Source organism: Myroides sp. N17-2 (assembly GCF_002286775.1).
Taxonomy (GTDB): domain Bacteria; phylum Bacteroidota; class Bacteroidia; order Flavobacteriales; family Flavobacteriaceae; genus Flavobacterium.
Map to the genome: position 1 here is coordinate 1 of NZ_NSGJ01000029.1, position 57,671 is coordinate 57,671.

Below are 57,671 nucleotides of genomic sequence, written 5' to 3' on the forward strand. Positions count from 1 at the left end.
TTCAAAAATATTAGTTACGTTTTAGTAACAACCGATTTAAGGTGGTTATTGCAGCGGGGCTCACCTCTATCCATTTCGAACAGAGAAGTTAAGCCCGCTAGCGCAGATGGTACTGCTAATCAGTGGGAGAGTATGTCGCCGCCTTTCTTTAGAATCCCCAATCTCGTATGAGGTTGGGGATTTTTTGTTTTGTACTTTTCTTATTTATATGTTTGTTATCTTAAATTATCAATAGATAAAACTTAATTTTTGTTTAAGTAAAGAATAGTTGTTGTCATTTTATGGCTTTGATTTAATGTTTGGTACTTTATATGGTGAAAGTGCGATAATTTCTAGGGAAGGCTAAAAATAGTGACAATTTATGCATTATATTTGCAGTTGGAAAAGTGTAGTAATTATTATCAAGTGAGAAAGTATGAAAAATGCATTGAAAAGACAGTTAAAACGTGATACTCCTAGGGGAATCATTTTCGTGATAGACTTGTTAATTGTCTTGTTTACTTACTTTGTTTCTAGTATATTATTGACTAACTTCTTTGGTAACTTTTCTGTAGAATTGATGCTTAAGCGTATTCCTGTTTTATTCATTTGTTACATAATAAGTTTCCTTATTTTTAAACCTTTCAAAGGTGTTATTAGACAAACTAGTATTAAGGATATAGAGACAATCTTTGTTTCTTGTTTGTTCTCTGGAGCGATTGTTATGATCATAAGTTCTCTTCAGAGAAATGAGTTCTTAGGGAGTAATCTTGAAGATTATTTAAGATACTCTTATTCTTTTGTTTTATTGCATCTTTTCTTTACTTCTGCATTATTAATTCTTGCACGTTTATTTTATAGTCAGTTTTATCGTAGCTATGTTTTAGATGTGAGAAACCACAAGAGAGTTATCATTTATGGTGCAGGTGATTCTGGTATAATTACTGTAGGTGCTTTACAAGGAGATACAAAGGTTCGTACACATATCGTATGTTTTGTAGATGATAATCCTAGTAAAGGTGGTAATAGATTAGCTGGATATAGAATATACAATCCTTCTGTCTTAGATGAAGCTTTTGTAACTAGTAATCGTATAGATGAAATTATTATTTCTATTCAGAATATTACTCGTGAGAGATTAAATGATATATCAGAGGTTCTTGAGAATCTTCCTGTAAAAATTAAGATCATACCTCCAGCGACGGATTGGTTAGATGGATCTTATACTAATAAACAGATTAAAGAGCTAAAGATTGATGATTTACTAGGACGTAAGGCTATTCAATTAGACAATCCTTTTATAGCAAAAGAAATAGACAATAAGGTAGTGTTGATCACTGGTGCAGCTGGATCTATTGGTAGTGAGATAGCAAGACAGGTGGCTCGTTTTAATTTTAGAAAGTTAATTCTAATTGACCATGCTGAATCTCCTCTTTACGATGTACAACAAACGATGGTTTCAAATCATCCAGAGGATATTGTTTATGTTGTTGGAAATATTCGTGACGAGAAGAAGATGGATACTATCTTTGATTTGTATAAGCCAAGTTTAGTATATCACGCTGCGGCATATAAGCATGTACCGTTAATGGAATCTTTTCCTTATGAAGCGATTCATACTAATGTAAAGGGAACCAAGGTTATCGCAGACTTGTCTGTGAAACATAGTGTGAATAAATTCGTGATGGTTTCTACTGATAAAGCAGTTAATCCTACTAATGTGATGGGGGCGACTAAGCGAGCAGCAGAATTATACGTAACGAGTTTAAAAGATAATGGTGTAACAAGTTTTATCGTTACTCGTTTTGGTAATGTATTAGGTTCAAATGGATCTGTTATTCCTCTTTTTAAACGTCAGATAGAGGCCGGTGGACCACTGACTGTAACACACCAAGATATTACACGTTTCTTTATGACTATCCCTGAGGCTTGTCAGTTAGTATTAGAAGCTTCGATTATGGGACATGGAGGAGAGATATTCGTGTTTGATATGGGGAAATCAATGAAGATATTTGATTTAGCCAAACGTATGATTCGATTAAGCGGATATAGTTATCCTGAAGATATAGATATTAAAATTACTGGATTAAGACCAGGTGAAAAGATATTCGAAGAGCTTTTAGCAAATGATGAGAATACTGTAAAAACCCATCATGAGAAAATAATGATCGCCAAGGTACGTAATCAAGATATTAATACGATTAGAACTAATTTAGAAATAATGTGTAATTATGTCTGTCAGAATGAAGGGCAGGAGGATGTAGAAGACTTGGTAAGACAGTTAAAAAATATAGTACCGGAATTTAGATCTCAAAACTCTCGTTTTGAATGTTTAGATAAAGTAGAAGAATGTTCAGCTCATTAGCTGAACATTTTTTTTGTAGTATAGGCTAGGTCCGTTATTTCTTTAGGGAAATCATGTAATTCTAATATTTTGATAGCATTGGTTGTTTTAGGATGTCCAAATTTAAGTTTGTAGTCAAAATTTAATTCATTATTGATAATGCTTTCTTGGAAGTAGTGGCATTGATACCCTTCTTCTTTTAGTAAGTTTATTAATTCAAGGTCATGTGTGGATACTATTACAATGTCTCTTTCTTTGTTTAAGTATTTTAAAATGGCGTATGCGGCAGATATTCTTTCTATGGTATTTGTTCCTTTTAGAATTTCATCTAGTACATATAGATGTGGTATATTGATTTGTGATTGTTTTATAAAATGTTTAAGCTGTTTTACTTCTTGTAGGTAGTAGCTTGTTTGACTGTAAAGATCATCTGTGATTCTTATAGATGTATTTATATGAAAAAAATCTGCTGTATACTTCGTAGCAAAAACAAAACCTATTGTTTGAGCTAGTATTGTGTTAAGCGCTAGCGTTCTTATAAAGGTAGTCTTACCAGACATATTAGAGCCTGTTAATAGAAAGCTTTTATTTTTTAGCTGTAAAGTATTGGTTGTACATTTTTCTATCAAAGGATGAGCTAAGTCTTCTACATCTAACTCCTTAGTGTCTTTGAAAGTAGGTTTACATAGTTTGTTGTTGGCATGTAAAGAAGCTAGTGAAATAGCTATGTCTATTTTTGCAATGGTTTCAAATGATATAGTAAGCTCTTTTTTAGTTTGTTTAGCATTGATTAAAAATGTCTCGAAAGCGATAGTTTCGATGTTTAGCATTATTTTTAGTATTTCTACAGGGAACATTACTAACGATGTTATTTCATCTTTGTATACATTTTCTATATTAAAGAAATGTGTTAGTTTATATAGTAATTGTAGCTTTTTACTAGCTATTTTAGCCTCTTTAAAATTGTATACTTTAGATAGTTTAGTTATGTTCTGTAATTTTATGTTTGTTCGATAAACATATTTAAAGTATTGTGTCGCGTTGAGATGATCATATTGAGTGTATTTGTTTTTGTAGTGTAGAACTAGATTTATACTTAAAATTGGGAGTAGTAGCATAGACCAAACTAAGCTATATATGCTTAATAATAATGTACATACTGTAATAATATTTAGGGTGTAAGCTAATTTAAGTTTAAAAGAATTTGTTGAAATATTTGTAGTAAATAAGCTATGGTAATGGTATGCGTTCTTATTAGATATGGGAGAAAGTAGTATTTGTATTTTTAGTCTTTCTTCATTGTCTAGGATGAAAAAGTCTATTAGATCATCTAAGGTTCTTACACTTTCTTTAGATTCTATAGTATGAAGCTTATGATAGAGATATTGTTGACCTATTACGGAAGTTGTTCTATCAAGATAAATGTAAATATCATCTAGATCTAAATCATTATTTATAGTTGAAGTTATATTTTGAAAACTTGGCTGATTATCTTTTACAGCATTGTGATATTGGCTTATTTTGTCAAAATTATAATCTTTGCTTAGTCTTGGTATTCCCCAATTAGTTTTGAGTTTATCTATGAGAATTTTTTTTCTCTTTCTTTGTTGCTTATTGTTGTAGATGATAATTAGCATTAAAATTATCAAAAGGCCTAATATCCATTCCATACTTTATAGTTGTGTAAAGTAAATATATAAAAAAAAAGGAACTGCTATAAACAGTTCCTCTTCTATATAATTGAATGGGTATATATTAAATATTGAAAGAAGCTTTGATATCTTCTATTCTATCTAATTTTTCCCAAGTAAATAACTCTACTTCGATTTCTTTAGTTTCTCCACCTGGTCTAGTGAATACCTTAGTTACCGTCTGTGGTTTACGTCCCATGTGTCCGTAAGCAGCTGTCTCACTATAGATAGGGTTTCTAAGCTTAAGACTAGTTTCTATGAAATAAGGTCTTAGATCAAATAACTCACTTACTTTCTTAGCAATCTCTCCATCTGTTAGGTTAACATTACTAGTTCCATACGTATTGATGTATAAACCTGTTGGTTTAGCTACTCCGATAGCATAAGATACTTGTACTAATACTTCGTCAGCTACACCAGCAGCCACTAAGTTCTTAGCGATATGTCTAGTTGCATAAGCTGCACTACGGTCTACTTTACTTGGATCTTTTCCAGAGAATGCACCACCACCGTGAGCACCTTTTCCACCATAAGTATCTACGATAATCTTACGACCTGTAAGACCAGTATCTCCATGAGGACCTCCGATAACGAATACACCTGTTGGATTAATTAAGTACTCTATTTCTTCGTTGTTTTCAAATAAGTATTTGTATTGAGGGTATTTATTTAATACACGTGCAATCAATACTTCTTTGATGTCTTTTTCTATTTGTGCTTGCATTGTTTTCTCTGCAGCAATTTTAGCTTCAACTGAGTTGTCAACTGGTTTGATGAAATCATCATGTTGAGTAGAAAGAACGATAGTAACGATTCTGATAGGAGTGTTATTATCATCATATTCTAAAGTAACTTGACTCTTCGCATCAGGTCTAAGATAAGTAACTTCAGTACTCTCTCTTCTGATAGCTGCTAATTCTTGTAGTAGTTTATGAGAAAGGTCTAAAGCTAAAGGCATATAATCCTCAGTTTCTTTAGTAGCGTAACCAAACATCATTCCTTGGTCACCAGCTCCTTGTTCTTCAGGACTTTTTCTGTCTACACCTTGATTAATATCTGCAGACTGTTCGTGAATAGCAGATAAGATACCACATGAGTTAGCCTCAAACATATATTCACTTTTCGTGTAACCAATGCGTTTGATTACATCTCTAGCGATCTGTTGTACGTCTAAGTATGTATTTGATTTAACTTCACCAGCTAAGATAACCTGTCCAGTAGTAACTAATGTTTCACAAGCTACCTTTGAGTCTTGGTCAAATGCTAAAAAGTTGTCGATTAAAGCATCAGATATTTGGTCAGCAATTTTATCTGGATGTCCTTCACTTACTGATTCAGATGTAAAGTAATAAGCCATAATAATTATTTTTTATAAATTAAAAATAGAGGAAATGGCTAAAGGGGAAGTATGAATTTCTGCTTTAGCATTTTTTACCGAGGTTGCAATCAGTACAAATTCTTCCTCCTGTTATTTTGTGTTGCAAATGTATTAACTATTTTAATATAGAAGCAAATATTTTTGTATTTTATATTTATGTTAACTTTTAATAACGATATTAAGTGATTGATATAGCTAGTTTTAGTCGTTTATATTATTTTAAAATTCTTTCTATTTAAAAATAGTAGTATGAACTGTCAACATATTCTAATAACTAAGGGAGTTCTATTCCTTTTGCTTCGTTTAGAAAGTAATGTTAGAGTATGGAAGGATGGTTTTGTGTTAAATAGTGTTTATGAATTGCCTTATTGATAAAAATCTGTTCAAAAAATATTAATTTGACATATTATATTGATTGTTTTGTATTTTTGTCAACAGTTTAGAATTATAAACAACAATTAGAATGAGACTACACAACATAGAAGACCAAAAATCACTTACGCCACAGTTAGCACTTTCTTTTTTAACTGAAGGGAATAAACGCTTTGTGGAAAACTTAAAAGCTCATAGTAATTTATTAGAACAAGTTAACTCTACTAAAGAAGGGCAGTACCCTTTCGCTATTATACTTAGCTGTATAGATAGCCGTACTTCAGCAGAGTTAATCTTCGATCAAGGATTAGGAGACATATTCAGCGCACGTATAGCGGGTAATGTTTTGAATGAGGATATTATCGGATCGATGGAGTTCGCATGTAAGTTAGCAAATAGCAAGCTTATTATGGTATTAGGTCATTCACATTGTGGGGCTATTACAGGAGCGTGTAAAGGGGCTAAACTTGGACATTTAACTAATTTATTAGCTAAAGTAGAGCCATCTATAGATTATGTAAAAGCAAATAATAGCGACTTAGATATCCACTCTAAAGAAGCGGTGGACTTAGTAGCTTATCACAACGTAGAGTATACTATCGACCATATTCTTAGTACTAGTACAGTATTAAGCGAGATGTATGAATCAGGAGAGATAGGTATCGTAGGTGCGTTTTATAAAGTAGAAACAGGAGAGGTAAACATCGTAAAAGAGATGTTTATTGATAAAAAATAAGACTATGGCACATAGTGAGTTTTACAAAAAGATATTAGAACGCAATAGAGAATGGGTAGAGGATAGACTATCAGTTAATCCTGACTATTTTAAGCGACTATCAGAGAAGCAGACTCCTCCAGTGTTATGGATAGGATGTTCGGACAGTAGAGTGCCTGCTAACGAGATCATCGGAGCAGAGCCAGGTGATGTATTCGTACATCGTAACATCGCTAACATGGTCATTCACTCAGATATGAATATGCTAAGTGTACTAGACTACGCAGTTAATATCTTAAAGATTAAGGATATTATCGTGTGTGGGCATTATGGCTGTGGTGGTGTATTAGCTGCTATGAAGAATGAGTCGTATGGGCTAATTGATAACTGGATTCGACATATCAAGACCGTTTATAGACTACATAATCAAGAACTAGATCAGATAGATGATGAAGTGGCTCGTTTTAATCGTTTTGTAGAACTGAATGTACATGAACAAGTCTATGATTTAGCGAAAACCTCTATTGTACAAGAGGCTTGGGCTCGTAATCAGGATTTGAGTATACACGGTTGGGTTTACGGACTTAACTCTGGATATGTTACTGACTTAGGTGTAAACCTGATGAATAATAACGATCTAGATGAAGTATATCAACTTCGCTTTAAGAAGATATAACTTTTAGTCATCCGTATTTTCATTAAATGATGAAGGCAATAGGGAAGGGATAAACCTTAGTAAAATAGGTAATAGAATAGTCCCTCCTGGCAAAATAAAGATAGCAAGAGAAGGGATGGTTTTAATAACTTCAATAGTTTGTTTTTTAACCATCTTTTTTTCTTCCTTATTTAAATCTCTACGTGTAGAGTCCACTAATAACTTCATAAGTTGCGTATTCTTTTGCAATTCTTTTATTAGTCTTCCTTTATTCCTAGTAAGTAAAAGTTCTATATAACTACTAGAATTCTTAATCACATTATCAAATAGGTTACTAGATTTATAGTAATAATATTCTTTATTGTTTTTTTCTAATACTTTCTCAAAGTAGAATATACTCTCTTTTAGTTTATCTTCACTGTATAAGATAGTAGAATAGGGTGCCTGACTGAAATCCGGTAACTCAATTTCTTGTGCCTCGTTATCCCATGAGTTGCAAACTATGTAATCAATAATAAAATTACTTTCAAAGTTGATACTAGGCCTCAATTTGATAGGGTCAGTGTCTAATGATTTATTAGATTCTAAAAAGGTGATTAGTTGTAAATCCTTTTTATTGGGTTGATTTTGATTCTTTTTAAACGAAAGGGTAATCTCTTTTAGTTGTTCTACTATATGTTGTGTGAATACATTAGGATCAATTTTTTCATTGATATAAGCTTCAAACGCAAGTATATCAATGAATAATAGAATCATATTTAGCACAAAATCGTTGCTCTTAGACTCAGAGAAGAAGTGTTCTTTACAGCGTAGAGAGAATATATTCTCTAGTTTACTATAGGGATTCTTATCGTTAAAAAAGCCAGTTATGATATTAGTCTTATGAGGAATAAGTATATCGTAGAAGTCTATTAGCGTCGTTATGAATTGATCTGTATCATCTGACTTCAGGTGAATATTAAATACTTTCTCTAAGAGTTGTAAGTAGCATATCTTAGACAGTTCTTCTTGCGTATATTTAAAGTTTTTATAGATATCAGGAAGTTCAGCTATATCGATGATACCATAGCTAAACCCTATTTTTCTGACCATAGTAGAGATATCCTCACTATTATCAGAAGCGAATATTTGATATTGGTTTTTCTCAGTAAAATACTTTTTTATCCAGCCGTTAGTAGATGGGTTCATGCGAGTCTAATTAAAAAAAAAGTGATGGTTATTAGCCATCACTTACAGTTTACCATTTAACTTGTTTTTCTATAGCTTTGATCATTTCTGATGCGATATCTAAATTTGTAGCTCCTTCGATTCCTTCTAATCCAGGCGAAGAGTTTACTTCTAGCAATAAAGGACCTTTAGCTGAACGGATTATATCAACCCCCGCTACTTTTAGGTTCATTGCTTTAGCAGCTCTAATTGCTATTTTCTTTTCTTCAGGAGTTACTTTGATTATAGAAGCAGTACCTCCTAAGTGGATATTTGCTCTGAATTCTCCAGGAACAGCCTCACGTTGGATAGCAGCAACCACTTTTCCGTCTATTACGAAACAACGGATATCTTTGCCGTTAGCCTCTTTAATAAACTCTTGAACTAAGATGTTAGCGTTAAGACTTTTGAAAGCATTAATAACACTCTCAGCAGCTTTCTTCGTTTCGGCTAACACTACACCTTTTCCTTGAGTACCTTCTAATAACTTTACGATTAGTGGACTTCCACCGACCATCTTGATTAAGTCATTCGTATCTAAAGGCGAATTAGCAAAACCAGTAGTAGGGATATCTATTCCGTTATTTAATAATAACTGTAGTGAGAATAATTTATCTCTAGACTGTGTGATAGCAGCAGCATTGTTAAGACTGTAGACTTTTAGAGACTCGAAGTGACGTGTTAATGCACATCCGTAGTACGTCATACTAGGGCGGATACGTGGGATCACGGCGTCAAAGTCATTTAATATTCTACCACCTCTATAGTGAATCTCTGGTTGGTTAGCATCTAGTTTCATATAGCAATACTTCAGATTAAGGAAGTGCATCTCGTGCCCTCTTAATTCACCAGCTTCTATAATTCTCTTATTACTATATAATTCAGGATTACTTGCTAATAGCCCAATGCGAAGACCTTTCTTATCTGTTTTAGGTTTAGTATAGTATTCTTCTAATTTTTCTACTGTAGGCTGACCTAATAAGAAGTGTTTCTCAGGATCTACTAATACGCGACCACCCATAGCTTCTCTACCTAATAGCATTCTATATCCCATAGAATCTCTATTCGTTAAAGTCAATTCTATAACCCACGTAGTGTTATCGATAGATATCTCAGTTTGGATAACATATCTAGACTCTCTAGTTCCGCTAGAACTTTTGACAATTCTTTTATCTACTACTTTGGATTCACAGTGGATAATTGTTTTCCCATTGTTTTGAAGAGGATTGACATCAAATTTAACCCACTTCTCACCCTCTTTCTCAAAAGGAACAATGTTTATAGCGTGTAGTGCAGATGTCTTAGCACCTGAATCAACTCTAGCTTTAATAGCGGGGATATTTAAAGTAGAAAAAGAACACCATTCTTCACTACCAACAATAACTTTGTCTAACATATAATAATAAAAATCTAATGCGAATGTACTGTATTAAATATAATGCTTTTATATGACAATGAAAAAAAATATAAAATTTAATGATTTCGCAACATATTATAGATGTGATAAGAAGAAGTATAGTGGAGTGGGGATTTCGTTTGTGCCCTTATTTTGTTTTAGCAATTATTGAAGAGGAAGCAGTCTCCCTAGAATCGCTTATCTGACGTATAGTTAGAAGGTGTAGTTATAGTCTCAACGAGTTTACAATTTAATGAGGTAATTTAGGAATTAACGATTAGCGATAAAGTATAGCTTAAAATCTCTTATTCTAGCTTTTTTTGGGATAGAGCTGCAATCTTAGTATATAATCAGAGGTTCTTTTATACATATAGTTTTTAGCCATATCAAGTAGTTCTGTTTAGATATGCCACTCAAAATTGTTTATATTTTTTCTTTATTCACCACCTCTCTATATGATAAAAGTCAAATCCTAACCTTTCTGAATCCCCATTTTTTATATCACCCCCTGTATAAAGCCTCTAGAATATCTATAGTGTACTTTTTTGCATGTTTTTTTCAATTACTAATTAAGGTAATGTGTTGATATTTAGTTGTTTTGTGTAGAAATGAAAATTATACTATATCTCTAATACCTTCGTTAATCCCTGTAAAATAGGGAGTGACTGCTCTACGATAGGACAGTAATAGGAGAATAGTAGGACAATAGTTGGGCTGACAATATTCTGCCCAATTATACTACTCTTATTCTGCACTTATTCTTCTCTAATGGGCTATTCGTTTTAAGCCTTTTTTTTAATAGAATAAGATGAAATCTGACTAAAAAAGAAAATAATTCAACCTTTTATTGCGCCTAATTAATTTGTATTCACTTACCAAGTTAGAGTATCACTAGGCTGAACAGCATATAAAAGTTTTTTGATACTTATGTGCTTGGTATGCTGATTTTTATATATTACAAAACAGAAAAAGGTACGGGCGAATTGCAATTCGCCCCAACAAAAAACAGAAAACCAAAAACACAAAAAAACATAAGTTATGGCAGAAATCAAACAGGGTATACTAGGTGCAGTAAGAGGAAAAGTAGGAACAGTGGTAGGAGCGATGTGGAGAGGAAAAAACTACATACGTGCTAAACCGCGTAAATCAAGGAAAAAACCTACAATGAAGCAATTGATTCAATGGGATAAAATGAGTCAAGTGTCAACATTTGCTAGTAAGTTTAAGGATTTTGTCAACGCATATTGTGCACCTGTGTATAATGGTGAAAAGTGGATTACGGGTAAAGAGCAAATGATCTCAAGACTTATGAAACAGGGGATAGGGCTAGTTAATGGAGAACAACATATCATAGTAGAAGAAGTCTTACTTTCTATCGGAAATCTAGCTCCTGCCGTTATCAAGAAGATTAACCGCCTTAAGACTGCAAAGTTTAAAGTACAATGGGATAATAACCTGATTAATGCGCTAACGTTAGATACTGATGTTCTTACAATGATGCTATATAACGAGCAATTAGACCAATTTGTAGTCATCCCTAATATTGGCAATCGCGTAGATAAATATGCTCATTTTAGTGTACCAACGGATTGGGACAAAGGTAGAGTTTACTTCTGGAGTATGTGGAAAGCAGCTGATGGCAGTGTCCATAGCACGAGTTGTTTTCACGGTGTTCTAGAGCTTGAAAACGTGGAAGTAGAAAAAGAGAAAGAGAAAGAGAAACAGGGAGCAGAGAACGTGAAACAGGGAACAGAGCATGTAGATCAGAAAACAGGAAATGAAAAACAGGAAGCAGATAGTGAAAATCAAGAAGTAGCAGCAGTTACCCCTATCGGGCAAGCTCGTGAAATCGCTCTAAAACAGTATCTAGAAAAAGCAGATACAAGTGCAGAAGATAAGGCTACTCCGCCTTTCAAGGAAGAAACTACCCCACCTTTCAGGCACCCCTTCAAAGAAGTGGAAATAGTAGGACAAGGACATACTGTAGCAGAGAAGCCAACACATCCTTTAGAAGTATCTTCTGATACCCAGTCTTTAGCTAATTCTCCTGAAGCAGTAGAACCTAAACTGAAAAAATGGACTCCACCTGGCTATATCCGTCTAGTAACTAAATCAATCAGCAAAGAGTCTAAAGAAGTAGAAACTCCCCTTAAAAGTAAACAATCTGATGAGGGAGTAATCGATGGAGCACGCTCTATCTTAGAGGTTGACAACATTACAGAAGAACAGAAGGAGTGATAAGGTTAGTAGACTAAATAAATGGGATAGTTTACGGATTTCCGTATGTTAGATTGAACGAGGTGAAGTATATTAGTATTCTTAAATTTGCTAAACGATGAGCTTTAAATTACTTGCTATACGACCGCTGAAAGGATGTTCTGATAATGTTCGTAAGAACTTACAAGAAGATGAGTTTTACTTCTTTGATAACTCATATAAACAATCTAAAGATGGTAATTATATTGTCAAAAAGGAAGATGTTACAGACTTACCCAATGGTTTCTTTCTACAGAAAAATACAGAGTCTTCATTAAAATATATCAATGTTCAGGCTATAGTAGGAAAGAACGGAAGTGGAAAGAGTGCTATAGTGGAATTGTTAATACGAGTTCTTAATAATACGAGTAAATTTATATTTCATTCTAAAAAAGGACTGTTAGATTTACTTTATGTTAATGGACTTAAAGCAGAGGTGTACTTTCTAAAAGGAGGTGAAGTCTTTAAATTAAAGTTAGATTTCGAGTTCGTATCTTCTGAAGAAAGAGAAGATCCTGATACTGGACTTATTGAAGTCTACGATTTTGATGATGATGAACTATATGAGATGCTTAAAGGAAAGTCCTGTTTAAAAGTGTTTAAGAATGGTGGGGAAAAAGAGATTGAGGTTGAAGATTTTGCAATGGATTTTTTTACGATGTATGTTAATTACTCTCTGTATGGTTTAGATGAAGATGATTATATGGATGAGGGAAATGAAGATTATTTACCGAAAGGCAAGCCTAAGAATATTCGATACACACAATCTTGGCTGAGTAAAGTATTTCATAAGAATGATGGATATCAAACACCTTTAGTAATTCATCCATATCGCGAAGATGCAATGATTAATGTTAGAAATGAGAAACATTTGATGAAAAATAGGTTAGCAGTGTTATTATTTACGAATCCTGAATATCGAACTATTATACCGGATTACAAGTTTGAAACTGTTGGCTTCTATTTGAAAGAATTTAGTTTTAATAAAATAGTTAATGATATATTAGACCAGAATTTTTTAAAGAAGACAGGAGAAGAATTTACTAACCTATCTGATATAAGTAAGTTTGATAAATTTTCAATTAATGACATCGATACCTTAGTTAATTATTTGGCTAAATGGATTGAGCAGAATGAAACTCTATTAAGTCAAGTAGAAAGCATTAATAAATTTAGAAATAACAGGAAAGTTAGTAAAGATATCCGTTCTTTTGGGAAATTTCTATATGCTATACGAGGGATTTTTTTAGATCCTATAAAGACTTTAAATAATATTGTACCATCTCATTCGGAATATGAAACAAAAGAAACTTCTATAGCAAGAATCTTTAATCATGTTATGACGCCTATGGTGACGATGCAATCACTTAGGGATAATATAAGTAAACAAGGCGGGATAACTGATGGTAGGATAGATAAAATTGAAGAAAAGCTTGGTCATTTTAATATAGATGTAATTAGTAGTTTATTACACTTGAGTTTTTCGAGGGATGTGTTATTAGACCATTATGGAATGAGAGATGGAGATATTTCTTATGAAGAAAATATTAAAAGAACCGAAATTAAAGACTATTTATTCTGGTATTGTGTCGTTAAAGTATTTAAGGTCTGTAAGTATAGTCACTATTCACAATATGCGGATTTTTTTAGTTTAAATAACTTTTTTAAAACTGATGAAAATATAATAAGGAATAAATACAGGGAGTATTTCGAGAAGTTGAGTAATGATAAAAGTCATATTACAGATAAGTTTAGGAGGACTAATTTTTTATTATCAACTTATAGTGAGTCCAATAGCAATAAACAAATAATTGATTTACTAAATTTGTATTCTAATATATACAAGGAAAACAAGGCTTCTTTAGGGAAAGAAGTTGTCGAAAGTATTGATGATATTGGAGAAATAGTTCTTGATGTGCATGTAAATAATAGTGATGAGTTTGCTGAGTTATCTGACCTTTTACCACCCCCTATTTTTGATTATGAGTTTTATTCAAAGAAAGACAATGTTCCTTTCTCTGCAGTTAGTTCAGGACAATTTCAGAAAATAGGATTACTGAGTTCATTAGTCTATCATTTGAAGAATTTAGATTCAATACAAGAGAGTACTGATATATATTCGTATGAGAATGTTAATTTAATATTAGACGAGATAGAGCTGTATTTTCACCCTGAACAACAAAGAACATTTGTTAGTGACTTATTAGGTTTATTAAAGAAGAATAAGTTTAAGCAAATAAAGAGGATTAATATAATGTTCATTACTCACTCTCCATTTATCCTCTCTGATGTACCGTCACAGAATGTATTAAAGTTAAGGGAAGGTAAGCCTGAGGCAGGAGATAATATTAATTCTTTTGGTGCAAATATACATGATTTGTTAGCAGATGAGTTTTTCTTAGATAATGGTTTTATGGGGGAGTTTGCTAAGGAGAAGATTAATAGTATTGTTAAGTTTTTGTACCTTAAGAAGAGCGTTAATGAGTTAGATAGTAATATGTCTAATACTTTCTTTTCTGAGACTATGCAAGAGACTTTTAAAGAGGCTAAAGAGAAATTATCGAAAGAGTTAGATGTGTTAGATGTGAAGTACTCAAAAGAAGAAGTGGAACAGTATATTAAGCTTATTGGAGAGCCCTTATTGGCTGTAAAAATGAAAGAGATGTCGGATATTGCTTTTAAAGAGAATTAGTATGTTGTTTATAGAGAATTTTGAAGAAGCAAAAGCATATCATAGAAGCGTACTTAGTTGTTGGTTAAAGATTAAGCTTAGAGGGCGAAAAACTAAGCGTAACAAAGAAGGTTATGCTTGTGGGGATAATCAATGTAGGTGTTGTGATAGTGGTATACATAAGTTTAATTTAGAAAATAAGAGATTAGAAGTTTTACTGTATAATAACGTTGATATGCTTTTAGAAGGTAGTATAGAAGAGCTTATTGATTTTTATAATGATAATTCTGTTCTTTTAGAGAGTGAAACATTAAAGAGATTATTTGTAAATTCAGGCTATGAAGATTATTTTCAAAAAAACCACGGGTTAACTTTCTTAAATAAACTTAATATTAGTACTTGTGTGTATTGTAATAGAAACTATACTTTACAATTGGTTAATAATCATAGTAGAGCCCAACTAGATCATTGGTTGCCTAAGACTCACTTTCCTTTTGCTGCATTAAATTTTTATAACTTGATCCCTTCTTGTCCGTCTTGTAATCATATAAAAGGACAAGGAGATGGTAAACGATGGTGGTTAGATAATTGGAATAATCTTGTTCATCCATATTTTATGGAAGAGACCTTTAAGTTTAGTTATTCTTATCTAAAAGATATTGACAAGTTAAGTGTGGAGATAGATAGTCTGAATACTAAAGTTAGTCAAACAGTTGAAGTAAACAAAATAAAAGAAATTTATTCTGCTCATAATGAATTAGAGTTGAGAGATTTGTTTGATTTGAGGAAAAAGTATAATGATAATTATTTAAATATATTGTTAGATATTTTTTCAGGATTGCAAATATCAGAAGAAGAAAAGTATCGCTTAATTTTTGGGATTGAAAAAAATGAAGTTGATTATCATAAACGACCTATGAGTAAGTTTAAGAATGACATTATTGAAGAGTTAATGAAGAAAGAGTAGTTGTAAAGAGAGTACTCATCAGTACTCGCTTTATATAAACCAAAAGTCAAAAGATTATAATCATCCATAGTCTCTAGTGATAAGGTTTTTATAAATCAGATTAACAAAAAAACAAGGGGCTGTCTCATTTGAGACAGCCCCTTTACTTATATTACTGTGCATTAACTAATACTTCTAATGCGTCTTTTGCTTCGTTTAGTTTCATTTCGATACTATCACCTAGCGTTATTTTAGAGTTTACGATCTCTTCTGCTAGTGGGTCTTCGATGTACTTCTGGATAGCTCGTTTTAGCGGTCTAGCTCCATATTGTTTATCAAATCCTTTCTCAGCGATGAAGTCTTTCGCATCTTCACTTAATGTTAGGTTATAACCTAGATCAGTGATACGAGTAAATAACTTTTTAAGTTCGATATCGATGATTAGGTCGATATGGTTGCGTTCTAAAGCATTGAAGACAATGATGTCATCTATTCTGTTTAAGAACTCAGGAGCAAAAGCTTTCTTCAGTGCGTTTTCTATTACAGACTTAGAGTTTTGACCAGTTTGTTCTTGTCTTGCATTTGTTCCAAAACCAACTCCTTGACCAAAGTCTTTTAGTTGACGAGCTCCGATGTTAGAAGTCATAATGATGATTGTATTTCTAAAATCAACTTTTCGACCTAAACTATCTGTAAGGTGTCCATCATCTAGCACTTGTAATAACATATTAAATACGTCTGGGTGTGCCTTCTCGATTTCATCAAATAGAATTACACTATATGGTTTTCTTCTGATTTTCTCTGTTAGTTGACCACCTTCTTCGTATCCTACGTATCCTGGAGGCGCTCCTACTAATCTAGAGATCGCGAATTTCTCCATATACTCACTCATATCGATACGGATAAGTGCTTCTTCAGAGTCAAACATCTCTTTAGCGATAACTTTCGCTAACTGCGTTTTACCTACACCAGTCTGTCCTAAAAAGATAAATGAACCGATAGGTCTATTAGGATCTTTTAGTCCAGCTCTGTTTCTCTGAATAGCCTTAGCGATCTTAGAGACAGCTTCGTCCTGACCGATTACTTTGCCTTTAATTAACTGAGGAAGATTAGCTAGTTTAGTAATCTCTTTCTCCGCTATTCTATTTACAGGTATACCCGTCATCATAGATACTACATCAGCAACGTCCTCTTCAGTAACCACTATTCTGTTCTCCTTAACATCCTGTTCCCAATTCTCTTGAGCGATAGCTAAGTCTTTCTCTAGTTGTTTCTCATCATCTCTTAAGCGAGCAGCTTCTTCATACTTTTGCTTTTGTACCATTTCGTTCTTTTGCTCTTTCGCTAGCTCTAGTCTTTGCTCAAGATCTACGATATTATCTGGTACATTGATATTCGTGATGTGTACACGTGATCCTACTTCATCCATAGCGTCGATAGCCTTGTCTGGTAAGAAACGGTCGCTCATATATCTATTCGTAAGTTTCACACACGCCTCGATAGCTTCATCAGTGTACGTTACATTATGATGACTTTCGTATTTATCTTTAATGTTGTTTAAGATAGTAATCGTCTCGTCTACAGTAGTCGGTTCTACGATTACTTTTTGGAAACGACGCTCTAAAGCACCATCTTTCTCTATGTGCTGTCTAAACTCATCTAGGGTAGTGGCACCGATACATTGGATCTCACCTCTAGCTAGAGCAGGTTTAAACATATTAGATGCGTCTAGTGAACCAGTAGCTCCACCTGCACCTACGATAGTATGAATCTCGTCTATGAATAGAATGATATCATCATTCTTCTCTAGTTCGTTCATCACAGCTTTCATTCTCTCCTCAAACTGACCTCTGTACTTGGTACCCGCTACAAGGCTGGCTAAGTCTAGTGTCACGACTCTTTTGTTATATAGAATACGAGAAACTTTCTTCTGGATAATACGCAGTGCTAGTCCTTCTGCGATAGCAGATTTACCCACACCAGGTTCTCCAATAAGAAGAGGGTTATTCTTCTTGCGTCTACTTAAGATTTGAGATACTCTCTCGATCTCTTTTTCACGACCTACTACAGGATCTAGCTTACCATTTTCGGCCATTTCTGTTAAATCACGACCAAAATTATCTAAAACAGGAGTTTTACTTCTTTTTGAAGTTTTAGTTCCAATGTTGTCAGAGTTGTCAGTGTTTTTACTGTCATCTTGGCTTGATTCATCATAAGTCTGTGCTTTAGGACTTTCAAATAAATCCTCTGAAGCACCGCTTTCAGAATCTTTGGTATTTACATATTCTTGCTTAACAGAATCATAATCTACTTTCATTTTATTTAAAATCTGAGTCGTAGGGTCATCACTGTTTTTTAATATACAAAGTAGCAAATGAACAGAGTTAATCTCGTCATTTTTAAACAGTTTAACTTCAAGATAAGTCAGCCTTAATGCGCGCTCAGCTTGTTTGGTTAAGTGTAGTTGTACTTTGTTATTAAGCAGTTCTTTATTATGAGAAGCAGGGTTTAATGTTTCTATTTTATGACGTAGAAAATCGATATCTATGTCTAAGTTATTTAAAATATTAGACGCTTCACCTTGTTCCACTTTTAATAGTCCTAGTAATAGATGCTCTGTACCAATAGAGTCGTGGCTTAATCTGATAGCCTCGTCTTTACTATATGATATAACATCTTTTACTTCTTGTGAGAAATTATCATCCATTTTTCAATTCAAATTAGGTGAATATTCATTTATAATATCTAAAGATACAAAAAGTGTACCTATGCTATAAAGCTGACATTAGCTAAGTGACAAAAAAAAAGTAGAATATAAAAGTAAGTAAGGCTTTTTTTTATAAAAAAGTGCTAATAAAGAGAATGGTTGACAGAGTGAGAATTATTTAAAATTGTTTTCTGCGATTTTATGATATTAAAAAACAAAAAGTTAAATAATCAAATTAAATACTTGTATAATTAGATGGGAAAAACCTATAAAAACCGTATATTAGCGCGTTTAATAATTTGACAATTTTTAATTTTATATACATATGTCTGAAGGAGAAAAGTTGATTCCTATTAACATTGAGGAGCAAATGAAATCAGCATACATTGATTATTCAATGTCTGTAATTGTATCGAGAGCGCTTCCTGATGTTAGAGATGGATTAAAACCTGTTCATCGAAGAGTATTATTCGGAATGTATGAGCTTGGCGTGATGTCTAATAGAGCACATAAAAAGTCAGCGAGAATTGTAGGGGAAGTTCTTGGTAAGTATCACCCACACGGAGATAGTTCTGTGTATGACGCGATGGTACGTATGGCTCAGGATTGGAGTATGCGTTACTTACTAGTGGATGGACAAGGTAACTTCGGATCTGTAGATGGTGATAGCCCTGCAGCGATGCGTTACACTGAGGCAAGAATGAAAAAGTTATCTGAAGATATTCTTGCTGATATAGATAAAGAAACAGTTGACTTCCAGTTGAACTTTGATGATACGTTGGAAGAGCCTAAAGTAATGCCTACTAGAATACCTACTTTATTAGTGAATGGAGCTTCTGGTATTGCTGTTGGTATGGCTACTAATATGGCACCACATAACTTAACTGAGGTTATAGATGGAACATTAGCTTATATTGATAATAATGATATTACGATAGATGAGTTAATGAACTATATCAAGGCTCCAGATTTCCCTACGGGAGGAATTATTTATGGATACGAAGGGGTGCGTGAAGCATTTAAAACTGGTAGAGGACGTGTAGTAATGCGTGCTAAAGCTAACTTCGAGGAAGTAGATGGTAGAGAGTCAATCATCGTTACAGAAATTCCTTTCCAAGTTAATAAAGCAGAGATGATTAAGAAGACTGCTGAAGCTATTAACGAGAAGAAAATCGAAGGTATCGCTACTATCCGTGATGAATCTGATAGAAATGGTATGCGTATCGTATACGTGTTAAAACGTGATGCTGTACCGAACATTGTATTAAATACACTTTATAAATATACTCAACTACAGTCTTCATTCAGCGTTAATAACATTGCGTTAGTTAACGGAAGACCTCAGATGCTAGATTTAAAAGAATTAATCTATCACTTCGTAGAGCACAGACATGATGTAGTAACTCGTAGAACTCAATACGAATTAAGAAAAGCAGAAGAGAGAGCGCATATATTAGAGGGGTTAATCATTGCTTCTGATAATATCGATGAAGTTATTCGTTTAATCCGTGCATCTAATAATGCAGATGAGGCTAGAAATAAATTAATCGAAGCATTTAAATTATCTGAGATTCAAGCTCGTGCAATTGTTGAGATGCGTTTACGTCAGTTAACAGGACTAGAGCAAGATAAACTACGTGCTGAGTATGATGAAATTATGAAATTAATTACTCATTTAAGAGAGTTATTAGCTAGTAAAGAGCTAAGAATGGACTTAATTAAAGAGGAATTAGTAGAAATAAGAACAAAATATGGTGATGAGCGTCGTTCTATAATAGAATATGCTGGTGGTGATGTAAGTATCACTGACTTAATAGCAGATGAGCAAGTAGTGATTACTATTTCTCACGCTGGATATATTAAGCGTACACCATTATCAGAATACAAAACTCAGAATAGAGGTGGAGTAGGACAGAAGTCTGCTGGAACAAGAGATCAAGATTTCTTAGAGCATATGTACGTGGCTACTAATCACCAATATATGTTATTCTTTACTCAAAAAGGTAAGTGTTTCTGGATGAGAGTTTACGAAATACCAGAAGGTACTAAAACAAGTAAAGGACGCGCTATTCAGAACTTGATTAATATCGAGAATGACGATAAAGTGAAAGCATTTATTTGTACTCAAGATCTTAAAGATGAAGAGTATATCAATAATCACTTCGTGATTATGGCTACTAAACAAGGACAGGTTAAGAAAACTCCTTTAGAGCAGTATTCTCGTCCTCGTCAGAATGGTATTAATGCAATTACGATTAAGGAAGATGATGAACTATTAGAAGCAAAATTAACTGATGGTAAGAGTAAGGTGTTAATCGCATTACGCTCTGGTAAGTTAGTTCGTTTTGATGAAGAGAAAACTCGTCCAATGGGTAGAACTGCATCAGGAGTAAGAGGTATAACTCTTGCAAGTGATAAGGATGAAGTAATCGGAATGGTATCTGTAAGTGATCTTGAAAGTGAAATCTTAGTGGTATCTGAGAACGGATACGGTAAGCGTTCTTCTTTAGATGAATATCGTGAGACTAACCGTGGAGGTAAAGGTGTTAAGACAATGAATATTACTGATAAAACAGGATTATTAGTGTCTATTAATGCTGTAACTGATGCAGATGACTTAATGATTATTAATAAATCAGGATTGACTATTCGTATGATGATTTCTGATTTACGTGTTATGGGACGTGCAACTCAAGGAGTTCGTCTAATTAACATTAAAGGAACTGACTCTATCGCTGCAGTATGTAAAGTAATGCGTGAGGATGAAGAAGAAATGATAGATGGTGAAATGATTGAAGGAGATGTTGATAATATCATTGATATAGAAGACCAAACAAACGATGATTTAGAATAGTAACAAACAACATACTATACCATTATGAATAAAGGATATGTTTATTTATTGTCAGCTTTGATGTTTTCAGGGTTGACTATGGCTCAAAAAAAGGAGCTTAAAGATGCTGAGAAAGCTGTAAAAAAAGGTAATGTAACAGAAGCAACTGCTGCGTTAAAAGCAGTAGAAGCTGTATTAGACAATGCTAGTAATGCTGAGAAAGCTCAGTTTTACGCATTGAAAAATACATTAGCTTTTGGACAAGTTGAAAAAGATATTGATGTAGATAATAACGTTGATGTTATTATTTCTTCATTCAAAAAAGTAAATGAGTTCGAGCCTAATAAAGCTAGTAAAGTTGTTAAGCAAGCTCAAGAAGAAGTAAATACTGTTGCTGGAAAAGTAGTAGCTAAAGCTATTGAAGACAACGGTTCTGCTAACTATAAAGGAGCTACTAGACGCTTTAGTCAAGCATATGAGTTAAACCCTAAGGATACAGTGTATTTATACTATGCTGCATCTACAGCGATTAACTCTAAAGATTATGCTGATGCAGTAGAGAAATATAAAAAATTAGTAGAGATAGGATACAACGGAAGTGAGTCTTATTATACAGCAGTAGAAAAAGCTTCTGGTCAAGTACAAAGTTTTGGTAAAGATTCTAAAATGCGTGACCTAATGGTAAAACAAGGTACACACACAGATCCTAAGTTTGTAAAAGAGGATTCTAAGCGTCCTGAGATACTTAAGAACTTAGTTTTAATCTATAATCAAGAAGGAAAAACTGCTGAAGCAGAGAAAACTATTGTTGAAGCTAGAAAAGCTAACCCGGATGATATCAACTTGTTATTAACTCAAATGGACATTTATTTAAAGTCTAACAATATGGGTAAATACGAGGAGTTAGCAAAAGAAGCTTTATTAAAGAATCCTAATGATGATGTATTATTATACAACTTAGGGGTGACTAGTTTTGACGCTGGACGTTTTGATGATGCTCGTAAATACTACGAACAAGCTATCCGTATCAACCCTAAATCAGAGAATGCTTATTTAAATATGGCTTTCTTAAAATTACAACCAGACCAAGAGTTGACTAATAAAATGAATAGTTTAGGTCTTTCTCCTGCGGATAATAAGAAGTATGAAGCTTATAAAAAAGAAAAGCACGCTATCTATAATGATGCGATGAATGACTTAGAAAAAGTTATCGCTATCAATCCTAATAACGAAGCTGCTGTTAGTACTTTGAGAAACATTTATCGTGCATTAGAGATGAACGACAAATTAAAAGCATTAGACGCTAAAGCTGGAAAGTAATAGCTTATGATAATTAAAAAAGCGGGGTAATCATTACGATTACCCCGCTTTTTATTTATACTATTTAGATGTACTAGTTGTCTAAGTTTCTTATTTGAGTCAATTTATCTTCCCAAATCTTCAAGTCATCTTTTTGTTTTTCTATACTTTTTCTAACCTCTTTAACGAAAGGATTGTCATCTGATGGGTTGTGAATATAAGCTAGATTGTTCTCTAATTGGATTACAGCAGAGTTTATTTCTTCTATTTTGCGATGAATAAATACAGCTTCATTCTGTAGTTTTCGCTTATCATTAGTCTCAAGTATAGATTCAAGTCTGTTGTTAAATTTAACAGCTTCTGTTTCTCTTTTACTTAAGCTAAGTTTATCAAATAAAACATCTAATATCTTATTAAACTTACCTTCTATAAATCTTTTATTTACAGGTACAGCTCCTATAGACTTCCAGTTATTTATATGGTTTTTAATTTCACCTAGGTCAGTTTTGTGATCTCCTGATAGTTGAAAACCTTTTAATAAATCAAGATATTCTTTCTTTCTATTATAAGCATCTACTTCTACTTCATTCTCTTTGTTTTTGATAGCATGGAAGCGATCAAAATAAGAATTACAAGCTTCTTTAAAGTCTGCCCAAAGCTGATCAGAGTATTTACGTGGTACGTGACCTATTATTTTCCAGTCATCCTGTATTTTTTTCATAATAGGAGTAACCTTAGCATAATCATCACTATCCTTAAGTTCCTGTGCTCTCTTAATTAGAGCAAGTTTCTTAGCGTAGTTGTCTTGTTGCTCTTTCTTTAACTCTTTGTAGTAAGCGTTTTTATTGCTGTTGAAGTTTCTAGTAGCTAGCTTAAAAAGGTTCCAAACCTCTTCATTGTTTTCCGCAGGTACTTTACCAATAGAGAAGAAGCGCTGTCTTAATTCTTCTACTTTAGCAATTTCTTTTTGCCATTGGTTATGATTAGCTACTTTTTGTTTAGACAACAGGTCTATTTCGCTTATTATAGAGACTTTTAAAGCTAGATTTTCTCTTTCAACACTTCTTAGTTGATCAAATAATAATTCTCGCTTATCGTGAAGCTGTTTAGTTATTTCACTAAACTGATCCCATATCTTTTCTCTAATCTCTCTATCTACAGGTCCTATCTCTTCTTTCCATATTCTGTGGAATGTCTGTAGTTCTCTGAAAGATTTAATTACATCAGGGTTATCAAGTAACTCTTCTGCTCTTGCGATAAGTTTCAGTTTTTGATCTAGGTTATATTTAAAGTCTAGATCTCTTGATTCTCTATCTAAGTGTAGTTGATCATAGAATCTTTCTACATGAAAATGATAGTTGTTCCAAACGTGATTGTATTTATCTTTTGGTATTGGCCCAGCTGCTTTCCACTCATCTCTAAGCTCGCCAAGTTGTTTTAAAGCGTCTCCATTGTTTTCGCTATTATCTATGAGTTGTTTTAATTTCTCAATGATAGATAAGCGTTTTTCAAGGTTAACGTTTAGATTATTTTGAAGTTGCTTAAAATATGCATTTTTGGCAACTCTAAATTCTTCATAGTTATGATCAAACTCAGTCTTAATCGGCAGATTATACTGGAAGTCTGAATCATTTGCATCAGGGTTTTCTTCAAAGAAAGCATCTTTCTTTTCGTCTATTAAATCACTGTATTTACGATAGAATTCTTTTTTGATTTCTTCTACGTGATCTTTGATAGCAGTTACCTTGTGATGTTTAATTAGCTTGTGAAGTTCTTTAGTTAGTTTTTCCAGATCTAACTTTTCATAATTGACTGTTGGGATGTTAGTATCTTGTAAAGATTCTAAATCCTCACCTTCTGCAGCATTTGATGCGGTAATAGAATCAAGAGCTTTTTCTTTATCAGTTGGGACAACCGCGTCTGAATTTGATTCCGGTTTTTGTCCATCTGCTAGCTCATGCAGGTTATCATTCTTTTGTTCTAACATGTTTGAAAAGTATTTATTTAAACAATATGTAGTAAAGCTTGATTATATATCATGCTCTCTCAAATTTAATAAAAAATAATGAATAATTCGTACTTTAATTTAGCTAGTGTCTAAGAAATCAATTATTTACTATTAATCACCTACAAATGGCTTATTCCAAATTTTATATGCCTTTTCAGCTTGAAGCACTAACATTTCATAACCATTCTTAACTTTCGCTCCTTTTAATTTAGCAGCTTTCATAAGCGCTGTCTCCTCTGGATTGTAAATAAGGTCATATACAATATGTCTTTCAGATAGATATTCAACAGCAACTTCTGGCATTAGATCTACGTTGGGGAAGGTTCCCACAGGAGTAGTATTAATTATCAGCGTGTATTTAGCCATGATTTCTTCAGTCAGTTCCGAGTAGAGTAAGGTATTGGCATCTTTGGTTCTACTGACAAATGTATATTTTAATCCTAGCTTCTTTAGAGCATACTCAATAGCCTTACTTGCTCCTCCAGTACCAAGTATTAATGCTCTTTTATGGTGAAACTTTAGTAGTGGTTTTAAAGAATAGTAGAAACCATACCAATCCGTATTGTAACCTTTTAGTTTACCCGATTTAGTTATTTGGATAGTATTTACAGCTCCTATAGCCTTTGCTTTTTTAGAAAGAGAGTCTAGGTAAGGAATAATTGATTGCTTATATGGAATAGTCACATTAAGGCCTCTAAGGTTTTTCTGTGATTCCAACAGATCACCAAATTCACTGATAGATTGTAAATCAAAGTTTACATACTCGCTATTCTTGTTTTTTAGTTTCTCGAATTTCTCTGCAAAATAGGCACGTGAGAAAGAGTAATCTATATTTTTACCTATTAATCCGTAGCGTTTATCCATATTTTTAGTTATAAAAAAAAGCTATTCAATTGAATAGCTTTTTTATTTATTTATGATTCTTAATAATACTCTGTACTATCGGGTTCTCCCATTGATTAGGGAAGTAAGTTTCTATCAGTGTTCTCTTTTCAAAGTCTTTATTTAACCCACTAATTAAATACTCTGTCCCTTTATCTATATCGTGAAGAGTAAAGTATATAACGGCTAATCTATAATCTATATCGGCTTCATTGGCATGGAAGTTAGCTATCTGTAATAACTTCTCTATTGCTTTCTCAAAGTCACCTAATAAATACAATACATCAGCCCATCCTGTCCAATGCTCTACAATGTCGCTACCAAGCTCAGCAGCAACTTTATATCCACGTTCAGCTTCTTCAAAATTAAACAATGTTTTGTTTAATATAGCATGTCTAATCCAGTATTTTTCATTGAATTCGTCTATTTGCAATGCTTTTTGTAAATAGAATAGTGCTTTATCATAATTAGACTCTAAGATACATAGATCTGTAAGTGCTATCCACCCCTTATCTAGCATAGGATCTTCGTGTACTGCTTTTTTATAATATTGGTACGCTTGAGGGAAGTTGTTTAAGCTTTCATAACAGCTACCTATGCGCATCAATACATATGAAGTAGGATCATCTAGTTCAAGAGTAATCATATAGTTCTCTATCGCTTCCTTAAACTTGTTTAATTTCTCTTGTGTCTTGCCTTTTTCAACATAGGCACCTATAAATTCTTCATCTATTAAAGTAGCATAGTCAAATGCCCACTCAGCTTTTTCATAATTTTTAATAGCGAAGTACTGTCTTCCTAATTGATGCCAAGCAATCTCGCTATAAGGAGCTTTATCTATAAAGTTATTTAAGAAATCTATAGCCTCGTCATGTTCACTTAAAAAATCAAAACAGTATACCACATTATATAGTGCAGACTGATCTTCGTCGTCATGCTCTAAACATAGTATAAAGTTATCTCTAGCTAATTCTATATTGTCTAATAATAGATATTCCATTCCTAATAAGGAATAGACATCTGATAGATCTTCTGTTAATGTTAAAGCTTTTTGTAGTGATACAATAGCATCTTCGTGTCTTCCTTTTTTAGAATACACAGTTGCACGTTGAATAAAGACTTCTTCATTCTCCGGATCAATACTTTCTATTTCGTTAAGTAAGCGATCTGCCGCTTCTAACTTGTTTTGGAATATTAATAATTCTACTTCCACTAGTTTTAAACCAATAGAGTTAGGATGTTGTTCTAATCCAAGTTTAAGCGCTTTATTCGCTAAGTTTAGCTTTCCAGAATCGAGGTAGTGTAGAATGATATTCTCAAATTCTTCTGAATCAAAAAATAGAACCTTATTGGTTTTTAACATTGATTCAAAACGAGATAGAGATAATTTGTATTCTTCTTCTTCGTTATCTAAATGCATATTTGTTTAAATTGATTATGTAGGATATTATAATCCTAATTCTTTTTGTACTTCATTTAGTGCTTCAATAATGATAGCACATCCTTCTTTTATTTCTTCTTCTGATATCGTTAGAGGAGGAGTGATTCTGATAGCTTTTCCTTCGAATAATAACCAGAATAAGATTAATCCTTTCTCTTGACACTTCATTATTACGCTATTCGTAATATCAGCGCTCTTAGTCATTGGGGCGATCATTAATCCACGTCCTCTGATTTCTTCTATTAATGGATGAACTAATAGCTCTCTGAATAATTGTTCCTTGACAAGAGTCTGTTCCATTATATCTGTTTCTACTAGCTCTTTTAACGTAGCTAAACTAGCCGCAGCGATAACTGGGTGCCCTCCGAACGTAGTAATATGCCCAAACTTAGGATTGTCATAAAGTAAATCCATGTGTGCATCACTTGCTGTAAATGCACCTACTGGCATTCCTCCACCCATTCCTTTACCCATAACGATAATGTCGGGTACTACATCATAGTTTTGAAAACCAAATAGTTTACCTGTTCTTCCGAATCCAGGCTGTATCTCATCTACGATCATTAAGGCTCCTACCTCTGTACATCTCTCTTTTACTTTAGTTAAGAAACCATCAAAAGGCTCTACAAAACCAGCTCCACCTTGAATAGTTTCTAAGATGATACCTGCAGTTTTATTAGTTATCTTTTGTAAGTCCTCAACACAGTTAAAGTGGATGAAATCTACATCAGGTAGTAATGGTCTGAATGCGCGTTTTCTCTCTTCGAATCCCATCACACTCATTGATCCCATTGTATTACCATGGTACGCATTAAAACAAGAGATTAACTGACTTCTACCCGTTACTCTTCTCGCTAATTTTAAAGCACCTTCTGTAGCCTCTGTACCTGAGTTAACTAAGTAAGTCTTGTTAAGAGGAGCAGGGATATTCTCTGCTAATATTCTACAGAATTCTACAGCAGGATCTTGAATATACTCTCCATATACCATTACGTGAGAATATTTATCAAGTTGATCTTTTATCGCTTGATTAACCCTTGGATGTTGATGTCCTAAGGTACATGCTGATACTCCTGCTACAAAGTCTAAGTATGCTTTATTATTTGTATCATATATGTATGAACCCTTAGCATATGCTACTTGCATTGCTAATGGATTAGGTGATGTCTGTGCTTGGTATTTATAAAAATCTTCTTTCATTACACTACTTTTTGTCTTGTTTAGACGTATTGTTCTGTTTTGGTTTTTTGTTCTTTTTCAACTGTTTTGACAGTCCAGGAGTCCCTTTTATTGTTTCGGGTTGAACAGTTAGCGGTTTGTTTGCATTTTCTTTTTTTGCATCTCTTGCTTCTTCTCCTTTTTTCTCTTTAGCTAGTTCTTCATCCGTGAAGATATCTGCTAGAGTATTTATTCTTTCTTCACCTCTATAGAGGAAGTCTCTTAATTGTCGGGCATTCTTAGGTAGTAATGGCTCAGGATATAAGTCCCCTTTTGGGTCGACAAATTTAGTAGCTGTACTAATTTTACCGTCGTCAAAAGTTACATTTATATGACTGCAAATACCTTTGTCTATTCCTACTAATTCATTTTGATCATTATACATATAGTAGATGATCTCTGCATTCTTAATTAGGTCTAACTCATCTAACTTACTGTCTTTAAACTTACCATATAAGTTAACACCTTTTAATTGATTATAGCCATCTCCGATAGTGTCTTTTTGAATGGCAAAGGCATTCTCAAGTACTTTTAATGAATCTATTTTTTGTGTCTCCATATTGCTAATCAAATGGATAAAACGACCAGTAAGTTGCGTATCTCCATTCCATAATACAGGCTTGCCAATCATCTGTGTTAATCCCGCTTTTTCACTCCAGTGTATAGAGTCTGCCTTACCACTCATACTATCGCGTAAGATACGAGCGTCATTAAAGGCACGGATAACACGTTCTTTATCTTTACCTGTAAGCAATATACGCGGAGCGTGCATATATACAGAGTCTCCTTCTTGAGACTTCATGCTAACTAATGCTTTTTTAGTCACGAACATTGAGTCTTTAGCTTTATATAGCTCAGCGTAGTGTCCTGTGATTTTACTTTTATTGATTGTGTCTGTGATTCTCACATTATTTGTAGCAGATGCATAATCCTTCGCTCTAGAGTAATAGATTGAGTCGCCTTCTATTTTTCTCTTGTCATACCAGATGTATGAGTTCTTAACCATCTTACCTAGATCTTTTCTTACATCGTAGAATCCATTCTCAGTATAGATAAAATCTTCTTTATTAGTAATAGTAGATGGGCCGAATACATAAGAATGTTGTGGTACCTCATAAAAGTCTAAGTGATTAGACTTAATCACTGTACCTTTTTCTGATGTAATCTTTACAGCAGTGAAGAATTGAAACTTCTTTTCAGCTGTGTAATATCTTCCTTTTTGACTTTCTAGTACACTTCCTTTATTGTGAATAACAGCGTGTGAGTCATAAAAGACTAAGTCTTTAAATCTATCGAATTTTAAAGTGTCTGTTTCTAATGATGAGTCTGGTGAAGTCATAACTACATCACCTTGTGCATAAGCAAATCCATTTACGCCATTATATTCAGCGTATTTACTGTTAAGAGTAAGGGTGTCTCCTTGTATAATTTGGACATTACCAAATAGTTTAAGGTAGTTCTCTTTTTCAAAGAAATACGCTTTGTTACAACTCATAACCATACCGTCATGTTCTGCAGATATGTTACCTGTAAGTAGAACAGCATCAGGCAATACTTCGTAGTTTATATCGGAGTAATCTGCGTGATGTATGATGATTTTTTTTTTGTTTTGACTAAAACCTAGTAATGCGAATAATATAAAAAGTATATAATACGGTAATGTTCTCAAGACGCTATATTTTTTTCAAATTTAAGTAAAAAATACGCACAAAGAATTTAGTTAAGAAGAATTTATAAACAATCGGTGTAGTAATGATGTATCTGAGAGATAAATAGTTGGGTATTCAACACTTTTAGCAATAATATAAAGCAAGAAAGGTTTACTTCCTTTGTGAAAGAAGCAAAAAAAAAACACTCCCGAAGAAGTGTTTTTAGTATATATTATTTTATGATAGTCTGTGTTCTATCAGGACCTACAGAAACTATTTTTACAGGCACACCAACTTCATCTTCGATAAACTTGATATATTCTTTAAGTTCCTCAGGTAATTGACTGTATTCAGTCATACCTGTTAAGTCAGCTTTCCATCCTTTTTTCTCTACATAGATAGGTTCTACGTTCTCTGGCTCGATATTATAAGGTAGGTGAGTGATCTCTTGTCCTTTATATTGGTATTTAGTACATACTTTTAATGTTTCAAAACCTGATAATACATCAGCTTTCATCATATAAAGTTCAGTTACTCCATTTACATCTACTGCATATTTAAGAGCAACTAAGTCTAACCAACCACAACGTCTAGCACGACCTGTAACAGATCCGAACTCACGACCTACGTTTGCCATAGTAGCACCGATCTCGTCGCTTAGTTCAGTAGGGAATGGTCCACTACCTACACGTGTAGTATATGCTTTAAATATACCAAATACATTTTTAACTTTATTAGGAGCGATACCTAATCCTGTACATGCACCTGCTGCTGTAGTAGTAGATGATGTAACGAATGGATATGTTCCAAAATCAACATCTAGTAATGACCCTTGAGCTCCTTCAGCTAATACTGATTTACCCTCTCTTAGTGCAGTGTGGATATAGTTTTCACTATCAATGAACGTCAGTTTCTTTAATTGTTCAACTGCTGTGAAGAATTCTTCTTCTAGTTCAGCTAAGTTGTACTGTAATTCTACATCGTGAAACTTAATCATTGCTTCGTGCTTATCAGCTAAAGTACGGTAACGTTCTTTAAAATCTGCAAGTTCGATATCCCCAACTCTTAAACCATTTCTACCAGTTTTGTCCATATACGTTGGGCCAATACCTTTAAGTGTAGATCCGATTTTCGCTTTTCCTTTTGCAGCTTCTGAAGCAGCATCTAGTAAGCGGTGAGTAGGTAAGATTAAGTGAGCTTTTCTAGAAATTAATAATCTCGTATAAATGTCGATATTGAACTTCTCTAATCCCTCAAGCTCTTTGATGAAAACCACAGGGTCAATAACTACACCGTTACCGATGATGTTAATAGAATTTTGATGAAATATCCCAGATGGAATAGTGCGCAATACGTGTTTAATTCCGTCAAATTCTAAAGTGTGTCCTGCGTTTGGTCCTCCTTGAAAACGAGCAATGATGTCATATTTAGAAGTTAGTACATCTACGATTTTACCTTTTCCTTCATCGCCCCATTGCAAGCCTAGTAGTAAGTCTACTGTCATTGTTTGTGTTGTTAAAAAGTTTGAAATTTAGTTGTTGTTTTCCACAGTTCCTTCAGCTTCAGTATTCTTTCTACTTCCATAGAAATAAAGTGAGTGATTGTGAATATCTATATTAAAGATTTCTTCAATTGTCTTTTTAATTGTTTGTATACGTGGATCACAAAACTCTATAACCTCTCCTGTGTCAGTTAAGATAATGTGGTCATGCTGCTTATCGAAATAAGACTTCTCATAATGTGCTTGGTTTTGTCCAAATTGATGTCTTCTTACCAACCCACATTCTAAAAGAATTTCAATAGTGTTATATAGAGTAGCTCTACTAACTCTATAGTTCTTGTTCTTCATCTTAATGTAAAGAGACTCAATGTCAAAGTGCTCTTCGCTATCATATATTTCTTGAAGAATAGCATATCTTTCAGGTGTTTTACGATGTCCTCTTTCTTCTAGAAACTTCGTGAAAACATTTTTAACGATTTCTTGATTTTTTTCACTTCCCATATTAAAAAATATCTTAGTTGCAAATATAGAGCTATTTTCGTTTGTACCGAAACTTTTAAAATAAGCTTAGTCTATATCACTATAAATTATCATTATTTTATGATGGATTGACCCTTGTTACTTTTTCAACCCCTTCTATTTTCTTAAGGTTACCCATCATTTTTTTCAACACATCATTATTGGGTACGATAACAGTTATTGACCCTTTAAAGATACCTGCATTCTCACTTAACGATATACTACGAATGTTTATTACTTTACTTTCTATGATAATTCGCGTTATGTCCCCAGTTAATCCCGCAGAATCCATTCCTGTGATGTTTATTGTAGCTTCGAAGTTCATCGCTTCTTTAGAATCTACCCACGATGCCTGTATGATTCTATATGCATAATTAGAACGCATACTTATAGCATTAGGACAGTCAGTCTTATGAACTTTAATTCCCTCATTAATGGTCACGAACCCAAAAGCATCATCACCAGGTATAGGGTTACAGCAAGTAGCTAGTTTATAATCTAACTTTTCTTTCTCTTTTCCGAACACTAATAGATCACCAGCTTTATTAGCAGTACTATCTGCCATAGCAGGGATAGATGGAGTTCTTTTGATGGTCTTTTTAAAGAAATTAAACAGCGTATTATTTCTATTAGCTGCATATTCTTTTAATTGGGTATTATCAATTACTCCTGCACCAATGCGATAAAATAGATCTTGACTTGTCTTTAATTTAAAATAAGCGACCATTTCATTGACAACTTTTTCATCTAAATTAATCTTTAAGTGCTTCAGTTTTCGAATTAACTGCTCTTTACCATCTTCTGCAATGCGCTTAGTGTCTTCGTTTAATGCGTTTTTAATCTTGTTTTTAGCTCTAGTCGTCGTAACATATTCTAACCAGCTCACACTAGGTTTTTTGTTTTCAGAAGTAATTACTTCTACTTGATCACCACTAGCTAATACATGATTTAAGGGAACTAATCTACCATTGACACGTGTACCTCTAGTGCGTAGTCCTACCTCCGAGTGTATAGAGAAAGCGAAGTCTAGTGCAGTAGCCCCTTTAGGTAAAGACTTAATCTCCCCTTTAGGAGTGAATATGTAAATCTCCTTAGCATAAAGACTAAGCTTAAAATCTTCTACGAAATCTACAGCATCGCTCTCTGCATTTTCTAAAGCTTCTTTTAATTGGTTAAGCCATTTATCTAAGCTATTCTCTTCAGTTATTCCTTGTTTATATTTATAGTGAGCAGCATATCCTTTTTCAGCTATCTCATCCATACGTTCACTGCGTATCTGTATTTCTATCCAGCGTCCTTTAGGCCCCATCACAGTGATATGTAATGCTTCATATCCAGTCGTTTTGGGAGCTGATATCCAGTCTCTAAGTCTGTTAGGACTAGGGCGGAAGTGATCTGTCACGATAGAGTAAATCTTCCATGCAACAAATTTCTCGTCATGTGGTGTAGATCTATAGATAATACGCAAAGCGAACTTATCGTATACTTCATCGAAAGTAACATTCTGTGCTTTCATCTTACGACGAATAGAATAGATAGATTTAGGTCTACCTTTCATAGAATAGTCTATTCCTTCTTCATCTAGTGAATGTTTTAAAATATCACTTACAGACTGTATATACTGATCTTGTTCCTCTTTACTTTCTTTCATTCTGTTAAGAATGTCTTGATATACGCGAGGCTCAGTATATTTAAGTCCTAAATCTTCTAGTTTAGTTTTGATATTAAATAATCCTAAACGGTGTGCTAACGGAGCATAGATATATAAAGTCTCAGACGCTATCTTCGCCTGTTTATAATCTGCCATGCTTTCCATCGTTTGCATATTATGTAAACGGTCAGCTATTTTAATCAAGATTACACGGACATCATCGTTTAATGTTAATAACATTTTTCGATAGTTCTCTGCCTGCATAGAGATATGCGGGTCAGGCTCTAGCATAGCCATCTTCGTTAATCCCTCTACGATTTTGGCGATCTTAGGATTAAACCACTCTTCTATTTGTTCTACCGTAATATCAGTGTCTTCTACCACATCATGCATCAATGCAGCTGCAATCGAGGTAGCTCCCAATCCAATCTCCGATGCTACAATTTTGGCAACAGCAATTGGGTGGAAAATATAAGCTTCTCCAGATTTTCTTCTTTGATCTTTATGTGCATCTACAGCTACGTCAAATGCTTTGCGGATTATTTTTTTATCCTCTTCAGATAATGTTTGGTAACTAATCTTTAAAAGCTCTTTATACTCTTTGGCGATTGCTTTGTTTTCTAATTCTATTTCTTCCTCTGTCATATATAATTCGCAACTTTTTATATCTAAAATACTGTTGTTTAAATATAAGGAAAATTAAGTTATACTCAGTCTATCATTTGTTAAAAAAATGATGAATTACGATTCGATAAACGAAGTTATACTGTGTTTAATTTCAATTCTTTATAATAAATATGTAGAGTTAGTGAAATAGAAGTAACAAAACAAAGCGTTAGACAAGTAATAAAGTGAGTATAAACAGGTAGGATAACGAAGAAGATTAAGGATCTATTTTCTCATTTAGAAAAATGAAGTGATAGAATTACCGTCTTATAAATCTGACTTCAATTAATCTAATGAATACGTAATTAAAAATTTATTGTTTAGTAGAAGAAGAATAAAAGAAGTATAACAGGTGAATTGATGGGTAAAACAGCTGTTTACCCGGCTATTGTCCTAGTATTGTCCTTAAACTGTCCTAGGAGTTAACACCAAGCCTTTGATTTACGGGGTTTAAAGAGGGGTTAAGAGATAGGGTGTAATTAATGTTTTGTTTTTATATTATTGTTTATCAGTTGTTTGTATGAGAATCGTTTAAATAAAAATCTACAAAAAAAAGCATATTAGAACTTTCTAAAGTACGTTTAGAATGAATAATAGAATAAAATGTAACTTATGAATGGATAAAATTTGATTTTATGACAAGAAAGACAGCAATTAGCAAAAAAAAGTAATAAATATATTATAAGGAAAGAGTGGTGCTATACAAGTGTTTTTTAAGTGTAATGTTTTAATTATGAGTGTGTAGTGTTTTTTTATTACCTTTGTTATAATTAAAAGTTTCAAAAATATGATACGTATTTCTTTCACTGAGTTTGAGAATAATTTAGAGAAATATATAGGTTTAGCTAATACAGAAAAGGTGATTATATCTCAAGAGAAAGGTATGTCTTTTACTATTACGCCTATTAAGAATGAGGATCAAGCTAACTATAGCGATAAGTTCGTTCACGATATTCTACAAGTTAATGAGGAAGCTGAGCTAGGGTATGTAACTAGAATAGAAGATCCAAATGACATATGGAAAAGTATATTATAGATATACATATTAAGGCAAAGAAACAACTTGCGGATATTTATAGGTCTCAAATCCTTCTCTTAGGTATAGGCGTTAGAGGTTATAACTATATAACTTACACCTTCACCTTAGTAGGTAGTTGACCATAGTATTTTTTAAAGGCAGAAGAGAAGTGGTGACTGTGTTTATAGCCCACATATTCTGCTATTTCGTAGATATTATACTCATTAGATTGGATCATCTCAAGTGCTTTCTGCATTCGGAGATCGTGGATGTATTTAAAGGTTGTTGTTCCGAAGAGTGTTTTGAAACCTTTCTTTAACTTGGTTTGATTGATTCCCACTCTTAATGCCAATTCTTGGATAGTGAAGTCTTTGTTATAATTCTCTGTGATATACTGCTTGATGTCGTGAAGTGCCTGTTCATCTTTTTTATGCAAAGGTGTTTCCTTATGTGTGTTAGTATAACACCAATTCGTATAATGTAATAGATGCGCTTCTTCGACTTTATTATTTAGGTAATGTTCTGCTAATTTACCTTGGTAAGGATTGGATACTAATTGTTGTAATACTTGGATTGTGTTCAAGTTCAAATCAAACATTAGTTTAGGAGAGTTGATACCTAATAGCTCTTCTAAATATGCCTTTTCTTCTTCAAATAAATTTGTGATAAAGCTCTTGTTGACAGCGATCTCTAAGAATTCTCCTTTGTTGTCTTTATCCGTTTTCATAATGTGCTCATAAGGCACAGCTTGCTCTTGAAACAGTAGTCCTCCTTGCTCGTGTATATCTAGATTATCGTGGTTAAGGGTAAGACTACTTCCTTGAATACAGTTGCAAGTCAAGATAGATTCTTTCGTGGGTAATACAGCATGATAGAAGTCTTGTTCTGCTGTGTAAATACCGTGTTTAATACTTACAATAGACGTTTCTATAGTCGTTATATCCATAGTATAATTAGAACCGTCGATGTGGTAGTTCTGACTATTTATGTTCTTCTGAGTATCTGTCTGTAACATGGTGATTCTATTTGACACTGCAAAAATAGGTATTTATATTGGTTTTAAATAAGTTGCTATTAAAATGATTTGTAGTTAGTTGTAATACTTCTTTTGACGTTGTTTTGTGACCTTATAGCGTTATATCTAACAAGGTTGAATATAAGACTTTTGCGTTTAGTTATTTAAAATGGATTTAAATAATGTAAACACATATAGTCATGAATAAACATATAGTCAGTCTGTCATTACTGTTGAGTCTTAGCAATCACGGGCTATGGGCACAAGAGATAAAAGATAGTTTAGCAGTGCCATTTCAGCAGTTAGAAAATGTAATAATCACTTTAGAGAAGAGTCCATTCGTAAAAACGAAGACATCAGAGTCTTTGCGTTTAAGCCAAGCAATAGAGAACGTACCACAAAACATTCAAGTCATTTCAAACGAACTGATAGAAGCACGCCAAATTACTACGCTAACTGATGGCATTACTCGTAATGTCAGTGGTGCAGTGCGATTAGAAGAATGGGGAGATGTCTATGCACGTATTAATATGCGTGGATCAAGAGCGAGTGCGTTTAGAAATGGGATGAATGTATCTTCTACTTATGGCCCGATGGCTGAAGATATGAGTTTTGTAGATCATATAGAGTTTGTAAAAGGGCCTGCAGGCTTTATGATGTCTAATGGTGAACCGTCTGGTATCTATAATGTGGTCACTAAAAAGCCTACGATGCATACGAAGCAAAAAGTAGAGTTAAACTACGGTAGCTTTGATTATATGCGTGCAAGTGCTGATGTGGAGGGTAATCTAACTCCGGCAAGTGATAAAGTATTCTATCGTATCAATGTAATGGGGAGTAGTAAGAATGGGTATAGAGACTTTCAGTTTAATAAGCGTATAGCCTTTGCTCCCTCATTCTTATTTAAACTGAGTGACAAGACTACGCTAACTACAGAGTATGTCTATCAACGATTAAAACTGTCAGACTTCGGAGCTGATTATCTATTCTCTAAAGAGGGATTCGCTACACTACCTCGCAAGCGCACTTTTGGCGATCCGGGGTTTGAGCCATCAGTGATGAATGACCACAGCTTTAATACACATCTTAAAACACAGTTAGATAATCAGTGGACGCTAAATGCACAGTTGGGATACTTTAAGTTTAACCAAGAGGGGCAGTATATGTGGGTGACACATATCGATGATAAAGGAGATTTCGTGAGAACAAGTAATCTGTGGGATGCTGAGAATACAGCTACTGTAGGTCAGGTATTCGTGAATGGGGATGTAGAAACAGGATCGGTTAAGCACAAGTTATTAGGAGGAGTAGATATGGGGCATAAGCGCTATATGGTGGATTGGAGTCAGAAGTTTGATTATGATGACATTGGTACATTTAATATTTACAACAATGATTATCAAAAGCCAATACACGGTTATCCTCAGTTCGATAGAAGTAAGCCATTAACACAGCGTGTGGCAGAGTATGGTATAGGGCAGGCTGATGTGGGACAAAGCTATACAGGAGTGTATGTACAAGATGAAATGGCATTCTTCGAAGAGAAGTTATTTGTGACAATAGCAGGGCGTTATACCACTGTAAAAGAGAATGGAAATAGGGATAATAGAAATAACAGCAAGTTTACACCTCGCTTCGGTGTGAGTTATAAGCTGGGATATCACACGAATCTATACGGGCTGTATGATCAGACATTCGTACCTCAAACAGGAATTAAGAAAGATGGCTCGTCAGTAACACCCTTGACAGGACATAATATAGAGTTTGGGGTGAAGAATAATTTGTTTAATAAACGACTGCAATCAACAGTTTCACTTTATAGCATTACCAAGAACAATCACTTATCTAACGACCCTTCTAATTCGCCTGGAGAAAGTTATGTGCTACAATTAGGGCAAACAAGAACACAAGGAATAGAAGTGGATATCACAGGTAGAATAATGAAGGGATTAAATGTCAATGTGAATTACGCTTATACAGATTCTGAAGTAACTAAGGCTACTAAAGGAGCTGAGAAAGGGACTAAAGTAAGTGGATATGCTAAGCATATAGCTAATGCGTGGGTAGATTACACCATAGAAGAGGGAGCACTTAAGAACTTGTCATTTATGGGAGGGATTACCTTTATGGGAGACCGTCAGACTTGGGCATTCGGTGGAGGTGGAGGAGATCCACTGCCTGATTACACTCGTGTAGATGTAGGTGCAAGCTGGAAAAAGGATGACTTAAAAGTATCGTTATTAGTGAATAATCTATTCGATAGATATTTATATAACGGTGCGTACTATAACTCAAGAGGAGGGTTCTACTACTGGAGACCTGAGGATCCTATTAACTTAAAACTAAGTTTGAGCTATAACTTCTAAGGATGACATTAATGAAGATAAAGCAAATAATTACAGTAGGTTGTTTGTTGCTATTCTATCAGGGAGTGTTTAGTCAATCTAATGATAGAATAGTAATATTCGGTCAACAGGCTATGGAGATGGTCAAGCACTTCGGTGGTAAGGAGAAAGTAGTAGGCGTAGGATATCTCGATAAGAAAGTGAAGAAAGGAGAGTATGCAGATTGGCCTATCCTTACTTCATTATGGCCATCTGTAGAATCTATCATTGTCACAAGACCAACTCATCTATTCGGTATGGAATCTGCTTTTAAGGCAAAGCGAAGCGGTAGTCAGGAGTTCTGGGAAAAGAAAGGCGTTGAGGTTACTTCTGTTTTTGACTTTAATGAAGCCCGTACCTTAGAAGTATTCTATAAAGACTTACGCACTTTTAGTACAGTATTTAATAAGCAGAAAGAAGTAGAACAATTCATTAAAGAGGAGAATGAGAAGCTCAAAAAACTAAAGAATAAATTACCCATAACAAAAGGCAGTAAGCCTAAAAAGGTATTGTTTTTAGCCAATGTGCGCTCAAGTGATATTTACTACTGCTATACACAAGACAAATGTTTAGTCGGATCTATGTTAGCAGACTTTAATGTAGAGTTTCTAACAAGTATCAATATGGTTATTCCCGTATCGATAGAGTATATGGTAAGTCTAAATCCTGATTATATTATCCTGTCAAGCTTTCAAGCGAATAGTCTACCTGACTTATTAAAATACTTTAAAGAACACAAAGTCTTAAAACAATTAGATGCTGTACAGCATAACCACATTATGACAGTAGATTATTCTAATGCAGTAAGTGGCGGTTTAGAGTTTGTCTCGCTATATGAACAATTAGTCTCTTTTTTTTATCCCCAAATAAAGTATGAAACAAAATAAACACAAGTATTTTTACTTGGTAGCCTTAGTCGTTATAGTTGTATTTATGGCTATATGGGCTATGGTATCCGGTCAAATACCCATTACATTAAACGATTTGCAACACATATTTAATGCTGATGATACAGCAGTGCTATACTCAGATGGAGATATTCGATTAAGTATTATAGAAGAAGTATTATTAACGATGCGTATGCCTCGAGTAGTGATGGCTATAGGAGTAGGAGCGTCTTTAGCTATCTGTGGCGCAGTGATGCAATCTACTGTACAGAATCCATTAGCCGATCCTTTTTTATTAGGGATATCGTCAGGAGCATCATTAGGCGCTACGATAGCGATAGTCTTAGGAATCGGTGTAGGAGGAACAGTATTAAGTGAACTGGGAATACCTGTGATGGCTTTTATCGGAGCGAGTGGAGCTACGTTTTTTATCTTTATGTTGAGCTTAAAGAATAGTAGAGTATCTACACTCTATCTGATATTAGCAGGAACAGTTATCAATGCATTCTGTGGAGCCTTATCTAATGCCTTGGTCTATGTAGCAGAGGATAGTGAGAAGGTGAGAGCTGTGGCGTTCTGGAGTATGGGTAGCTTGGCACAAGTGAGTTGGACACAGGTAAGTATTGTATTTATAGCCTTGATTTTGGTGTTGGGATATTTCTTGTTACACGCAAAAGAATTAGATGCTATGATGATGGGAAATGAATCTGCTGTCACTTTGGGGATTAACCCTAATGTACAGCGTGTAGTAATGATCCTATTAGTGACTGTGCTTACCAGTTTAGTGGTTTCATTCTGTGGAGTCATTGGTTTTGTTGGATTAACTATACCCCATATCGTTAGGAGCTTAGTAGGGAGTAAACACTATTGGACATTGTTATTTAGTGCAGTGATAGGAGCTTTTTTCTTAGTAGGAGCAGATTGGTTATCACGAGTCTTGATTCCACAGAGTGAAGTAGCTATCGGTATCGTAACTGCTTTAATAGGATGTCCGTTGTTTGCTATTATATTATTAACCAATAAGAAGAGGATATAATGAGCGAGGTATTATTAGATGTACAGGGAGTTTCTTTTAGTTATCCTACACGAGAAATATTGAATGATGTAAGTATACAGGTTAAGGCAGGGCAGTTCGTAGGTATTGTAGGAAGTAATGGATGTGGAAAGTCTACCTTGTTAAAGATAATCTATAGAGTACTAAAAGCAAAAGAGGGTACAGTACGGTATAAAGGAGAGGATATAAAGCGCTTTAGCTTAAAAGAGATGGCGAGAAAGGTAGCTGTAGTGGGACAGTTTAATGATACCGCTTTTGACAGCACAGTATTAGATGTGGTGCTAATGGGAAGAATACCGTTCAAATCACGATGGCAGGCTTTTGATGAGGAAGATTATCAATTCGCTTTATCAAGTTTAGAGAAGGTAGATATGTTAGCTTATCAAGATCTATCTCTATCTACGCTATCAGGAGGTGAGAAGCAACGTATCTTTCTGGCGAGAGCATTGGCACAACAGCCGGAACTTATCATCTTAGATGAACCAACTAATCACTTGGATATTCGCTTTCAGTTAGAGATACTGAGAATAGTAAAGGATTTAAATATTGGTGTATTGGCAACGATGCACGACTTATCACTTATCGCTAACTTCTGTGAGTATATCTATGCGTTAAAAGACACAAAAGTACACAGTATGGGAAGGCCAATAGATCTGTTGACACCTGAGAATATCCAGACTGTCTTCGGTGTTCTCTGTAAAGTAATACATGGGGAGAATAATGAGTTGTTCTTTAGCTATCAATAAGTTGATAAATAACGTTTAGGGTTGTTTATAGTTCTATATGCGTTATGAGTTAGGCGCGATTCTTTAAGAATTTTGTAATGTAATAATAAGCTTAGTTGAGGTAAAACTTAGGTTAAGCTTTTAAAATGTGTTTTATGATTTTTAAAGATAAATGGTTTATACTATTCATTCTGTTAGTAGCGACTATACTTTCTCCCTTAGATTTTTATATTGTGAATTTGGCATTGCCATCTATACAGCATTCACTGAAGTCAAGTAACAGTGAGTTGCAAATGATAGTTTCGTTTTATACCTGTGCTTATGCAGTGTTTCAAATATCAGGAGGTCGCTTTGGTGATATCTATGGAAGGAGAAAGATATTTATAATTGGCTTAGTGGGGTTTATTAGTTCCTCAGTCTTATGTGGAATATCGCAGACACCGACTATAATGATAGTTGGGCGAGTGATGCAAGGTGTGTCAGGAGCAGTAATGATCCCTCAGGTCTTAGCTATCTTACATACGCTCTTTGACGAAAGAGAGAAACGTCTGGTAATGGCGTTGTATAGTTTTACTTTTGGGATAGCCGCTGCATTAGGACAATATCTTGGGGCTGTGTTAATAGAGTGGAATGTGTTTAACTTAGGTTGGCGTGTGATATTCTTGGTTAATTTGCCTGTGGGGTTATTTGCGTTAGTGATGGCTATTATAGCCTTACCTAAACACGAGAGCAAGTCAATAGAAAAAGTTGATTACAGAGGAACTGCTTTATTAAGTTTAGGGTTAATGAGTTTTATTTATCCTTTAACGACGATAGTAGAGAGGGGAATAGATATGCAGACTATAGTATTCTTAGTGGCGTCAGTGGTGTTTTTATACTTGTTCGTTAAGGTACAGAATAAGCGAAAACAAGAGGGCAAGAGTATCTTAGTGGACTTCGATATCTTTAAGTTTAAGAATCTAAAGTTGGGAGTAATCACAAGTTTTCTTTATTATGCAAGTGGAGTGTTTTACTTGGTACTTGGTATTTATCTTCAAGAAGAACTACATTGGACCAGTATGGAAGCAGGCAAAGCTATTATTCCGTTTGGTATAGGCTTTATTATTATGTCACTTAGCTCATCCCTTATTAGCAAGTATTTAAAGCAAAGTATACTATCTGTAGGGTTGGTTACTTATGGAGTAGGTTTTCTCTTATTATTAGGAACGTTATATAACTATCATCCACTGCTATTTAAACTTGATTTATTTGTTATCGGGAGCGGTATGGGACTGACATTAGCCTCTGTAGTGAGACTGAGTTTAACTAATATCCCTGTACAGTTTGCTGGGCTTGCTTCAGGTGTAGTGAACTGTGGCTTGCAGATAGGCTCTGCTTTTGGAGTAGCAGCTATAGGGAGTGTATTCTTTGGAGTAGCAAATAGAGTGGATTATACCTCTGCTTTTGCAATCGTTTTAGTCTTAATCTGTGTATTGCTGTTTATAGGATTACTCTTGAGTATTCGATTAGTGAGGGCGTTGAAAGAGTAAATAAAAAAGCCTGTGTGATTTTATAATTACACAGGCTTTTATGTAATTATATATTTTTGAATATTTCGTGTAGTTTGCTTTGTAAGATGTTCTTGTCAGGTAATTGCATTTTATACTCTGCTACAAGAGTAGGAGAGACACTTCTACTCATTGCATACTCTACAATTTCGACATCCTTATCCTTACATAACAATATGCCAATACTTGGATTTTCATTTTCTCTCTTGACATCTCTGTCTAAAGCTTCTAAGTAAAATTGCAGTTGACCGGCGTGTTCAGGTCTAAACTTGTCTGCCTTTAGTTCAAAAGCGACTAAACATTGCAAAGCACGATGATAAAATAAGAGGTCTATATAGAAGTCTCCATTACCTACTTGAACTTTATATTCTTGTTCAATAAATAGAAAGTCTTTTCCTAATTCTAAGATGAGTTTTTTCATCTGTGAGATTAATCCCTTTTGCAAGTCACTTTCACTGTGTGAATCTGGTAACTGTAGAAAGTCAAAGATATAACTGTCTTTAAAAACAGAACTAATATCTGCAGGTAGATTAGAGATAGCAGGAGAGTTTGATTTAGTGCTTAGCATTGTACGCTCGTATACAGAGCTGTTTATTTGACGATCCAAGTCTCTAACACTGTATTTCTCATTGATACATAACTGAATATAGAATTCTCTTTCGTCTTCGGATTTACACCTCGAAAAGATAGTTCTATGGTGTGTCCAACTGAGCTGTACAAGGACTGTTTTCTTGATGTTTTGAAGAGTAAATTTAGAAGAGGCTTTTTTACGGGAGGTGTTAAGAACTTCTTGTGAGTCAGTCTGTTGTAATTGTGTCCCCACTGAGGACACAATTGCACTCATAATGCGAATGCATTATATCTTATACCTCATAACAGTATGTACAGGTTCGAAGTGTTCCTTTACATATAAGTCATAAGCACGTTTATTTTGTTCTACAACAAGAAGCTCAATATAATCTACCTGTTTATCTTTTGCCCATTGTTTAACAGCATCGATTAATTGTTTGCCAACACCTTTACTGCGATATTCTGGTTCCACATAAATATCAGCAAAGTTGAGGTATCTATGTTGTACAAAGCATTCATAAGGTAGCGTCTGTTCTATAAACAAAGCAACCATTCCAATTAATATATCTTGATCTACGGCTACTAAGAAGTCCCATTCATCAGATTGTATTGTTTCTTCCAAGAAGTCAATAGCAGGTAAATCTGCTTTGAAATACTCAGGTTGATATTCTTGCATTACTACAAACTGCTTTTGATAAAGTAGTTGTAGTTGAGGTATATCTTCTAATATTGCAGGTCGTATCTGTATCATTATTTAAACCATTTACCTAATAGGTTCTTTAAAAAGCCCTTCTGTTGTAGTTCATCAGGTATATAAATATTATGTTCTTTTGCCATTTCTAAATAGTAAGCTAACTTCTCACTGTCTTTATGAGTTTCATCATAAGCATAAATGTACAATAAATCTGTCACTGCTCGTGTATAGCCTTTTTGTACTGCTTGCTCAAAGTATTCAATCGCTTTGGCAGTATCTTGTTTGACTTCATATCCGAGATTATAACATTTGCCCATTAAGAAAGAGCCTAAATGATCTTCTTCCTTAATGTCCTTTTTGATGTATTTCATTGCTTTTTTGTATTCTCCTAATAAGAAATAGCAATCAGCAATATATTGAGTAACATAGAAGTCCCACACCTTTTCTAATGGCAAGAAGTATTTTAAAGCCTCTTTGTAGTTTGCCTCTACACCCTGTGCCCCCTCATAATAGAGTGCAGCAAGATTCATCTTCGCTTGGTTGTTTCCTCTTTCAGCGCCAAGGATGTAGTACTTTAACCCCTCTTCACTGTTATAAGACACTCCTAAGGCTTCAAAATACATATAACCAATATTGGTGGCTGCGTAATGATTGCCAAGGTTAGAAGCCATCAGAAAGAGTTTCATTGCTTTAGGATAATCGAAGTATTCTTCTTCTGTCAAATGTCTATAAGCTAATTCATTTAGTAGTTCATCATCATTTAACTGTTCTGCAAAGCTTAACAACTGTTCATAGGCGCCTGTGAAGTCGTTCTCTAAATAATAGTCTTTAATTCTACGGATATAGAAAGGTTCTAAACTTAGATAATCACCGATAGACATTAGTTTAGTTTGTTCCATAAAGTAAGGCTTGAACAGTCCTATTTCACCTTCCTGATTATAATGCATACGAGTTGCTAAAGCAATTAATTGCGTATGTGGTAGTACATTTAAAACGTTGTCTTGGTATTGATAGACCTTTTTGTCTTTGTAAACAACTATAACTTGTGGTTCGTAATTTAGAGGATGTAAGGCAATGTAGTTACAATCTTCTATCACAGGTGTGGTTTGTCCAATCGGTGTTATATTCCATAGGTTATTTTTAATTGCATAAGCTTCTTCGCCTAAAACCTTAAGTTCAGTAGCTACTTGCAATGGGATAGCCCATAAGCGATTGATACAATCAAAGACTCCTTTTTTCTTTCCGGAACTAATGTATACCTGTCCGATTTGTAGATTGATATCCATCAAGATGTACTTCTCGATACGCCCTTTCACATAATCAATTAGGTTCTTTTTTAGCTCTATATCATAGATAGTCATCCCTTGATCGGTAATGACCTTAATACATTTATCTGTAAGCCCTTCAGCCATCTTTACATTATCTAAGACAAGTTCTCCCTGTGCATCTATAATCTTTTTGAGCTTTGGACCATTAGCTGAAGGCACTAATAGGCAATTACCTGTCCCAATATCTGAGATATCACTATAATCAAAGTTACCAATAAAGCCGTATTCATTAGAATGCATAATGTTTTTTTCTCCTTGTTTACCACAGAAGTAATGATAATAGTATTCGAATGGAGCAGTAGAGGTGAACGGTATACACTCTTCTCCTTTATAATTAAATACAGCGTATAGATCACCTTGTAGTACATTGTAATAATCGTCTTTTAGCAGCTCTATCTCATCATATATAAAGTCTGTGATATAAGCTTGTTCTGTCAGGTTATACAGCGCATACTTATTATCTTTCTTTAGAGAACAAGTGATAATAGTTTGATAGTCATCAGCCTTATCAGTTTCTCCTTGGAGGTATGTAACGCTTGTGGTACTTACATAATCCCATACAGGATCAAGTATAATGTTTCCTTGTTTATCAATTAAACCGCATTTGTCATTTAGAATGATATATGCCAAGCCACTTTCTTCAAATTCTCCAATGCCTTCATACAAAGGAGGGAGTATTACTTCGCCATGTAGTTTTCTAATACCCCAAAGTTCGTTCTCTTCGAAATGCTCAAAGTCGTAGTTTTTCTCAAATGCTACTTCTAACCAATCCCAACCATAGTTGGCATTATCGTTATTTAAGTATTCTTGAAATGTGCTAAAAGGGAAGAAGTAACTCGCTATATCAGAGTGATTAAACTGTTCTACGCTAGCATTGCTATTTAATAGCTCTTTAAACTCAGCAGCTAATCCTTCAAGAGTAGCCAAGTATTCTTTTGCTAACGTCTTGTGGTTACTTCCCGTCATATTATAAACATCAGAACCATCTAATACTAAGCTATCTCCTTCTAAATTATTGAAGTAGTAAATCTGTTTATTATAGGATTCGAAATAGTTAGGCTGATGTTCTTTAGGAACGAGTATATCTATATTAGATTGAATCCACTGATGAAACTGTTCAAATAAAGGCATAACCTCTTTCATTCTAAAGTATAGAAGATAAGAAGGTTTAAGGCTATAGTCTTTTAATTCTTTGGATTGTACAGGGATGCAGAATAAAGGAAAGAAGAATAAGGGTATCTCGTATTTCCATTCCCCTACGAAGTGATATTCTACTTCTCCTTGTGGTGTTAAATCTATATTTGTAACTATATGTCTATGTCCCATTGTACCTCATAATTTGAACTCAAATATAAACTAAAAAGCCATATTACGAAGTCACTAATTACAGCTATATAAAACAAAAAAGCACCTCTAAAAAAGGTGCTGAATATTACTTGAAATCTCGTTGTCGTTTAGCTTCGAACAGTAGGATAGAAGCCGCTACTGATACGTTCATCGAATCAATCACTCCACTCATCGGGATGATAATATTCTTCGTACTAGCATCTCTCCATTCTTGCGTAAGTCCTGTCGCTTCAGTACCTACCACAAATGCTGTCGCTTCCTTGTAGTCTCTCGTGTGATATCCGGTTGAGTCTTGTAAAGTAGCACAGTAGATGTTGATATTGTGTTTCTTTAAGAAGGCAATAGTATCAGTAGTAGAAGCCATTGCTATTTGATTAGTGAATACACAGCCTACACTTGAGCGCACTACATTAGGATTATATAAATCAGTACGTGGATTCGCGATGATTACAGCATCTATATTAGCTGCATCAGCTGTTCTAAGTATTGCACCTAGGTTACCCGGTTTCTCAGTTGCTTCCGCTACTAGAATGATAGGGTTTTCAGAAAGAGCTAGCTCCTCTAAGGCTAATGTCTTTGCATTAGCGATAGCGATCACACCTTCTGTCGTATCTCTGTAAGCAAGCTTTTGATAGACATCTTTAGAAATCTCTATCAGCTCTGTTTCTTTAGAAATAAAAGGTTTTAACTGTACATCTGTTACGATATCAGCAACGAATAAAAGGGTGTTAAATGTATAACCACCTTTAGTCGCTAATTCTATTTCTCGAAGCCCTTCAATGATAAAAGTACCTGATTGCTTTCTATTTCTAGATTTTTCTTGCAGTTGAACAATACTTTTGATTAGTGCATTTTGGGGGCTGTCTATTTTTTTAATCATCATACTATAAGGTACCTTTAGCTTTGATCTGCAGGTATTTATTAATCGTGTTTAAGGATAAATCTTCTGGCGGAGTTAAGATAGATTGAATACCATATTTGGTCAATTCATTAACTATTAAACGCTTTTCAAAGTTAAATTTTTCTGCGATTACTTTGTCAAAAATATCATCTGTGTTTTTTGCCTTTTTATTTGTCAGCTTAGTAAGCTCTGTATTCTCAAAGAACACAACTAATAAGACATGACTTTTAGCGATAGCTCTAAGGTAAGGCAACTGTCTCTTCAGGCTTGATATAGACTCAAAATTAGTGTATAGAATAATTAAACTGCGATGTGTAATTTTGTGTCGTATATGAGCATATAACTTTCCAAAATCACTCTCCACAAAGTTCGTATTCACTCTATACAATTGCTCCATTATCTTGTGCAATTGACTTATTTTGCTCTCTGCAGGTAGTTGGTTAGTGATATTCTCTGCAAAAGTCATCAACCCTACCTTGTCATTTTTCTTTAGAATAACATTAGATAGCGCTAGTGCAGAGTTAATAGAATAGTCTAGAAGTGATAATCCATTAAAAGGCATTTGCATCACACGACCTCTATCGATAATATTATAGACAGACTCCGTATTCTCATCTTGAAATTGGTTTACCATAAGTTGATTAGACTTCGCAGTAGCTTTCCAATTGATATTGCGCATATCATCACCTAGTACATATTCTTTTATCTGCTCAAACTCTGTGGTATTCCCTATTTTTCTTATCTTCTTCATCCCAAAAGCATACTTGTTTTTAGAGAAGGCGATAAGGTCATATTTCTTCATTTGTATAAACGAAGGGTAGGTCGCTAAAGTAGCTTGATCACAGAAGATATATCTTTTACTTACTAATTTTAGTGGGCTAGAGACATAGATATTAAGCTTTCCGAATACATATTCACCTCTTTCAGTAGGGCGTAGGGTATAGCTAAGTGTCTTCAGTTCTTTTGCTGCAATAGACTTAATTATTTCAAAGTCTCTTCGTTGAAACTGAAAAGGTATCTCATCTATTATTTCGCACTGTACGGCTATGTTATACTTGTTTTCTATAGATATATAGATGTGGTTGTCATCGCTATTAGATAGTTTCTCAGGAAGTATACGCGTAGCCTGTATTTTATCCTTTTTAGTGAATAGAATAGTAATGTCGACAAGTATAGTGGCAAAGAACAATAGGAATAGCCCCCAAACAACCTTATATAGGATTGGAAAAATAAAAGCAAGTATAAACAGAGCTATAATACACCCAAGGGCGATATATACTCGTTTTTGCAGATAAAGTTGTTTGAATAATTTAAACATATTGCGTGTCTTATCTTGGAATATCTATTGATTCTATGATTTGGTTTATAATATCATTAGCTGTTATACCTTCCATCTCTCTCTCAGGAGAAACGATAATACGGTGTTTAAGTACAGGTATAGCTGCTTCTTTAATATCTTCGGGTGTCACGAAATCTCTATTGTTAATCGCCGCAAAACCTTTACTCGCATTCAGTATCGCTATAGATGCACGAGGAGAAGCCCCTAAGTATAATAGCGGGTTAATACGTGTGTCTGCTACGATCTGAGCGATGTATTCGATGACATTTTTCTCTACGATAATCCCTTTGATTAGCTTCTGAAAGCTGATTATCTCTGCAGGAGTAACCACTTTATTGATATTCGCTAGTTTCTTTTGATCTAGTAATTCGTGCTCTCTTTGTACGATAGCGATTTCTTCAGCTAGAGTAGGGTAGTCTATGTTGATCTTAAATAAGAAACGGTCTAGCTGTGCCTCAGGCAGTCTATAAGTACCCTCTTGTTCTATTGGGTTTTGAGTAGCGATTACTAAGAATGGATCTGTCATCGTATACGAATGGCCACCTATCGTTATTTGACGCTCTTCCATTACTTCGAATAAGGCAGCTTGTGTCTTAGCAGGAGCACGGTTAATCTCATCTATCAGAATTAAATTAGAGAAGATAGGTCCTTTTTTAAACTCGAACTCACTCTTTTGCATATTAAAGATAGATGTCCCTAATATATCAGAAGGCATTAAGTCAGGTGTAAACTGTATACGGCTAAAGTCCATATCTATCGTCTGCGCTAGTAATTTAGCAGATAGCGTCTTAGCTACTCCAGGTACACCTTCTAATAAGATGTGTCCATTCGCTAATAGAGATACGATTATTTGGTCAATCGTCTTATCTTGACCTACGATTACCTTTTGTATTTCATTTTTTATAGCAGTTACTTTTTCTTGTAATAGACTTAAGTCTATGCGAGATTCGAAGTGTAAGTTCTCTTCAAGGTTTACTGTATTTTCCATAGTATATTTTTAATCAATGATTTTCTCTGTTAGTTTATTTAATTCTATTAACATCTCTTCTGACGCGTAATTAGGATTAGCTCTAAATGTCTCTACATAGTTGACAAATTTCAGAATGTCTTCTCTGTTTTTCTTTGTTTTTACTTGTAGGCTATCTATAAAGCGCTCATCTAATTTAGTTGTGTCGAGCCAATAGATTCTTCTTATATTCTCTAGTGTATAGATGATATGTTTATTAATCAGATCTTGGTAATCCTTGTTCTGTATGTAAAGATTAGAGACTGTCTTTGTAAATTCAATAGTTGTATTACTTAAAGGCTTAATGATCGGAATCACTCTTTGTTTGCGCTTTGCAGTAAAAAGAATAAACACAAGCATCGTACCTAAGAAGAAATACCACGCCCACTTTAAAGCAGGGTTCTTAAATATAAATCGCAATACAGAAGTAGAGTGATATTCGTCGTCACCAGCTATTCTAGAGACACTGAAGTAGGTCTTCTGATTAGGTAAGTAGGATAGTACTCCTTGTGTATAGATATGATTATTGCTATCTAGCAAGTTATAGTTTGTAAAGACTATAGGTTGAAGACCAAGTATGAGCTGTCCTTTCCCTATTTTTTGACGAATTAAATTAGGATACAGTACACCCTTATATTTTAGATATCCTAAAACTTCTACTTTAGTACGCAATGAATCAGGGATGTCAAAATAAATTGAATTCAGATTCTTTGGTTTAAAAGCATAAGTAGAGATATTCGGATTGGTCAGCGTAATAGAAATTTCCTTATTATCTAATACTTCATCTTCTATACTATAGTATAATGAGGTTGTCTCTATGCCATCAATAAGGCCATCTAAGTTATCTTGAAAGATAAGTGCTGTATTTCCTTTAGAGATGTAAGTATTTAAATTCGCTTTGGCAAAAGAATCTATATAGCCATTACTCATAAATGAGAATAGGTTAGTTCTTTTTTGCAAATCATAATCCTCTTCTCTAAGAAATTCATAGAGATTCTGAGTGAATCTTACCACACTATCATTAGGGAACATCTTATCGAGCTCCTGATCTAATATATAGGCACCAAAAGGTGTCTTTTCTGTTGTGTCATAAGTTTCATTCCAATTAATAGGTGTGACTTTATTAGACTCTATAAAATATACAAAGCCGACAATCACTATAAAAAGGAGTAGTATTTTAGTAGTTGATTTATTCATCTTAGCTTTGTTTTAATAGAGAGTCAAAAGACTTCTTCGCTTGTTTAAACTCCTCTTCACTTATTTCAAACTCACCATACCAGATATTGTTATAGATATATGATAAGTACTTAAAATCTTCTTTAAGTTGAGAATCTTTAATTTCGTTTTGATAATCAGAGTTAGTCTTTTCGATATTCCACACTATTTGCTCTTGCTCTTGCAGGCGCTGTAATAGCCATAGATAGTAGTATCGAACACTTAGGCGATATTGTCTATCTTCTATAGTACCGTGAAGTAGAGAAGGGAAGTCTACTATCTTTAAGTTAAGCTCTATATCATCTACCTTGATTTCTGTTCTCTTTGCTTTCTTTTTGAATAGCCAGTAGACATCCTTTTGGATAACGGCTCTAATGATGTAATATAACATCAGAAATATAACAGCAATAGCGGCTAGGCGAAAGAATATATCTAATCTTGATTTAGTATCATAATCAACGTCAAATTGATTAAAGAAACTTCTCATTTTCTGTTGTAACCAAGCTTTAAAACGCTTCCATAGTGAGTCTTTCTGAGTTTGATCACTATAATCAAACTCAGTATCACTCTTGTATTTCTTTTTATAATCAGTTTTGAATTTGCGCTGAGAGATGTCTCCCTTATCTTCTAAATAAGGTAATACATTGACAACTTTTTCTTTTACAGCTTCATATTCTACATCAGCAGGCTCATCTATAGAGACAGTATCGCGTTGTGCTTGCCCAAAAGAAGGCAACACAATGAAGCTAAATAAAAGTATTTTAAAATATAGTTTGTTCATTAGTTTGATCCGATCGTGTCAATGTCTGTATTAGACTGTACTCCCTCTTTTTGTTCTCTAATACTGTAATATATTAAACCTTGATTAATAATCATAATGTTATTCATTATAAAAGAAACAAGTGAACTTAGTATCATAATAACCGTAAACATTAATCTACCTCCTTCTGTATTTCCTAAATCAAATATGTTTTTTTCAGAGACAAATAATCCTCCATAAAAGAGTAATTGGGAAATAGCATTGATAGCAGTACTGATTATCTGTATAATTAAAAACAGTAGACAGGTATTTCCAACTATCATCCAGAACTTACTTTTAATCATATTAAATGCTACTTGGTAAGAATCAAAGAAACTAGTTCCATTAGTTACATATTCAAAGTAAGCCAAGTAAACCAAAGAAGTGGTTAAAGGAATTAGTATTATAATAAGTGGAATACCTACTAATAAAAATATTAATAATATAGAAAAGAACATGGCTATTATTAATAATGGAGTAATTAATACAAAAGTCCCAATACCAAAAATAAATAATCTTCCTAAGTCTTTTTTAATGGCGTTTTTAATAGGAGTTAAACTTTGATAGTCTTTAGGTATCTCTATCATATGTTTTAAATAGTAGACAGGATATGCTGTTGATATAATACTAACTATAATAGATATAACAACTGCTACTAAAATAATTAAAAACGTCAGTGCAAAGTTGTTTTCTATAAATGAATCTATATTAGTATCTACACTAGACTGAGCAGAACTAAAAATCATATCAAATAAAAAATAAAAACTGACGAACAACAATAGTAATAATGCTCCGCATAATGCAAAGTAATTTTTAAAGTATGCTTTCCCCTCTTCCTTAAAGAAAGCTAGGGTATCATTAATCAAATCACTGAATTCTCTTTTTTTAAATACAATAAACATAGGTTACAATTTTATTAGTTTAGAAAAGACTTTTTTAGGATAGATAAAAAAGTAATATATGATAATGGCAAATGTGCCAAATATTATTAAGTAGTTAAGTACATCAGGCATCTCCTTAGCATAGCGGGTAATAAAACCCTCTATAAAGGCTGCGGTAAGAATGAATGGTACCATTGCTATAAATATTTTAAAGCCATTTCGAAACCCTATAATGAAAGAGTGCTTACGAGAATACGTTTTAGGGAATAAGATGCTTCCTCCTAAGACAAATCCTGCGAAGGCTTCTATGATTATCCCTGTGATCTCAATAGCTCCGTGTAGCCAGATTCCTCTAAAACTATCCATAAAGGCATTTTCTTTTATGAACATATATTGGAATGCTCCGACCATAATACCGTTGTATAATAAATAAACAAGGGTACCTAGACCTGCAAATATTCCATAGACAAAGAACTTTAGCCCAACGAATAAGTTGTTCATCGCTATGCCTATAAAACTTCCCCAGTTACTTCCAGACTTATAGATGCCCATAGCATCGTCATTCTTTATGTTTTCTAAGGTAAGATTGACATAGTGATCACCTAGTATAAGACGTATAAACTCTAAATCATAGTGAGCAGAGACAAATCCGATACCGACTAGAATGACAAATAGCAGAACTGAGAAATAAAGGTAGTTTTTATATTCATAAACGATAAGAGGAACTTCTGTTTTAAAAAAATGTACAATTCTATTTTCCTCAATTCGCTTAGTTTTATAAATTTTTTGATAAGTTTGTGCCGCTAAAATATTAAGATATTGTGTAACTTTACTTTTGGGATAATAAGTCTGCGCATACGATAAGTCATTCATTATCTGAATGTACATATCAGCAAGATAATCAGGTTTATGGAAAGAAGTAGAATATAAAGTTTGTTCAAATTCATTCCATTTTTCTTTATTATATTTGATAAAAGCGACTTCTCTCATTTAAAAGTATGTAATTTTATGGCTAATTTAACAATAAATACAACACAAAATATCAAAATAGAATTTAAAACTGCATCTCTTGGAGAAAGAATGCTTGCTTCTATTCTAGATGTTATTTTTAAAGGTCTATACTTGATTTTAGCGTTTTACATGGTAGATAGGAGTGGTGTGATGAGAGCGCTAGACGATGAATGGTCTAAAATGGCATTAGCTGTTATAGTTGCTTTTCCGGCTTTATTTTATTCTTTGTTTTTTGAAGTAACTCTTCAAGGAGCTACTCCAGGTAAGAAAATTATGAAGATTAAAGTGATTAAAATAGATGGTTATGAAGCTACGTTAATTGACTTTGCTACTAGATGGGTGATGAGGTTAGTAGATTTTTGGATAGCCTCAGCGGCAGCAGGATTGATCACTATAGTTTGTACAGATAAGAGTCAGCGTTTAGGTGATATCGTAGCAGGTACGGCTGTCATATCAGTAAAAGAGAGAATGTTATTATCAGCTACTATTTTTCAGGAAGTAGAGCAGGAGTATACACCCTTATTCTCTCAAGTATTAAGTTTAACAGATAAAGATGTTTATATTATAAAAGATGCTTTAACCCAATTTAGAGCAACAAGAGACCAGGCACTACTACAGAAATTAGTAGATAAACTTAAAAGTGTTATGGGGATAGGAGATCTTAAGTCTCTATCCAATCAAGAATTTATAGAGACTGTTCTCAAAGATTACAATTATTTAACAGCTAAGATTTAGCAGATTTTTTTTATTATTATTTAATGTTTACTTTTTTCGATATTTTAGATTTGCTCGGAACACTAGCTTTTGCTATTTCCGGAGCACTAGCGGGGCGTGAAAGACGGTTAGATTTATTTGGGATGACTATCCTTGCATTTGCCACAGCTATTGGCGGTGGTACTATTAGAGATATGATGATCGGATGGACACCAGTAACTTGGGTGACTGATCTTAACTATTTTTACGTAACAATGCTTGGGGTATTAATGGCTATTGTTTTTTATAGAAAGTTTAATTTCCTGCGCTATTCTTTGTTTTTATTTGATACCATTGGTATAGCGGTGTTTACTTTGATCGGTATTGAGAAAGGGATGACAGTAGGATTACACCCGATTATCTGTGTGACTCTAGGAACTATTACTGCTTGTTTCGGTGGAGTGATTCGCGATATTCTAGCGAATAAAATTCCACTTATTTTTAAGCAAGAGATATATGCTACCGCTTGTATATTAGGTGGATTAGTATACTATCTTTTGAACTATTTCGATCTAGGCAAAGATATTATGTATATCGGTACGGCGGGGATTATCATTGTCGTTAGAGTATTAGCAGTGAAGTATAAGTGGAGTCTTCCATTCGCTAATGTATAACAGTATCTAGACAGGTATAGGTTTGTCTACTTTATATTACCAAATACACAAAAGGTGTTCAACATATAATGTTGAACACCTTTTGTGTTATATATAGCACCTTGTTACTTGTTGTTATTAACGAGTAGCATCTTGAGTGATTAGAATAGTGTATCTTATGTATAGGTCACTTTAATCTCTTCAAATGAAGTTGCATTTTTTTTAGTTTCCCTTTCCTAATCTGACAAAAAACTACTTTCAGTTATCTCTAATTGAGCACTTTTTTTAGCCTTCCCCTTTCACAAGGCTTCTAAGATAGCCTGTTTTTCATTTTATGTACATTTTTTAAAATTGATTATTAAGTTAATCTGTTGATAATTAATTGTTTGTTGTGTTTTTTGTAAAAATGATAATTATCTCTAACGTGCTTTAATCCTAGTGAAACTGTGCAGTAATCCTGCATTATAGGACATTAATCGGAAAGTGGTAGGTGAGTAGCAGGGCTGAGAGAATTTTGCCCGTGTATGCTCTTGTTGATTATCTTGAACTTACTTTTAAGGGGATGTCAAGGATTATATGCAAGAGAATCAGCATTTGGATAAAATCAAACGTAATTTGCTGAAATGATACAGTTTTTTTTGTAAATAATTTCAGTTGGATTGACAGCTGATTGATACCAAGCTAGAGTAGGAGTGGGATTAACAGGTGATAAACTTTTTTTGATCTATATGTATTTGGTATTCTGATTTTTATATATTACAAGCGCTGCGCTTCAATTAAGAATTAGGAATTAATAATTAAGAATGTTTGGCTTCGCCATAAGGTGAATTTATGTGTCACACAGATTGCAAATTTACATGAGCGAAGACATGTATTTTCGAGTAACGCAACGAAAAAACAACATCACAACTAACCAAAAAACACAAATTATGGCAGAAATTAAACAAGGGATATTAGGTGCAACAAGAGGAAAAATAGGACCAGTAGTAGGATATATATGGAGAGGGAAAAATTGGCTTCGTTCTAAACCTAGCAAATCAAGGAAAAAAGCAACCGCAAAGCAGTTGCTTCAGTGGGATAAGATGAGTCTAGTATCTACTTATGCGAGTAAGTTTAGGGACTTTGTCAATGCGCATTGCCCTACGGCTAAAGTAGGCGAGAAATGGATGATCGGCAAAGAGCAACTGATCTCAAGGATGATGAAACAGGGTATCACAATGATCGATGGGTTACAGCATATCGCAGTAGAGCAAACGATCTTGTCCATTGGAAACCTTGCGCCTGCTGTGATTAGAAAGATTAATATCATGAAAACGGGCAAATTTAAAGTACAATGGGATAATAGCTTGGTCAATGCGATGACGCTAGATACAGATTCACTGACGATGATGCTGTATAACGAGAGCTTAGATAAGTTCGTGGCTATACACAATGTGGGAAACCGCGTAGATAAGTACGCACATTTTAGTGTCCCTACAGAGTGGAAAAGTGGGAAGGTATACTTTTGGAGTATGTGGAAGGCTGCTGACGGGAGTATGCATAGCACAAGTTGCTTTCATGGGATGATAGAGCTTATCGAGGAACAGGAAATAAGAAAAGGGGAGCAGGAATCAGGGAACGGGAAACTGGAATCAGGGAAACATAAAACAGAGAATGGGAAAAAGGTAGCAGGGAACGTGAATCAGGAAATGGGAAATACAAAACAAGAAATAACAGATGTTTTGCCTCTAGAACAAGTACAAAGAATAGCGTTAAAACAGTGCCTAGAAGAGGTAGCTTCCACTACCAATGTAGAAATAGTTAACGAATCTGTTGAGTCTGCTATTAAAGAAAAAGAACTGAAGAAATGGACACCACCGGGGTATACACGCCGAGTAAAAAAGCGAATATTAAAAGGGAATGTTGAGATAGATAATAGCACTGATAACAGCAAGAAACAGACTTCTTCTAAGCCTAGTGGAATGATTGAAGGTGCGCGTTCTATCTTAGATGTACCAGATATTAGAATGGAGCAGAAAGAATAAACAGAATGGGCAGATTGTTGTCTTACTAGTATAAGGTCTAATTGTGCATAGTTGGAAGACTATTACGCAGTTGGCAATATATATTGGTTAGGACTGTAAATACAATCGTTAAGATAATGGTTAGTATTAGGCCTATCGAATTAAACCATAAATAATGTATGCTAGTATAGAAGTATAATCCTAGTACTAGTATCTGTGCGATAATAATACTAGCGTAAAATGCTGTATTATTACTCTTTCCATAAATGGAGATAAGTACTATAGCTAGCAGAGTACCTGAAAATAAAGAAGCATACGTCCATAGGATTTGTATCAAATTAAGGAATACAGGGATATTATAAGTGATTATAAAAGTAGTCACTATAATGAGCATGCTGACGATATTGTGTGATATAGATGATGACTTTATGTTAGCATTTCTATCTTTATACTGCGGTAATATATGTGTTATATTTTTAGTTATCCAATTGGTCTCTTTCAATGCTATTGAGATTAGTGATATCAAGAATATAGCGATAATAAAGCCTGCTAATCCATCTGGTACGTAGAAGTTAATGAAGTGCAATAGTATAAAGTCAGAATCGTTTACTTCTACAT

The 57,671-nt window shown here is 34.0% G+C and carries 42 protein-coding genes and 1 rRNA gene (1 of these 43 running past the window's edge); 18 read left to right on the forward strand and 25 right to left on the reverse strand.

Annotated features, from left to right (window positions below):
• The first annotated feature begins 37 nt into the window (after positions 1-37).
• Together rrf and CF599_RS12555 are read left to right on the forward strand one after the other, a co-directional pair.
• Positions 38-147, forward strand: a 5S ribosomal RNA gene (gene rrf, locus CF599_RS12550).
• 268 nt (positions 148-415) lie between these two features.
• Positions 416-2,344 (forward strand): nucleoside-diphosphate sugar epimerase/dehydratase, encoded by a 1,929-nt coding sequence (locus CF599_RS12555; protein ID WP_121966367.1) that lies wholly within the window; start codon positions 416-418, stop codon positions 2,342-2,344.
• On the opposite strand, the gene CF599_RS12560 is transcribed toward CF599_RS12555, so the two are convergent.
• Both CF599_RS12560 and metK read right to left on the reverse strand, forming a co-directional pair.
• A complete protein-coding gene (locus tag CF599_RS12560; protein ID WP_121966368.1) occupies positions 2,341-3,993 on the reverse strand; it encodes a hypothetical protein in 1,653 nt (550 codons plus the stop codon). The two genes, CF599_RS12555 and CF599_RS12560, sit on opposite strands and share 4 nt — an antisense overlap.
• Before the next feature lie 85 nt (positions 3,994-4,078).
• The gene (metK, locus tag CF599_RS12565; protein ID WP_121966369.1) at positions 4,079-5,371 is read right to left on the reverse strand and encodes a methionine adenosyltransferase; all 1,293 of its coding nucleotides are present in this window, start codon (positions 5,369-5,371) and stop codon (positions 4,079-4,081) included.
• A gap of 484 nt (positions 5,372-5,855) precedes the next feature.
• Between metK and CF599_RS12570 the strand changes: the two genes are divergently transcribed.
• Both CF599_RS12570 and CF599_RS12575 read left to right on the forward strand, forming a co-directional pair.
• Positions 5,856-6,500 (forward strand): carbonic anhydrase family protein, encoded by a 645-nt coding sequence (locus tag CF599_RS12570; protein ID WP_121966370.1) that lies wholly within the window; start codon positions 5,856-5,858, stop codon positions 6,498-6,500.
• 4 nt (positions 6,501-6,504) lie between these two features.
• Positions 6,505-7,155 carry a carbonic anhydrase gene (locus CF599_RS12575; RefSeq protein WP_121966371.1) on the forward strand — a complete coding sequence of 217 codons (651 nt, stop codon included), beginning with the start codon at positions 6,505-6,507 and terminating at the stop codon, positions 7,153-7,155.
• Positions 7,156-7,158: 3 nt separating this feature from the next.
• Here CF599_RS12575 and CF599_RS12580 read toward each other — a convergent pair whose 3' ends face one another.
• Together CF599_RS12580 and rimK are read right to left on the reverse strand one after the other, a co-directional pair.
• A complete protein-coding gene (locus tag CF599_RS12580; RefSeq protein ID WP_121966372.1) occupies positions 7,159-8,322 on the reverse strand; it encodes an LETM1-related biofilm-associated protein in 1,164 nt (387 codons plus the stop codon).
• Positions 8,323-8,371: 49 nt separating this feature from the next.
• Positions 8,372-9,736 (reverse strand): 30S ribosomal protein S6--L-glutamate ligase, encoded by a 1,365-nt coding sequence (gene rimK / locus CF599_RS12585; protein ID WP_121966373.1) that lies wholly within the window; start codon positions 9,734-9,736, stop codon positions 8,372-8,374.
• Positions 9,737-10,774: 1,038 nt separating this feature from the next.
• Here rimK and CF599_RS12590 point away from each other — a divergent pair.
• The 3 genes from CF599_RS12590 to CF599_RS12600 all read left to right on the forward strand — a co-directional run bounded on the left by CF599_RS12590 (position 10,775) and on the right by CF599_RS12600 (position 15,630).
• The gene (locus CF599_RS12590; RefSeq protein ID WP_121966374.1) at positions 10,775-11,974 is read left to right on the forward strand and encodes a DUF6266 family protein; all 1,200 of its coding nucleotides are present in this window, start codon (positions 10,775-10,777) and stop codon (positions 11,972-11,974) included.
• 97 nt (positions 11,975-12,071) lie between these two features.
• Positions 12,072-14,684 (forward strand): AAA family ATPase, encoded by a 2,613-nt coding sequence (locus CF599_RS12595; RefSeq protein WP_121966375.1) that lies wholly within the window; start codon positions 12,072-12,074, stop codon positions 14,682-14,684.
• Between the two features lies 1 nt (position 14,685).
• A complete protein-coding gene (locus tag CF599_RS12600) occupies positions 14,686-15,630 on the forward strand; it encodes a hypothetical protein (RefSeq protein ID WP_121966376.1) in 945 nt (314 codons plus the stop codon).
• A 151-nt stretch (positions 15,631-15,781) separates the two neighbouring features.
• Here the strand turns inward: CF599_RS12600 and CF599_RS12605 are convergent, their stop codons facing one another.
• A complete protein-coding gene (locus tag CF599_RS12605; protein ID WP_121966377.1) occupies positions 15,782-18,316 on the reverse strand; it encodes an ATP-dependent Clp protease ATP-binding subunit in 2,535 nt (844 codons plus the stop codon).
• A 325-nt stretch (positions 18,317-18,641) separates the two neighbouring features.
• Between CF599_RS12605 and gyrA the strand changes: the two genes are divergently transcribed.
• Both gyrA and CF599_RS12615 read left to right on the forward strand, forming a co-directional pair.
• Positions 18,642-21,170 carry a DNA gyrase subunit A gene (gene gyrA / locus CF599_RS12610; protein ID WP_121966378.1) on the forward strand — a complete coding sequence of 843 codons (2,529 nt, stop codon included), beginning with the start codon at positions 18,642-18,644 and terminating at the stop codon, positions 21,168-21,170.
• A gap of 24 nt (positions 21,171-21,194) precedes the next feature.
• Positions 21,195-22,469: a lipopolysaccharide assembly protein LapB gene (locus tag CF599_RS12615; RefSeq protein ID WP_121966379.1), complete on the forward strand. Its 1,275-nt coding sequence runs from the start codon at positions 21,195-21,197 to the stop codon at positions 22,467-22,469.
• Between the two features lie 73 nt (positions 22,470-22,542).
• Here the strand turns inward: CF599_RS12615 and CF599_RS12620 are convergent, their stop codons facing one another.
• The 8 genes from CF599_RS12620 to CF599_RS12655 all read right to left on the reverse strand — a co-directional run bounded on the left by CF599_RS12620 (position 22,543) and on the right by CF599_RS12655 (position 33,962).
• Positions 22,543-24,435, reverse strand: a complete 1,893-nt coding sequence (locus CF599_RS12620; protein ID WP_121966380.1) for a DUF349 domain-containing protein — start codon at positions 24,433-24,435, stop codon at positions 22,543-22,545.
• Between the two features lie 132 nt (positions 24,436-24,567).
• Positions 24,568-25,320 carry a shikimate dehydrogenase gene (locus CF599_RS12625; RefSeq protein ID WP_121966381.1) on the reverse strand — a complete coding sequence of 251 codons (753 nt, stop codon included), beginning with the start codon at positions 25,318-25,320 and terminating at the stop codon, positions 24,568-24,570.
• Positions 25,321-25,366: 46 nt separating this feature from the next.
• Positions 25,367-26,758, reverse strand: coding sequence for a tetratricopeptide repeat protein (locus tag CF599_RS12630; RefSeq protein WP_121966382.1), 1,392 nt, complete (start codon positions 26,756-26,758; stop codon positions 25,367-25,369).
• Positions 26,759-26,785: 27 nt separating this feature from the next.
• A complete protein-coding gene (locus CF599_RS12635) occupies positions 26,786-27,979 on the reverse strand; it encodes an aspartate aminotransferase family protein (RefSeq protein ID WP_121966383.1) in 1,194 nt (397 codons plus the stop codon).
• Between the two features lie 4 nt (positions 27,980-27,983).
• On the reverse strand, positions 27,984-29,666 hold the full coding sequence (locus CF599_RS12640) for an OstA-like protein (RefSeq protein ID WP_121966384.1): 1,683 nt from the start codon (positions 29,664-29,666) through the stop codon (positions 27,984-27,986).
• Between the two features lie 212 nt (positions 29,667-29,878).
• Positions 29,879-31,150, reverse strand: a complete 1,272-nt coding sequence (locus CF599_RS12645) for an adenylosuccinate synthase (protein ID WP_121966385.1) — start codon at positions 31,148-31,150, stop codon at positions 29,879-29,881.
• A gap of 27 nt (positions 31,151-31,177) precedes the next feature.
• Positions 31,178-31,648, reverse strand: a complete 471-nt coding sequence (locus CF599_RS12650) for a Fur family transcriptional regulator (RefSeq protein WP_121966386.1) — start codon at positions 31,646-31,648, stop codon at positions 31,178-31,180.
• 97 nt (positions 31,649-31,745) lie between these two features.
• Positions 31,746-33,962 carry a bifunctional (p)ppGpp synthetase/guanosine-3',5'-bis(diphosphate) 3'-pyrophosphohydrolase gene (locus CF599_RS12655; protein ID WP_121966387.1) on the reverse strand — a complete coding sequence of 739 codons (2,217 nt, stop codon included), beginning with the start codon at positions 33,960-33,962 and terminating at the stop codon, positions 31,746-31,748.
• A gap of 808 nt (positions 33,963-34,770) precedes the next feature.
• On the opposite strand from CF599_RS12655, the gene CF599_RS12660 reads away from it, so the two are divergent.
• Positions 34,771-35,019, forward strand: coding sequence for a hypothetical protein (locus CF599_RS12660; protein ID WP_121966388.1), 249 nt, complete (start codon positions 34,771-34,773; stop codon positions 35,017-35,019).
• Positions 35,020-35,113: 94 nt separating this feature from the next.
• On the opposite strand, the gene CF599_RS12665 is transcribed toward CF599_RS12660, so the two are convergent.
• A complete protein-coding gene (locus CF599_RS12665; protein ID WP_121966389.1) occupies positions 35,114-36,016 on the reverse strand; it encodes a helix-turn-helix transcriptional regulator in 903 nt (300 codons plus the stop codon).
• 200 nt (positions 36,017-36,216) lie between these two features.
• Between CF599_RS12665 and CF599_RS12670 the strand changes: the two genes are divergently transcribed.
• From CF599_RS12670 to CF599_RS12690, 5 genes are all read left to right on the forward strand, one after another.
• The gene (locus CF599_RS12670) at positions 36,217-38,382 is read left to right on the forward strand and encodes a TonB-dependent siderophore receptor (protein WP_121966390.1); all 2,166 of its coding nucleotides are present in this window, start codon (positions 36,217-36,219) and stop codon (positions 38,380-38,382) included.
• 11 nt (positions 38,383-38,393) lie between these two features.
• Complete coding sequence (locus tag CF599_RS12675; RefSeq protein WP_254050300.1) at positions 38,394-39,287, forward strand: ABC transporter substrate-binding protein; 894 nt, start codon at positions 38,394-38,396, stop codon at positions 39,285-39,287.
• Positions 39,274-40,323, forward strand: a complete 1,050-nt coding sequence (locus CF599_RS12680) for an iron ABC transporter permease (protein ID WP_121966392.1) — start codon at positions 39,274-39,276, stop codon at positions 40,321-40,323. The genes CF599_RS12675 and CF599_RS12680 overlap by 14 nt, the downstream gene beginning before the upstream one ends.
• Positions 40,323-41,087, forward strand: a complete 765-nt coding sequence (locus tag CF599_RS12685; protein WP_121966393.1) for an ABC transporter ATP-binding protein — start codon at positions 40,323-40,325, stop codon at positions 41,085-41,087. Before CF599_RS12680 ends, CF599_RS12685 begins: the two co-directional genes overlap by 1 nt.
• Positions 41,088-41,221: 134 nt before the next feature.
• On the forward strand, positions 41,222-42,595 hold the full coding sequence (locus CF599_RS12690; protein ID WP_121966394.1) for an MFS transporter: 1,374 nt from the start codon (positions 41,222-41,224) through the stop codon (positions 42,593-42,595).
• Positions 42,596-42,641: 46 nt separating this feature from the next.
• On the opposite strand, the gene CF599_RS12695 is transcribed toward CF599_RS12690, so the two are convergent.
• The 10 genes from CF599_RS12695 to CF599_RS12740 all read right to left on the reverse strand — a co-directional run bounded on the left by CF599_RS12695 (position 42,642) and on the right by CF599_RS12740 (position 53,683).
• Positions 42,642-43,457: a YhcG family protein gene (locus CF599_RS12695; protein ID WP_254050301.1), complete on the reverse strand. Its 816-nt coding sequence runs from the start codon at positions 43,455-43,457 to the stop codon at positions 42,642-42,644.
• A gap of 12 nt (positions 43,458-43,469) precedes the next feature.
• Positions 43,470-43,934, reverse strand: a complete 465-nt coding sequence (locus CF599_RS12700; protein ID WP_121966395.1) for a GNAT family N-acetyltransferase — start codon at positions 43,932-43,934, stop codon at positions 43,470-43,472.
• Complete coding sequence (locus CF599_RS12705) at positions 43,934-46,531, reverse strand: tetratricopeptide repeat protein (protein ID WP_121966396.1); 2,598 nt, start codon at positions 46,529-46,531, stop codon at positions 43,934-43,936. Before CF599_RS12705 ends, CF599_RS12700 begins: the two co-directional genes overlap by 1 nt.
• Before the next feature lie 106 nt (positions 46,532-46,637).
• A complete protein-coding gene (locus tag CF599_RS12710; RefSeq protein WP_121966409.1) occupies positions 46,638-47,432 on the reverse strand; it encodes an RNA methyltransferase in 795 nt (264 codons plus the stop codon).
• Positions 47,433-47,436: 4 nt separating this feature from the next.
• Positions 47,437-48,771: a DUF58 domain-containing protein gene (locus CF599_RS12715; protein WP_121966397.1), complete on the reverse strand. Its 1,335-nt coding sequence runs from the start codon at positions 48,769-48,771 to the stop codon at positions 47,437-47,439.
• A 10-nt stretch (positions 48,772-48,781) separates the two neighbouring features.
• Positions 48,782-49,780 carry a MoxR family ATPase gene (locus CF599_RS12720; protein WP_121966398.1) on the reverse strand — a complete coding sequence of 333 codons (999 nt, stop codon included), beginning with the start codon at positions 49,778-49,780 and terminating at the stop codon, positions 48,782-48,784.
• Positions 49,781-49,789: 9 nt separating this feature from the next.
• Positions 49,790-50,995, reverse strand: a complete 1,206-nt coding sequence (locus CF599_RS12725; RefSeq protein WP_121966399.1) for a hypothetical protein — start codon at positions 50,993-50,995, stop codon at positions 49,790-49,792.
• Between the two features lies 1 nt (position 50,996).
• Complete coding sequence (locus tag CF599_RS12730) at positions 50,997-51,794, reverse strand: DUF4129 domain-containing protein (protein WP_254050302.1); 798 nt, start codon at positions 51,792-51,794, stop codon at positions 50,997-50,999.
• Entirely contained in the window at positions 51,794-52,714 is a 921-nt protein-coding gene (locus CF599_RS12735) for a hypothetical protein (protein WP_121966400.1), read from the reverse strand. Before CF599_RS12735 ends, CF599_RS12730 begins: the two co-directional genes overlap by 1 nt.
• Positions 52,715-52,717: 3 nt before the next feature.
• Positions 52,718-53,683 carry a stage II sporulation protein M gene (locus CF599_RS12740; RefSeq protein WP_121966401.1) on the reverse strand — a complete coding sequence of 322 codons (966 nt, stop codon included), beginning with the start codon at positions 53,681-53,683 and terminating at the stop codon, positions 52,718-52,720.
• 18 nt (positions 53,684-53,701) lie between these two features.
• Here CF599_RS12740 and CF599_RS12745 point away from each other — a divergent pair, with 18 nt between their 5' ends.
• The 3 genes from CF599_RS12745 to CF599_RS12755 all read left to right on the forward strand — a co-directional run bounded on the left by CF599_RS12745 (position 53,702) and on the right by CF599_RS12755 (position 57,074).
• Positions 53,702-54,439 carry an RDD family protein gene (locus CF599_RS12745; protein WP_121966402.1) on the forward strand — a complete coding sequence of 246 codons (738 nt, stop codon included), beginning with the start codon at positions 53,702-53,704 and terminating at the stop codon, positions 54,437-54,439.
• Positions 54,440-54,462: 23 nt separating this feature from the next.
• Positions 54,463-55,071, forward strand: a complete 609-nt coding sequence (locus tag CF599_RS12750; protein ID WP_121966403.1) for a trimeric intracellular cation channel family protein — start codon at positions 54,463-54,465, stop codon at positions 55,069-55,071.
• Between the two features lie 908 nt (positions 55,072-55,979).
• Positions 55,980-57,074 (forward strand): DUF6266 family protein, encoded by a 1,095-nt coding sequence (locus CF599_RS12755; protein WP_121966410.1) that lies wholly within the window; start codon positions 55,980-55,982, stop codon positions 57,072-57,074.
• Between the two features lie 37 nt (positions 57,075-57,111).
• On the opposite strand, the gene CF599_RS12760 is transcribed toward CF599_RS12755, so the two are convergent.
• Positions 57,112-57,671 carry the 3' portion of a hypothetical protein gene (locus tag CF599_RS12760; protein ID WP_121966404.1) on the reverse strand. 1,135 nt of this gene lie beyond the right edge of the window, so only the last 560 of its 1,695 coding nucleotides appear in the window; its start codon lies off the right edge, out of view; it ends in the stop codon at positions 57,112-57,114.

Bases quoted from the DNA above. Each gene is read 5' to 3' on its own strand.
- CF599_RS12555 (WP_121966367.1), top strand. From the start codon at position 416: ATGAAAAATGCATTGAAAAGACAGTTAAAACGTGATACTCCTAGGGGA.
- CF599_RS12560 (WP_121966368.1), bottom strand. From the start codon at position 3,993: ATGGAATGGATATTAGGCCTTTTGATAATTTTAATGCTAATTATCATC.
- metK (WP_121966369.1), bottom strand. From the start codon at position 5,371: ATGGCTTATTACTTTACATCTGAATCAGTAAGTGAAGGACATCCAGAT.
- CF599_RS12570 (WP_121966370.1), top strand. From the start codon at position 5,856: ATGAGACTACACAACATAGAAGACCAAAAATCACTTACGCCACAGTTA.
- CF599_RS12575 (WP_121966371.1), top strand. From the start codon at position 6,505: ATGGCACATAGTGAGTTTTACAAAAAGATATTAGAACGCAATAGAGAA.
- CF599_RS12580 (WP_121966372.1), bottom strand. From the start codon at position 8,322: ATGAACCCATCTACTAACGGCTGGATAAAAAAGTATTTTACTGAGAAA.
- rimK (WP_121966373.1), bottom strand. From the start codon at position 9,736: ATGTTAGACAAAGTTATTGTTGGTAGTGAAGAATGGTGTTCTTTTTCT.
- CF599_RS12590 (WP_121966374.1), top strand. From the start codon at position 10,775: ATGGCAGAAATCAAACAGGGTATACTAGGTGCAGTAAGAGGAAAAGTA.
- CF599_RS12595 (WP_121966375.1), top strand. From the start codon at position 12,072: ATGAGCTTTAAATTACTTGCTATACGACCGCTGAAAGGATGTTCTGAT.
- CF599_RS12600 (WP_121966376.1), top strand. From the start codon at position 14,686: ATGTTGTTTATAGAGAATTTTGAAGAAGCAAAAGCATATCATAGAAGC.
- CF599_RS12605 (WP_121966377.1), bottom strand. From the start codon at position 18,316: ATGGATGATAATTTCTCACAAGAAGTAAAAGATGTTATATCATATAGT.
- gyrA (WP_121966378.1), top strand. From the start codon at position 18,642: ATGTCTGAAGGAGAAAAGTTGATTCCTATTAACATTGAGGAGCAAATG.
- CF599_RS12615 (WP_121966379.1), top strand. From the start codon at position 21,195: ATGAATAAAGGATATGTTTATTTATTGTCAGCTTTGATGTTTTCAGGG.
- CF599_RS12620 (WP_121966380.1), bottom strand. From the start codon at position 24,435: ATGTTAGAACAAAAGAATGATAACCTGCATGAGCTAGCAGATGGACAA.
- CF599_RS12625 (WP_121966381.1), bottom strand. From the start codon at position 25,320: ATGGATAAACGCTACGGATTAATAGGTAAAAATATAGATTACTCTTTC.
- CF599_RS12630 (WP_121966382.1), bottom strand. From the start codon at position 26,758: ATGCATTTAGATAACGAAGAAGAAGAATACAAATTATCTCTATCTCGT.
- CF599_RS12635 (WP_121966383.1), bottom strand. From the start codon at position 27,979: ATGAAAGAAGATTTTTATAAATACCAAGCACAGACATCACCTAATCCA.
- CF599_RS12645 (WP_121966385.1), bottom strand. From the start codon at position 31,150: ATGACAGTAGACTTACTACTAGGCTTGCAATGGGGCGATGAAGGAAAA.
- CF599_RS12650 (WP_121966386.1), bottom strand. From the start codon at position 31,648: ATGGGAAGTGAAAAAAATCAAGAAATCGTTAAAAATGTTTTCACGAAG.
- CF599_RS12655 (WP_121966387.1), bottom strand. From the start codon at position 33,962: ATGACAGAGGAAGAAATAGAATTAGAAAACAAAGCAATCGCCAAAGAG.
- CF599_RS12660 (WP_121966388.1), top strand. From the start codon at position 34,771: ATGATACGTATTTCTTTCACTGAGTTTGAGAATAATTTAGAGAAATAT.
- CF599_RS12665 (WP_121966389.1), bottom strand. From the start codon at position 36,016: ATGTTACAGACAGATACTCAGAAGAACATAAATAGTCAGAACTACCAC.
- CF599_RS12670 (WP_121966390.1), top strand. From the start codon at position 36,217: ATGAATAAACATATAGTCAGTCTGTCATTACTGTTGAGTCTTAGCAAT.
- CF599_RS12675 (WP_254050300.1), top strand. From the start codon at position 38,394: ATGAAGATAAAGCAAATAATTACAGTAGGTTGTTTGTTGCTATTCTAT.
- CF599_RS12680 (WP_121966392.1), top strand. From the start codon at position 39,274: ATGAAACAAAATAAACACAAGTATTTTTACTTGGTAGCCTTAGTCGTT.
- CF599_RS12685 (WP_121966393.1), top strand. From the start codon at position 40,323: ATGAGCGAGGTATTATTAGATGTACAGGGAGTTTCTTTTAGTTATCCT.
- CF599_RS12690 (WP_121966394.1), top strand. From the start codon at position 41,222: ATGATTTTTAAAGATAAATGGTTTATACTATTCATTCTGTTAGTAGCG.
- CF599_RS12695 (WP_254050301.1), bottom strand. From the start codon at position 43,457: ATGAGTGCAATTGTGTCCTCAGTGGGGACACAATTACAACAGACTGAC.
- CF599_RS12700 (WP_121966395.1), bottom strand. From the start codon at position 43,934: ATGATACAGATACGACCTGCAATATTAGAAGATATACCTCAACTACAA.
- CF599_RS12705 (WP_121966396.1), bottom strand. From the start codon at position 46,531: ATGGGACATAGACATATAGTTACAAATATAGATTTAACACCACAAGGA.
- CF599_RS12710 (WP_121966409.1), bottom strand. From the start codon at position 47,432: ATGATTAAAAAAATAGACAGCCCCCAAAATGCACTAATCAAAAGTATT.
- CF599_RS12715 (WP_121966397.1), bottom strand. From the start codon at position 48,771: ATGTTTAAATTATTCAAACAACTTTATCTGCAAAAACGAGTATATATC.
- CF599_RS12720 (WP_121966398.1), bottom strand. From the start codon at position 49,780: ATGGAAAATACAGTAAACCTTGAAGAGAACTTACACTTCGAATCTCGC.
- CF599_RS12725 (WP_121966399.1), bottom strand. From the start codon at position 50,995: ATGAATAAATCAACTACTAAAATACTACTCCTTTTTATAGTGATTGTC.
- CF599_RS12730 (WP_254050302.1), bottom strand. From the start codon at position 51,794: ATGAACAAACTATATTTTAAAATACTTTTATTTAGCTTCATTGTGTTG.
- CF599_RS12735 (WP_121966400.1), bottom strand. From the start codon at position 52,714: ATGTTTATTGTATTTAAAAAAAGAGAATTCAGTGATTTGATTAATGAT.
- CF599_RS12740 (WP_121966401.1), bottom strand. From the start codon at position 53,683: ATGAGAGAAGTCGCTTTTATCAAATATAATAAAGAAAAATGGAATGAA.
- CF599_RS12745 (WP_121966402.1), top strand. From the start codon at position 53,702: ATGGCTAATTTAACAATAAATACAACACAAAATATCAAAATAGAATTT.
- CF599_RS12750 (WP_121966403.1), top strand. From the start codon at position 54,463: ATGTTTACTTTTTTCGATATTTTAGATTTGCTCGGAACACTAGCTTTT.
- CF599_RS12755 (WP_121966410.1), top strand. From the start codon at position 55,980: ATGGCAGAAATTAAACAAGGGATATTAGGTGCAACAAGAGGAAAAATA.